We start from the raw sequence: 55,483 nt of genomic DNA, 5'->3' as shown, positions 1-55,483 counted from the left end.
AGCGCTAGCACCGCCGCGGTGGCGAGAACGGCCTTGCGGCCGGCACACTTCGAAAATCGGTCAAACATGACTTGGATCTCCTCTTGGACCCTCCTTGGGACCTTCAACGGTGCCTCGAGACAGGCTCATGTCCTTCAAACACCCGCATCCCATGTTGGGTTCCCCAACCCCAACACAAGCTGAACGATCTTGCGTGATCATGACGCAACCGCCGCTCATCAGCCGTTCATGTTGGCGTGAATCAGGCCATAACAACGCGGAACCGGCGACCGGTTGACGTTTGTAAGCAGATAGCTTACGTTGATCTTCGCATCAGCTTTTGGCAGCACGTTGATCAAGTCTTTCCGGAACAAGGCTCTTGGCGATCTTTGGTCTAAGGGAAGGACAGCAAAGATCGATTCGAAGATGCACGCCAGAATCCTGCGATGGCTCGATCAACTCGATAGTGCCGCTCTTCCTGAGGACATGAATGTGCTCGGCTTTGAGTTCCATCGTCTGCACGGGAAGCCGGTCAGATACACCGTCCATGTGAATGGTCCTTGGTGCATCACTTTCGAATTCGAGAACGGCAATGCATATCGGGTCGATTTCGAGCAATATCACTGACACCGAGCCGAGAGTAACTCGGCGTGGAGCTGCCATGGTCGAATATCCTGCCAAGAGAAATCTCCGCCGCTGCCCCGTTCATCCCGGCGCGGTGCTTCGCGAGGACATGCTGCCGGCCTCAGGCAAGACCAAGGTCGAGATCGCGCGCCTGTTGGGCATTTCGAGACAGCACCTTCACGACATCATGGAAGAGAAGAAGCCACTGTCGCCGGAGGTGGCGGTGCGCGTCGGAAAGCTGTTTGGGGGTGGCGCAGGGATCTGGGTCCGGATGCAGGCTGCCTGCGACACCTGGCACGCGGAACAGACGGTGGACGTCAGCCATATTCCCACCTTGAAGGTGGCCTGAGCCGTCCACACCAGTGTAGCCTTGCAATCGTTCAACTGGTTGACTGACGACCTTCTCACGGTCCAGCGTATCGTATGTCCATCTTCAGCCTCTACACTCGTGTCCTCGAGCTCCTCGGCAAAGAGGCGCGGCTGGGCTGGCTCCTGGCATTCGCCAATCTCCTGCTGGCCGGCTCGCAATTCGCTGAGCCGGTGCTGTTCGGACGGATCGTCGACGTGCTCTCCGGCAACACGGTCGCCGGCTCGAATTCGGCCTGGCCGTTCCTCATGGCGTGGGTCGCGTTCGGCCTGTTCACCATCGGCTGCAGCGCGATCGTGGCGCTGCAGGCCGACCGGCTCTCCCACCGCCAGCGCCAGGCGGTGCTGACCAGCTATTTCGAGCACATTTTGCAACTGCCGCTGACCTTCCACTCCGGCACCCATTCGGGCCGGCTGATGAAGGTGATGCTCAACGGCACCGACGCGCTGTGGCGGCTCTGGCTCGGCTTCTTCCGCGAGCACTTTGCCGCGATCCTGTCGGTGGTGGTGCTCTTGCCGCTGTCGCTCTATTTGAACTGGCGGATGGCGATCCTGCTGTTCGTGCTCTGCGTCGTCTTCACCGTGCTGACGACCTTCGTCGTGCGCAAGACTTTCGGCATGCAGATGGCGGTCGAGGAGCAATACAGCGAGCTCTCCGCGCGCGCCTCCGACGCGCTCGGCAACGTCGCGCTGGTGCAGAGTTTCGTTCGCGTCGAATCCGAGGTGAAGGGCTTGCGCTCCATCGCCGACCAGTTGCTTGCGGCCCAGATGCCGGTGCTGTCGTGGTGGGCGCTCGTCACCGTGATCACGCGCGCCTCCACCACCATCACGGTGCTCGCGATCTTCACGCTCGGCATCGCGCTGCACGACCAGGGCCTGACCTCGGTCGGCGAGATCGTGATGTTCGTAAGCTTTGCGACCTTGCTGATCCAGAAGCTCGAGCAGGTCGTGAGCTTCATCAATAACGTCTTCATGGAAGCCCCGCGCCTGCGCGAGTTCTTCAACGTGCTCGATGCCGTGCCCGCGGTGCACGACCGGCCCGATGCGATCGATGCGGGGCGGCTCTCCGGCCTGGTCGAGTTCAACGACGTCACCTTCTCCTATGACGGCAAGCGGCCGGCGATCGAAGACCTCTCCTTCACCGCGCTGCCCGGCCAGACCATCGCGCTGGTCGGCCCGACCGGCGCCGGCAAGTCGACTGCGATCGCGCTGCTGCATCGCGCCTTCGATCCGCAATCCGGCTTCATCAGGATCGACGGCATGGACGTGCGCGGCGTTACGCTGACATCGCTGCGGCGAAACATCGGCGTCGTGTTCCAGGAAGCGCTGCTGTTCAACCGCTCGATCGCGGAGAATTTGCGCGTCGGCAAGCCGGATGCGACCGAGGCCGAGATGCGCAAGGCGGCCGAGCGCGCGCAGGCGCTCGACTTCATCGAGCGCAGCGGCGGCTTCGAGACCAATGCCGGCGAACGCGGCCGCATGCTCTCCGGCGGCGAGCGGCAGCGGCTGTCGATAGCGCGCGCGCTGCTGAAGGACCCGCCGATCCTGATCCTGGACGAGGCGACCAGCGCGCTCGATGCCGTCACCGAGGCCAAGGTGAACGCTGCTCTCGATGAAGTGATGAAGGGCCGCACCACCTTCGTGATCGCCCACCGCCTCTCCACCATCCGCAATGCCACGCGGATCCTGGTGTTCGAGAACGGACGGGTGATCGAAAGCGGAACTTTCGATGAACTCGTGGCCAAAGGCGGCCATTTCGCCGAGCTCGCGAAAGCCCAGTTCATGGTGAATCAGAACGCACGGCCCAGCGTGACAGCGGCTGAGGCAGTCGCGACTGCCGCCAAGTCCCCTTAACAAGTCCCCCTAGCATCGTCGAAATTCAGCCTATTTCATTGCGGAATACGACCCGGAAACCCCTATTCTCGACACATGAGCCGGTATAGGTTTGCGCGGCCGCAAGCGGCGGCGCTGGATTTCAGAACCGAACAGAGATCACGAGAGCCGTCCGGAACCGGCGGATCTCCAAGGACCGGAATCGGATAGTGCACGCCTTTCGCCCGCTGCTTCGCAAGTCCCTGTTCAACCTGTTCGCTGCGGCCCTCGCAGTCGGTGCGCTGCTCGCCTCGCGCAATGCGCATGCCGAAGCGTTGCTGCTGATCGAAGCCGATAGCGGCAAGGTGCTGCAGGCGGAGAATGCGACCGTCCCCTGGTATCCGGCCTCCGTCACCAAGATTATGACCGCCTATGTGACGCTGAAGGCGGTCAAGGACGGTAAGATCACGCTCGACACGCTGCTGACGGTGTCACCGACGGCGGCTTCGCAGTCGCCCTCGAAGATGGGCCTCCGTCCGGGAACGCAGCTCACCGTCGACAACGCGCTGAAAATGATGATGGTCAAGTCGGCGAACGACATGGCCGTGGTGCTGGCGGAAGGCGTCGGCGGCTCGATCGACGGCTTCTCCGCGATGATGAACGACACCGCGAAGCGGCTCGGCATGACGCAGACGAACTACGTCAATCCCAACGGCCTGCCTGCGGATGGACACGTCACCTCGGCGCGCGACCTCGGTATTCTCGCGCGCTCGTTCCTGCGCGACCTGCCGGAGTACGAATATTTCGTGCACATCCCGGCGATCCGCTTTGGCAAGCGCGTCACCGCGAATTTCAACAAGCTGATCGGCCGCTATCCCGGCGCCGACGGTTTCAAGACCGGCTTCATCTGCGCCTCCGGCTACAACCTCGTGGCGTCAGCCACGCGCAACGGCCGCCGCCTGATCGCGGTGGTGCTCGGCGCCAGCTCCGGAACTGCGCGCGCGGTAAAGGCGGCGCAGCTGCTCGAGCGCGGCTTCAGCCAGGACAATCTGTCGTGGCTGCGTCCCTCGCTCGGCACGGTCGAAAACCTCGTGCCGGTCGATGCTTCGCCGCCGAATTTGCGCGAGGAGATGTGCGGCGGTCACCACAAGCGGCCGGCCAGCGACGACGACGATGCGCTGATCGCGACCAATGGCGGCACCAGCGGATCGGCCTCCGCCACCGGGGGCGAAGCTCAGGTGACGTTCTTCACCGCGGGTCTTCAGCCGCCCCTGATGAAGGCGTCCGAACTGATGGCCTCGGCCCCGGCTGCAGCAGAGCCCGTGGTCGTCTACACCGGTCCGACCCGCACCGGCGCAGCCCTGGTCGCGGCGGTCGCAGCCGACACCGATCAGCAAAACCCGCCGAAGGCGCGTGGTAAGAAGTCGCGTATCGCCAAGAAGCCTAGCGCGGGAGCGGACGCCAAGACAGCGGCGGCGAAGCCGGAGGCTGCCAAGCCTAACGCCAAAGGTGACGCCAAGACCGCGGCCAAGCCGGCGGCGAGCAAGCACGCCGCGGTCAAACCCGATGCGGCGGCCAAGCCTGCCGAGAAGCCAGTGGCGAGCGGCGATCAGGCTCCCAAGCCGGCCAAGCCCAAGGCTGTCACCAAACCGAAGCCGGCGCCCAACAACAGCTAGGTTAACGCTCCAGGCCCGTCAGGCTGCGTCCGCACTTCGCACCTGCGGCAGCCATTTGCGACGATTCCAGTAGCCACTTTCCGACCTTTGCCCTAAGCCTCGACCGCTTGCCAGCCGTTCCGGCAGGCTCGATACTGTCGGCAATGAGGCAAGCCCGAGACACAACGGGCTCTTGTGAGAGAGGGGAGTTTCCATGGAGCGCATCTGGCTCAAGCAATATCCGCCCGGCGTGCCCGCTGATATCGAGCCGACGCAATACGCATCGCTGGTCGACCTCCTCGAGGAGAGCTTTGCGAAGTTCGCCGACCGCAAGGCGTTCATCTGCATGGACAAGGCGATCAGCTATCGCGACCTCGACCAGATGTCGCTGGCGCTCGCCGCCTATTTGCAGGGACGCGGCCTGCAGCGCGGCGCCCGCGTCGCGATCATGATGCCGAACGTGCTGCAATATCCCGTCGCCACCGCCGCGGTGCTGCGTGCCGGCTTTGCCGTGGTCAACGTCAACCCGCTCTACACCCCGCGCGAGCTCGAGCATCAGCTCAAGGATTCCGGCGCCGAAGCCGTCATCGTGCTGGAGAATTTTGCCCACACCGTCGAGCAGGTGATCGCGAAGACTGAGGTCAAGCACGTCATCGTCGCCAGCATGGGCGATTTGCTCGGCTTCAAGGGCGTGATCGTCAATCTCGTCGTCCGCCGCGTTAAGAAGATGGTCCCGGCCTGGTCGCTGCCGGGCGCGGTGTCGTTCAACGACGCGATCTCGGCCGGTCGCGGTGCGACCTTCAACAAGCCGAAACTGTCGCCGGGCGACGTCGCCTTCCTGCAATATACCGGCGGCACCACCGGCGTCTCCAAGGGCGCCACGCTGCTCCACCGCAACATCGTCGCCAACGTCCTGCAGAACGACGCCTGGCTGCAACCGGCGATGGCCGCGCCACCGCATGTCGATCAGCTGATGATCGTCTGCGCGCTGCCGCTCTATCACATCTTCGCGCTGACGGCCTGCTACCTGCTCGCGGTGCGCGCCGGCGGCTGCAATCTGCTGATCCCCAACCCGCGCGACATCGCGGGCTTCATCAAGGAATTGGCGAAGTATCAGGTCAACAGCTTCCCGGCCGTGAACACGCTCTACAACGGGCTGATGCACCATCCAGACTTCAAGAAGCTCGACTTCTCCAAGTTGAAGATCTCCAACGGCGGCGGCATGGCCGTACAGCGCCCGGTGGCCGAGCAGTGGAAGGCCGTGACCGGCTGCTCCATCGCCGAGGGCTACGGCCTGTCGGAGACCTCGCCGACGCTAACCTGCAACACCGCCACCAATGCCGAGTTCAACGGCACGATCGGCATCCCCGTGCCATCGACCTACATCTCGATCCGCGACGACGACGGCAATGAAGTCCCGCTCGGCCAGGCCGGCGAGATCTGCGCCAAGGGCCCGCAGGTGATGTCGGGCTACTGGAACAGGCCGGAGGAGACCGCGAAGGTGATGACCGCCGACGGCTATTTCCGCACCGGCGACATCGGCATCATGGATGAGAAGGGCTACACCAGGATCGTCGACCGCAAGAAGGACATGATCCTGGTCTCCGGCTTCAACGTCTATCCCAACGAGATCGAGGAAGTGATCGCGAGCCATCCGGGCGTGCTCGAATGCGCGGTGATCGGCGTTCCCGACAGCGGGTCCGGCGAAGCGGTGAAGGCCTTCGTGGTGAAGAAAGACCCGAACCTCACGGTGGAGGACGTCATCAAGTTCTGCCGCGAGCAGCTCACCGGATACAAGGTGCCCAAGCAGATCGAATTCCGTGCCGATTTGCCCAAGACCAATGTCGGCAAGATCCTGCGCCGCGAGCTGCGCGACGAGAAGAAGGCTCAGGCGGCGTAAGGCCGCCTCGCTGGCTCATGACTGACATCGGCAACATGACGCCGGCCGGCGTTCTCGCCTTCTGGCGCGAAGCCGGTCGCGAGCGCTGGTACAAGCCCAGCGACGCGTTCGACGCGGAGGTCCGCCGCCGCTTTCTTCCGCTTTGGCAGAAGGCCGCGGCAGGCGAACTGGTGTCGTGGGAGGACTGCGACGACGGCGCACTCGCGCTCGTCATCGTACTCGACCAGTTTCCCCGCAACATGTTCCGCGGCACGCCGGAAGCCTTTGCCAGCGATCCGCTGGCGCGTGACGTCGCCCGCCGCGCCATCGCGCGGGGCGCAGATCGCAGGATCGATCCCCTCCTGCTCGAGTTCCTCTATTTGCCCTTCATGCATTCCGAGCACCTGCCTGACCAGTTGCACTGCGTTGCGCTGTTTGAAAACACCGACAATGCCGAAAATCTGAAATACGCTCGGGAGCACGCCGATATCATTGCGCGGTTCGGCCGCTTCCCCCACCGCAACCGCCTGCTCGGCCGCGACAGCACCGCGGAGGAGCGGGCCTTCCTCGACAGCGGCGGCTTTGCGGGCTGATGACATAACGGTGAAGGGTCGCCGCCCTCGCCGCTTCCCCCGCCAGCAACATTGTGCAGTGCCGCCACACGGTCTAAAAAGCCCTACCGATTTTCAGGGAGACTGACGATGGCGATCCAGACTGGCGACAAGCTGCCCGAGGCGAAATTCCGCGTGATGACGGCGGAAGGCCCGCAGGTGAAGACCACCGACGACATCTTCAAGGGCAAGAAAGTGGCGCTGTTTGCCGTGCCCGGCGCCTACACCGGCACCTGCCACAAGATGCATCTGCCGAGCATCTTCCTCAACGCCTACGCCATGAAGGACAAGGGCGTCGATACCATCGCCATCGTCTCCGTCAACGACGCCTTCGTCATGAACGCCTGGAAGCGCGACACCGACCAGCGCGACGAGGCGATCTTCCTCGCCGACGGCAACGCCGAATTCGCCAAGGCGATCGGCATGGAGTTAGATGCCTCCGGCAACGGCCTCGGCATCCGCTCCAAGCGCTATTCGATGCTGGTCGAGGATGGCGTGGTCAAGAAACTGAACCTCGAAGCAATGCCCGGCAAGGTCGAGGTGTCCGGCGGTGATACGCTGCTCGGGCAGCTGTAAGCGTTCAGGCCCGGCTTTTTCCAAGGATGACGTCATTGCCCGGGCTTCTCCCGGGCATCCACGTTCTTGGTCGCATGCAGGAAGGCGTGGATGGCCGGGTCAGGCCCGGCCATGACGAACTGAGAGAGCGAGCAATCGCCCTACTCCGCCACCCGTGTCTTCAACCTTGCCACAGCGACGCCGTCGCGCGCCAGCTGATCGGCCCGTTCGTTCTCCGGATGGCCGGCATGGCCCTTGACCCAGTGCCAGCGCACCTCATGCGCCTTCAGCGCCGCATCGAGGCGCTGCCATAGCTCGACATTCTTCACCGGCTTCCTGTCGGCGGTGCGCCAGCCGTTGCGCTTCCAGCCGTGGATCCAGCCGGTGATGCCCTGCCGGACGTATTGGCTGTCGGTGTAGAGATCGACGGTGCACGGCTTCTTCAGCGCTTCCAGCGCGGAGATTGCCGCCATCAATTCCATCTGGTTGTTGGTGGTGTGGCGCTCGCCGCCGTTCAGCTCTTTCTCCTTGTCGCCGAACTTCAGGATCGCGCCCCAGCCGCCGGGCCCGGGATTTCCCGAGCACGCGCCATCGGTATAGATCGTGACATTGGGGAGCTCGCTCACGCGACCAGTCCTGACGGCATCAGCCCGTAATCGCGTACGCTGGAGACGCTCTGGTGGAAGCGCAGCTTGCGAAAATATTCCAGCGGATCCTTCGGCTTGACCAGCGCACCGGGCGGCACATTGAGCCAGTCGACCAGCCGCGTCAGCAGGAAGCGGACGGCAGCGCCGCGCGCCAGCAGCGGCAGCACGGCCTCTTCCGCCTCGGTGAGCTTTCGCACCCGGCCGTAAGCGTTGAGGAAGGCGCGCGCCTTGGTGACGTTGAAGGAGTGATCCGGCTCGAAACACCAGGCGTTGAGGCAGATCGCAACGTCATAGGCCAGCATGTCGTTGCAGGCGAAGGTGAAGTCGATGATGCCCGAGAGCTTGTCGCCGAGGAAGAAGACGTTGTCGTTGAAGAGGTCGGCGTGGATCACGCCCTCGGGCAAATTGTTCGGCCAGACCCCGCTCGAGAGATAATCGAGCTCGTGGCCAAGGAACGCGCGCAGACCCGGCTGCACCTCGTCGGCACGGTGTGCTGCAGCATCGAACAGCGGCCGCCAGCCCGCGACCGACAGCGCGTTCGGCCGCTTGATGGCAAAGTTGGCGCCGGCCAGATGCATCCTGGCCAACCCCTCGCCGACGCCGGCGCAATGGTTCGCGTTCGGCTTGCGTGGCCAGACGCCTTCGAGAAAGGTGATGATCGCGGCCGGCCGTCCCGACAGCTCGCGCAGCGCCTCGCCGTCTCTCGCCTTCACCGGCAGCGGGCAATTGACGCCATGCTCGGCGAGATGCGTCATCAACGCGAGAAAGAACGGCAGATCGTTCTTCGCCACGCGCTTCTCGTAGAGCGTGAGGATGAACGAGGCCTGCTGATTTGCTTGGCTGGTGTGCAGCAGGAAGTTGGTGTTTTCGACGCCCTCGGCAATGCCCTTGTAGGAGAGCAGTTCGCCGAGATCGTATTGCTTCAGGAAATCCGCAAGCTCGTCGGCGGCAACGTCGGTGTAGACCGCCATAAAGGTCTACTCGGCGGCGGCTTCGGGGCGCACCTGACGCGGCAGCGGGAAGAACTCGTTTTCCTCCGCGGCCGAGACCGTTTCCACATGCAGCGTGAAGCGCTCGGCGAACGCGTCCATGATCTCCTCGACGATCACTTCCGGCGCGGATGCGCCCGCGGTGATGCCGAGGCTGGTGATGTTTTCGAACCGCTTCCAGTCGATTTCGGCGGCGCGCTGCGCCAGCACCGCGACCTTGCAGCCCTCGCGCTCGGCGACCTCGCGCAGGCGCTGCGAGTTCGACGAGTTCGGCGCGCCGACCACGATCAAGGCATCGACCACCGGCGCCACCTTCTTCACCGCGAGCTGGCGGTTGGTGGTGGCGTAACAGATGTCTTCCTTGTGCGGCCCGTTGATGTTCGGGAAGCGCTCCTTGAGCAGCGCCACGATCTCCGCGGTGTCGTCGATCGACAGCGTGGTCTGGGTCACGAAGGCGAGGTTGTTCGGATCTTTCGGAGCGATGGTCTTGGCATCCTCGGCGGTCTCGATCAGGGTGACGGCGCCGGTCGGCAACTGGCCGAGCGTGCCGACCACTTCGGGGTGATGGGAATGGCCGATCAGGAAGATCTCGCGGCCGCGCTTGAAGTGGATCGCGGCCTCGCGGTGCACCTTGGTCACCAGCGGGCAGGTCGCATCCAGCGAGAACAAATTGCGCGACGTCGCATCGGCCGGAACCGATTTCGGCACGCCATGGGCCGAGAATACCACCGGCGCCGTGGTGTTTTCCGGGATCTCGGCCAGCTCCTCGACGAAGATGGCGCCCTTCTTCTTCAACCCGTCGACGACGTATTTGTTATGCACAATCTCATGGCGAACATAGACCGGAGCGCCATACTTATCGAGCGCCCGTTCCACGGTGTCGATCGCCCGAACCACCCCGGCGCAGAAGCCGCGAGGAGAACAAAGCACGATCTTGAGGTCTGGTTTGGCTGACATTGAGCAATCTCGGGACCGAATCACCGATTCGCCTTCTGGCGAGGGACGGTCGATGGATGGAAAAGGGCCTAAAGCGGTCTGATTGGACTTTAGAGCGACTTGAGAGGGAATTGGGCCCCCTTTCGGGCGCTGTCAAGGCACTATCTATAGCAGAACCATTGCGTGACTACCCCCTCCGGGCTTATATAGCGCGAATTCCCAGTCATCGCTGATGACCACCGACTTCGCCTCCAAAGGGGTGGGCGAAGCACAAAGGAGATTTGCCATGAGCAACGCACCTCTGATGCCCAAGGCGACCGCCGTCTGGCTGCTCGACAACACCGCGCTGACCTTCGACCAGGTCGCCGATTTCACCAAGATGCATCCCCTGGAGATCCGGGCGATCGCCGACGGTGACGCCGCGCAGGGCATCAAGGGCATGGACCCCCTTTCCAACGGCCAATTGACCCGCGAGGAGATCGAACGGGCCGAGAAGAATCCGGATTACCGGCTCCGCCTCCAGGAGAGCAAGGTGGTGCTGCCGCCCCAGCCCAAGCGCAAGGGCCCGCGCTACACCCCGGTGTCGCGCCGCCACGAGCGCCCCAGCGCCATCCTCTGGCTGCTGCGCAGCCATCCCGAGCTCAAGGACGCCCAGATCATGCGCCTGGTCGGCACCACCAAGAGCACGATTGCCAGCGTTCGCGATCGCACCCACTGGAACACCTCGCAGCTGACCCCGATCGACCCCGTCACACTCGGCCTCTGCTCGCAGATCGAACTCGATTTCGAGGTGGCGCGCGCGGCCAAGGAAAAGCCGATCGACGCAGCCTATGGCGGCGCCACCCTGCTGCCCGCTTCCGAGACCACCAAGAAGGACGAGTACGAGACGTCGGAGAAGTCGAGCGACGACCTCAACGTCGACGCCGTGTTCGCCAAGCTGAAGACGCTGGGCGGCAAGAAGCAGGAGCAAGAGGAGGAGTAGTCCTCGCTCTGACATTCGCGACCGAATGCAAACGCGGCGGAAAAACCCGCCGCGTTTTTGTTTGGCTCGCTTATCCAGGACGACGATGTAGAGGGGTGGCGCGCTTCCTCAACACCGTCATTGCGAGGAGCTCTTGCGACGAAGCAATCCAGACCGCCTCCGCGGAAAGATTCTGGATTGCTTCGCTGCGCTCGCAATGACGGGGGAGAGACCTTCGCTCCCGTTACGGCCGATCCGGATGGTTCAGCATGTACTCGCCGAGATCGCGCTGTCGGCTGTCGGCGCGGGACATCGCGGCGCTGCGCTGCACGTCGCGGTCCTTGCGGCAGGCCACGTATTCGGGCGAGCCGGCCGCATAGCCGCGGCTCAGGCACACCGCATTGTCGTCGTCACCGCCCATCGCGGTCGGCGTCTGGTAACGCGCCGAGCAGGCGGAGAGAGCGAGGCCCGCAAACACGGTCGCAAGAAACGTCTTCGCATTCATGACAGTCTTTCATCCGTCGAGACGCGCGCCAAGCACGCGCCTCAGGATCAGGGTTGAGCGGAAAAATGCGGCCACTTCAAGCCCCATCTGCGCCTCACACCCGCCCCTTCAGCGCCTCCCCGATCTCGTCCAGCACCTTGGGATCCTCGATCGTGGCGGGCATGGTCCAGGTGTCGCCATCGGCGATCTTCTTGATGGTGCCGCGCAAGATCTTTCCGGAGCGCGTCTTGGGCAGGCGGCCGACGGTGATGGCGAGCTTGAAGGCGGCGACGGGGCCGAGTCTGTCGCGCACAAGGGCGACGATCTCCTTTTCGATCTCGGCGGGCGCGCGCTTCACGCCGGCCTTGAGCACCAGGAAGCCACAGGGCACCTCGCCCTTGATCGCGTCCTTGACGCCGAGCACGGCGCATTCGGCGACATCCGGATGCGAGGCCAGGATCTCCTCCATCCCGCCGGTGGAGAGCCTGTGGCCGGCGACGTTGATGATGTCGTCGGTGCGGCCCATCACGAAGACATAGCCGTCCTCGTCCTTGTAACCGGCGTCCGAGGTTTTGTAGTAGCCGGGGAATTCTGTGAGATAGGCTTCCTTGAAGCGATCGTCCTGATTCCACAGCGTCGGCAGGCAGGCCGGCGGCATCGGCAGCTTGATGACGATCGAGCCCATGGTGTTGGGACCGACGGGCTTGGCCGCTTCATCCACCACATCGACCTGGTAGCCCGGCATCGGCACCGTTGGCGAGCCGTGCTTCACCGGCAGCATGCCCAACCCCACCGGATTGCCGGCAATGCACCAGCCGGTTTCGGTCTGCCACCAATGGTCGATCACCGGCACCTTGAGCTGTTGCTCCGCCCATTCCACGGTCGGCGGATCGGCGCGCTCGCCGGCGAGGAACAGCGTGCGGAATTTCGACAGGTCATATTGCCGGATGAACTTGCCTTCCGGATCCTCTTTCCGGATCGCGCGGAACGCGGTCGGCGCGGTGAACAAGGCGACCGCCTTGTGCTCGCTGATCACGCGCCAGAACGCGCCGGCGTCGGGCGTGCCGACCGGCTTGCCCTCATACATGATCGAGGTCGCGCCGTGCAGCAGCGGGCCGTAGATGATGTAGCTGTGGCCGACCACCCAGCCGATGTCGGAGCCGCACCACCAGACCTCGCCCGGCTTGACGCCGTAGAGGTTGAACATCGACCATTTCACCGCGACGAGATGCCCGCCATTGTCGCGCACGACGCCCTTGGGAATGCCGGTGGTGCCTGAGGTGTAGAGGATGTAGAGCGGATCGGTGGCGGCGACCGGCACGCACGGCGCGGTCTTGCCGTCGTTCATTGCTTTGCGGCGCAGGCTCGCCCAATCATAGTCGCGCCTTGGGGTGAGGTCGCAGATGAGCTGCGGGCGCTGCAGCACGATGCAGGCCCTGGGCTTCGCACCCGCGAGCCTGATCGCCTCGTCGAGCAGCGGCTTGTACTGCACGATACGGCCGGGCTCGATGCCGCAGCTTGCGGAGAGAATGAGCTTCGGCTGCGCATCGTCGATGCGCGTCGCGAGCTCCTTGGCGGCAAAGCCGCCGAACACCACGGAATGCACCGCGCCGATGCGCGCGCAGGCGAGCATCGCGACCACGGCCTCCGGCACCATCGGCATGTAGAGAATGACGCGATCACCTTTGGCGACGCCAAAGTCCTGCATGATGGCGGCGAGCGCCTGCACCTCCGCGAGCAACTCGGCATAGGTGAATTTGGTGACCGAATTGGTCAGCGGCGAATCATGGATCAGCGCGACCTGGTCGGCGCGGCCGCGTTCGACGTGACGGTCGAGCGCGTTGTAGCAGGTATTGACGACACCGCCGGTGAACCAGCGGCCGTAAACGCCTTGCGCGGGGTCGAAGATCTTCTTCGGCGGCTCGATCCAGTCGATCTCCTTCGCCGCCTCGGCCCAAAAGCCCTCGGGATCGGCCAGCGAGCGCGCATAGACCTCGTGATAAAGGCTCTTTCCCTCGACGTTTCCCTGGGCATTCATGCAAGCGCTCCCGTTCCCTTTATTGGCCTTGCCTTGACCTGACGGCAGGACGTCGGTCCCGCCATGACAGGGATCAAGTGCCGACCTTGTTTGAGGCGTATTTTCCCGGGAACGGGCCGCGGTTCAAGCTGAAAAGGAAGATGAAGCTACCTGTCTCACCGTTCTTGCAGGGAAAGGCGAAGAAAAGCGACTAGCCTTCCATCGCGTTCAACCGCTGCAACCGATCCTGCATGACCTTCTTCAGATCGTCGCCGGGGCGGCGGAGGCTGGCGTCGCGGGTGGCGAGGAAATCGCGCTGGGACCTGCGCAGGGCGCCCGCCGAGCGCTTGCCCGCTGATTTCAGCACGCGCTCATAGGTCTCGGCGATCTGGCGGTCGAGCACGCCCAATTGCGGATCAGCGCAGATCACCTTCTCGACCTCGCGCTTCGCCGCCGCACAATCGAACGACGGGCCATTGCCGGAATTCGCGGCCAGCGGGCGCGGAGCCTCGGCGCCGAACTTTGCGATCTCCGCCATCATGGTGCGGCGGCCGTCCGCGGCATTCGCGTTGCCGGGATCGAGCCGCAGCGCGCTCTCGTAATCGGCCAGCGCGTTCTTGCGGTCGCCCATCTTCGTGTAGAGCACGGCGCGGTTGTTGTAGGTCTGCGCGAAATTCGGATCGAGTTTCAGCGCAGCCTCGTAGTCGCCGAGCGCCGCCCCTCGCCCTTGAACTGATAGGAATCGCCGCGGTTGGTGAAGAAGTTCGGCCGCGGTGCCAGCCGCAGCGCCTGGTCGTAATCGGCAATCGCCTTGTCGTAGTCCTTCATCGCGGCATAGGAGAGCCCGCGATTGTCGTAATATTCCGGCGCTTTCGGATCGAGCCTGATCGCCTCGCTGTCGTCGGCAACCGACTTGTCGAGCTGACCGAGCTTCTTGTAGGCGGCACCGCGATTGGTGTAGCTGCGCGGCCGATTCGGATCGAGCCGCAAGGCCTCGCTGAGATCGGCGACCGCTCTCTCGTTGTCACCGTTGAGATAATAGGTCGCGCCGCGATCGGACCAGGCTTGCGCATAATCCGGCTTCAGCTTGATCGCCTGGTCGTAATCGGCAAGCGCACGGTCGAGCCGGCGCTGAGTGGTATAGGCTACGCCGCGCAGCTCATAAGCCTCGGCATCCCGCGGATCGAGTTCGATCGCCTTGCTGAGATCGGACGTGGCGCGGTTGAGATCGCCACCCGCCTCTCGCAACAGATCGCCGCGCAGGCGCCAGGCGCGCGCGTTCTTGCCGTCGAGCGCGATGGCGCGGTCGATATCCCGCAGCGCCTGCGTGAGGCCGCCGGAGCTCCGCGCATTGGCATCGGCACGAACCAGCAGCGCCGCGACCCGGTCGGAGTTTGGATTCGAGATCTGGTCGATAATGGCGCTGCACGCCGTAGTCAATTCCGCTGGCGCGGCCTTGCTTCCCATCACGCAATCGGCGGCAGCCGACGCCGGGGCGGCGAAAACGAGGCTGACCGCCGCGCTGAGGAGTAAGGCGCGCAACGCGGTTTTGGATATTTGCGCGGAAGAACGCGGGCCGCACATGAGGAAGGCTCCGTAACATCAGGTTTTTACCATTGTCGCGGCGGACGGAGAGTGGGTTCAAAATGGGGCTTTCGCGCCGTCATGGCCGGGCTTGTCCCGGCCAGCCACGCCTTCGCCGCGGCACAGAGAACGTGGATGCCCGGGACAAGCCCGGGCATGACGACCTCCTATGAGGCGAACACCATCAATATCCGTCCGCGCCGTTCAGCTTTTGCAGCCGCTCCTGCATCGCCTTCCTCAAATCATAGCCCGGCCGGCCGAACCCGGCGTTCCGGCGTGCAATAAAGTCATCCTGCTCGCGCTGGAGCGCCTTCGCCTCGCCCGCATTGCGCGCCTCACGCAGCACGCGCGCATTGGCGGCATAGACCTCGCGGTCGAGGTCGGCGAGCTCGCGGTTGGCGCAGATTGCCTTCTCGACGGGGCGGCGCGCGCCTGCGCAATTGAAGCTGGGCTTGCCGGCCACCGCCATCTGCGCACCGATCCGCTCGAGCTCGCGCGAGAGCGCCTTGTGATTGGCCTTGGCCCTCTCGTGATTCGGATCGATCCGGAGCGCCGCCCCAAAATCCTGCACCGCCTTGGGCCGGTCTCCCTTCTTCAGCCAGAGTTCGCCGCGGGTGTTGAAGAGATCGGCGAGTGTCGGATCGAGCAAAAGCGCGCGGCTGTCATCGGCGATGGCGCGGTCGATCTGATCACGCCGTGCATGGAGCGCGCCGCGTGCGATCAGCGCCTTGATCAGGTCGGGCTTTGCGGTCTTCTCGTTGTCGATGACTGCGGCGCAGGCCGAGGCCGCCTTGTCCATGTCGTCGGCCGCAGCGGCGGCCAGACATGGCGCAACGTCGACCTGCACGACGGCGGCCGGCTCGTCCCCGGTCGCGGCATGGGCCGCCCCGAGCGCGAGCGCACCCAGCAGCACAACGCCGGACAACTGAATCAGACCGGAAGGACGCATGTTCGTTGTAATCGGAAGCTCTTGCTTTCTGGCCGCACTATCCATCATACGGCCGGATTGGTGCTAGCTTGTGGCACCGCTCAAATCGGTTTCGGGGATCGTCGTGACGACATTCGAATGGATCATCGCGCTTCTGCTCGGCGCCGTTGCATTATCGGCGCTGGCGCGGCGGATCAAGGTCCCCTATCCGACCTTTCTCGCGATCGGCGGCGCGCTGATCGCCTTCTTGCCGTCGGGCCCGTCCTGGACGCTCGACCCTGGCCTGGCCTTGGCACTTTTTGTCGCACCGGTGCTGTTGGATGCCGCATTCGACACTTCGCTGCGCGATCTCCGCAACAACTGGGTTCCGGTCTCGACCCTGGTCGTGGCTGCGGTCGGCCTGACCACGATCGGCGTGGCCGTTGTCGCGCACTGGCTGATGCCTGAGATGCCCTGGGCCGCCGCGATTGCGCTCGGCGCCATCGTGGCGCCGCCGGATGCCGCGGCCGCCGTCGCGATCCTGAGCCAGGTGAAGCTACCCTATCGGATGGTGAAGGTTCTGGAGGGCGAAAGCCTGCTCAACGATGCGACCGCGCTGCTGATCTACCGCATCGCCGTGGGCGCGGTCGCCATGGAGCACCTGAAATGGAGTGAGGTCGCGCCGACCATCGCGCTGGCGCTGGTCGGCAGCGCCGTCGCCGGGTTTGTGGCGGCGCGCGTCGTCCCGCTGCTGCTGGAGCGGATCACGGAGGCCCCGAGTTCGATCATCGTGCAGTTCACCACCACCTTCATGATCTGGATCGGCGCCGAGCATCTTGGCCTCTCGGGCATCCTCACCATCGTCGTCTACGCGATCACGATGGCGCGCGGCGCACCGGCCCGCATGCCGGCGCGGCTGCGGGTGCCGTCCTATGCGGTCTGGGAGACCATGGTGTTCGTGCTCAACGTGCTCGCCTTCATGCTGATCGGCATGCAGATGCGACCGATCTGGATACGGCTCGACGCGGACGTGCGCTGGGAGTATTGCGTGGCGGCTGGCTGCATCCTGCTCACGGTCATTGTGGTCCGGCTTGCCTGGATCACGTTCTATCGCACGTCGTTGCACGTGCTGATCGCGCGCGGAGTCTATCACCCGAAGGATCCGAAAGCCGTCGCCTCGCCCAAGGGCGGCCTCATCATCGCCTGGTGCGGCATGCGCGGCCTCATCACGCTCGCTGCCGCCTTTGCGCTGCCGGAGGCTTTTCCCTATCGCGATTTCATCCTGTTCAGCGCCTTTGCGGTCGTGCTCGGCACCCTCGTGGTCCAGGGTCTGACGCTGCGGCCGCTGATCCTCGCCTTCGACCTCAGGGACGACGACCCCGTCGCCGTCGAGGTCGCGCGCGCCCGCGCCATCGCCTATCGTGCCGCACTCGATGCAATCGAGGACGATCCGTCCGAGGAAGCGGAAATCCTGCGGCTCGAATATCGCGCCGTGCTGATGCGGGCGGACGACGACCCGAACGGCGGCGTCGCCACCGGCGAACTGCCCGCCGACCCGCTGCGCCGCCGCGCCATCGACGCCGCGCGCAAATCGATCTTCAGCCTGCGCGCCACCGAGGTCATCGGCGATGACGCGTTTCACCGGATCGAGGAGGATCTGGATCGCGCGGAGCTGAGCGCGGGGGGATAGCTCGTCGTCCTGGCGAAGGCGGAGATTCGAGTTACGCCCCCGCCTTGCAGGTGATCCCGCCGTCGACCACGAGCTCGATCCCGGTCACATATTTCGACTCGTCCGAGGCCAGGAACAGCGCGGCGTTGGCGACGTCCCAGGCGTCGCCCATGTGGCCCATCGGCACCTGCGCATCACGCGCGCGCCACATCGCTTCGACATCGCCCTTGGCGTAGCTCGCGGCGAGGCCCGCCGAATGCTCCACCATCGGCGTCTTCATCAGGCCGGGCAGGATCGCGTTCACCCGCACATGGTGCCGGGCGAAGTCGATCGCGGTGGTGCGCGTCATCTGGTTCATCGCGGCCTTCGAGGTGCCGTAGGTGACGTAGGAGATGCCCATGTGGCGGATCGAGGCGATCGAGGAAATGTTGATGATTGAGCCGCCGCCCTGCTTCACCATTCCGGGAATGACGTGCTTCATGGCGAAATAGGCGCTCTTGAGGTTGACGCTGAAGACGCGGTCCCAGCTCTCCTCCGTCACCTCGACCACGCTGCCCATCTCGGCGATGCCGACATTGTTGTCGAGCACATCGATACGGCCGTAAGCTTTAAGGCACGCCGCGACCATCGCTTCGACTTCGGCTGCGCGCGAGACATCGGCGGTGAACGCCGTCGCCTTGCCGCCTTCGCCAGTGATGATCTTGGCGGTTTCTTCGGCGGCAGCGCCATTGCGATCGACGCAAAACACCTGCGCACCCTCGCGCGCAAACGTCACGGCGGTGGCCTTGCCGTTGCCCCAGCCGGGCCCGATCGAACCGGCGCCCACCACCATCGCAACCTTGCCCTTGAGCCGGTCCATCGCGTGTCTCCCTTTTTGTTCTTTGTAGCCCGGATGGAGCGCAGCGCAATCCGGGGCCGCTGTTCCCGGATTACGCTTTCGCTCCATCCGGGCTACGGATCTTTACAGGCGCTCATTTTGGTGACGTTAGCACCGATGGGGTGGCCGACAATCTCAGAAAGAGTCTGGCACGCCCCGTCATGGCACAACCGCCATTCTCCGGCCGCGCCGGAATTGCCGAGCACCACCTCCGGCATTGGTGCGTGCCGCGGTTGCCATTGAAACCAGCCGTCGACGAGTCGTGCCTCGGGCGGCGGCTCCATGCCCGGGCCGGTGCCCTTGACGCGGGCCTGCACCAGTTCGAGGCCGGCCGGTGTGACGCGCCAGTCTTCCTGCCAGTCGACCTTCGCGATCGAATGCGTCCACACCAGCGTGAAGGCGGACAGCGCCAGCGCCTTCACGCCTCCCGCTGTTGCGAAGCAGAGACTCACATCGCCTCGACGATCGCCGGCGGGCGCTGCCGCCATTGCCACAGCACGAGCGCTGCGGAGAGCACGAAGCCCGCAGTGTCGCTGAACGGGAAGTCACCGAGCAGGCACATCGCGGCGCCGAGCGCGACCAGGCGCTCGAGCAACGTCATCCTCGTGAACAGGAAGCCGATCGCGACCATGCCGAACAGCGCGATCGCCACCAGCGCCTTGAAGCTCGCCAGCGCCACCGCGCCGTAGAAGCCGAGCTTGGCCGCCATGGGGTCGCCGGCCTGCAACATCAGCGCCGGCGAATAGACGAAGATGAAGGGAATGACGTAGCCGGCGAGCGCGATCCGCATCGCTTCCCAGCCGATCTTGTCCGGATTCTCCTTCGCGATCGGCGCCGCGGCAAGCGCTGCGAGTGCAACCGGCGGCGAGAGGTCGGCCATGATGCCGTAATAGAACGCGAACATGTGGCTCGCGATCAAGGGCACGCCGAGCTTCGCCAGCGCGGGCGCCGCGAGCGCGGCGGTGATGATGTAGGTCGGGATCGTCGGGATGCCGGTGCCGAGCAGGATCGACAGCAGCATGGTCATGATCAGCGCCAGGAACAGGCTCTTCTCACCGAGCCCGATCACCCAGCTTCCAAAAATAGTGCCGACGCCGGTCTGCGACATCATGCCGATGATGACGCCGACGATGGCGCAGGCCATGCCGACGGTGATGGCGGATTTGGCGCTTTCGGCAAGCGAGTCACGGCAGGAGCGCAACGCAGCGAACCCGCCGCGGACGAACGCCGTGATCACGATCAGCCCGACCACGACGCAAGCGACTGGAACGATCTGCAGGCCGTCACGCGAGAGCGCGGCGACGACGAGCGCGAGGCCGATCCAGAAGACGTAACGGATGGCGGCGCCGGAGACACCCGCGATGATGCTGGTCCCCAGGATCAGCGCCACCGTGAGTGCGAGGCCCATGCTGCCGGCATAAAGCGGGGTAAAGCCTTCGAACAGCATGTAGACGAGCGCCGCAAGCGGCAGCACGAGATACCAGCCTTTCACCAGCGCCTTCCAGGCGTTCGGAACCTCGGAGCGCTTCATGCCGGTGAGGCCGTGCTTGCCGGCTTCCAGATGCACCATCCAGAAGGCCGATGCGAAATAGAGCATCGCGGGGATCGCCGCCGCCTTCACGATCTCCGAATACTGGACGCCGAGCGTCTCCGCCATGATGAAGGCGACCGCGCCCATCACCGGCGGCATGATCTGGCCGCCCATCGAGGCGGTGGCCTCGACGCCGGCGGCGAAGGCGCGGCGATAGCCGAATCTGATCATGAGGGGAATCGTGAACTGGCCGACGGTGACGACGTTGGCGACACCGGAGCCCGAGATCGTGCCCATCATGCCGGAGGCGAACACCGCAACCTTGGCCGGACCGCCGCGGGTCCTGCCGAACAGCCCAAGAGAAACGTCGGTGAAGAGCTGGATCATGCCGGCGCGCTCCAGGAACGAGCCGAACAGGATGAACAGGAAAATGTAGGTCGCCGAGACGTAGATCGGCACGCCATAAAAACCTTCGGTGCCGTAGGCGAGATGGGTGATGATCTGGTCGAAATCGTAGCCGCGATGATTGAGTGGTGACGGCAGATACTGCCCGAAGAACCAGTAGACGAGACACGCGCCGCACATCAGCGGCAGCGCCGCGCCCATCAGCCGCCGCGTCCCCTCGAAGATCAAGACGGCGAGCAGCGTGCCGACCGCAAGATCGAGCCTGGTCGGATCGCCATCACGCGCGATCAGATCGGCATAGAAGATCCATTGATAGAGCCCGCAGAAGAATCCGGCGGCGCCGATCACCCAGCCGAACGCGCGGCCAAAGTTGCTCTTGGCGGTGAAGTTGGCGATCAGGCCAAAGGTGAGCAGGACCAGGAAGCCGACATGGACACCGCGCACCACCTGGCTCGGCAGATAATTGAAAGCGGCGACATAGAGTTGGAAGGTCGCAAAGGCGATGCCGATCCAGTAAGCGAGCGTGCCCCACCAGCCCGGGCCAAAGCCTTCCGGAAAACCATGCTCGAAATTGTCGAACTCGACCTTGATGGGCGCTTGGGTGCCCTCTGGCTGTTCCTGCATCTCAATCCGTCCCCAACCGTCCAGCGCTTATAACATTGGCACGGCGTCTCCTGACCGTCATGCCCGGGCTTGTCCCGGGCATCCACGATCTTTCTCGCCTGGCCATAGAACGTGGATGGCCGGGACATCTGCGCGAAGACGCGCTTCGCGCTTTTGCCCGGCCATGACGTCCGATACCGAGAGCCGACCCTACTTGATCAGCCCTTTTTCCTTGTAATAGCGGATCGCGCCGGGGTGCAGCGGAACCGGGCTGCCGGTGGCCGCCGTCTCGAGCTTGATCTCCTTGCCGGCTGCGTGCGCATTGGCGAGTTCCGGCAGTGACTCGTAGACCAGCTTGGTCATCTGGTAGGCGAGATCGTCCGACACGGCCGATGAGGTCACGAGATAGTTGACCACGGCCGCGGTCGGCACGTCCTTGTCCTGGCCAGAATAGGTGTTGGCCGGAATGACCGTCGAGATGAAGGGGGGCCCGATCTTGTCGACGGTCTCCTTCGGCACGGCCACGACCGTGATCGCACTCGAGCTCGAGAGATCCTTCAGTGAGGCCACGCCGAGACCTGCCGATTGCAACGTCGCACTGAGCTGGCGGTTCTTCATGAGGTCGACGGATTCAGCGAACGGCAGATATTCGACCTTGCCGAGGTCTTTGTAGGTCATGCCGGCCGCGGCCAGGATCGCACGCGAGTTCAGCTCCGTACCCGATTTCGGCGCGCCGACCGACAGGCTCTTGCCCTTGAGGTCCGCGAGCGTCTTGATGCCGCTCTCGGCGGTCGCGACGATCTGGATGTAGTTCGGATAGATCGCGCCAATGGTCCTGAGCTTGTCGAGCTTGGTCTTGAACCCGGCCTCCTCGTCGCCCTCCCAGGCGGCCTTCAGCGAGTCACCCAGCGTGAACGCCAGCTCGCCGCGGCCCTGCTGCAGCAGGATGAGATTCTCGACCGACGCCTTGGTGGCCTGCACCTGCGTCTTCACGTTCGGAATCTTGTCGCCGTAGATCTTCCCGATCGCGACTCCGAGCGGATAGTAGACGCCGGAGGTGCCCCCGGTCAGCACGTTGATGAAGGATTGCGCCTGCGCGCAAGGTGCCGACGCCGCCAGAGCAAAAGCCGCGGCCACGCCGAAGATCGTCCGTTTCATGGTTGTTGTACTCCCCAAACCAGCGACGAAATTGGCCGGATGAGGGAGGCGGGTCAACCCATCCAAAAGATAAAACAGGGCTGCGGTAAACGGCCGTTTTGGCTTGATTTTTTCAAGGAACCCGGCCGGTGCGGCGACGTGGCGCAGCCCGGTCGTTGGAGCACGCCTCGCCGTCGCCAGCCAGTTTCAATAGCGAGCCGTCACTGGCAAGCGGTCACTGGAACGTCATGTCCAGGCATTTGGAGATGTCGGAGCCGAGACCGGAGGAGATGGTGATGCAGCCGCGCACCTTCTGCGCGGTCATGTCGGCGGCCCAGATCGAGTAGCCGCCGGGGCCGAAGAACGAATTGGTGTTCGGCGGCTCGGTCTCGGTCGCGTCGAAATCATAGTGCCCGTCGGCCTCGAAGACGCGCGGCTTCTTGGTGCAGCCGCCGTCGGTCTGAACGTTGATGACTTCCTTGTTGTCGCGGGTCAGCGCCAGCGAGACCTGGCAGCGAAAATACTCCGAAGTCTTGGTATTGAAGAGATAGGTGTAGGACCTGCAAGTCGCAGTGTTGAGCTTGCCCGGGGCAAGGCCGCGGCTGCATGAAATCCGCTGGTTGTGGCTGAGCTGGTAATCATCGGCAGCCCGAGCGGCCGGCGCCAGCGCAGTCAGCGACAATGCGGCAGCCCAGCAAAATTTAATGACGTGGCGCATTCGAATCATCCCCACCAATATCTTTGTCGTGTTGCGTTCTAGACTGAAAGCGGAACATAGTCGCGAGGGGACGAAGGGAAAATCACAAACTGCTGGGCAAGACGTGATGTGCTGCAAAGCGTTTTGCGAATTGACCCGGACATGCCGTTCGTGATTTGTTCAAGAAGGGCCCCCACGGCGGGGAGGATGGATGATGGCATTTTCAGTCAGGATATTTGCAGTTGCAGCCGCGCTGGGCGCGTTTGCCGCCCCCGCAGTCGCGCAAAACGCGGCAACGCCGTGGGAGCTCAAGCCGGACAGGGGCTATGCCTATGACAAGGAAGGCAGGACCTTTTCCTACAAGATGGGCACCAGCAATGCCGGCGAGCTGCTGAAGGGCGCCAAGAAAGTGCCCAAGGGCACGCTGTTCTTCATTGGCCAAAACGGTCAGCTCTACATGCGCAGCGGCCAGTATCTGGAAGGCGACGGCAAGTTCAAGTTCGGGGCGGATCAGTAGGGGCTTGAGCTTGTAGGGTAGGTTAGCCGAAGGCGTAACCCACCACTGCCTGTCTCTGCGGGAACGAAGGAGGTGGGTTACGCCGAGCAGATGCGCTTCGCACATCTGCAGGGCTAACCCACCCTGCGGCAGCCCGGCTAAAACGCCGCCGCCAGCTCCCTTGCACCGGCATTGTTGCTGTTCGAGTCCATCCGTGCATCGGTCACCGCGAGCAGCTTCGCCACCGTGTTGTGGCGGATCGCGACCGGGTTGCGCTCATAGCCGCCGCGCTGGAAGAAGTTCGAGGTCGGCACCTGCTCGCGCATCGCTTGCGGCATCGTCACCATGTCGAGGCCGGTGCCGTCGCCGGTGAGGTTCATCATCTCGAGCTCGGCGGCGGTGAGCGGACGGGTGTAGCCCTTGGCGCGGGCGAACATCACAGAGGTCAAGAGCTTGTGGGTTTGCAGCATCGGCCCGATGTCGATGTCGAGCACCATCGCATGCATGGCCCAGCCCTGCGCGGTGTCGCCGATCTTCTCATGCTCCGACCAGGTGTCCGGGACCGACGTCGCATGCGCGACCATGCGCTTGAGCACGGCGAGCTTGAATTCGAGCGATTTCCGCGCCGGGCCTGAGGTCTGCGCCACCTTCCCGCTCAGCGCACGGATGAACTCATGTCCCTGCTCGGCCAGCAGCTCGACGCTGTTGGTGGTGAGCAACTGGTTGTAGCCCATCGCGGTCGAGATCGCGCGCTTGCCGCCATGCTCGATGCCCGCCTGCACATCGTAATTGCCGGTGCCTCCGGTCTCGAACGAATAGACCCGCACCGCCTGCTCGCGCGTGAGCCCGGACGCCAGTGCATAGCGCGCATAGACGCGCTTGAACTCAACCTCGGAGGTCGGCCGCTGCGGCGTAAACTGATAGAGGTCCTGCGCGGCGCGCAGGAGATCGGAGGCCACGGGAAGCGGCTTGCGGGCGGGACGCTCCGGCCTTTCCTCCGGCTCCGGGTTCACCGGCCGCTTCGGCCCGGTATAGACCGGCGGCTGTTCCAGCACGTAATCGTCGAGCGTGATCTGCTGCCCGCTGCGCCGCTTGGCGTTGCGGCCACGCCGCTTCTCCGTGACCTGGCCCCAATAGGCGCCGGCCTCGGCATCGAAGGCGCCGCGGATGGCCTGGTACTCCTGCAGCTTGCGCCGATATTCGAGCACCGCTGGCGATGCGCCTCCGCCCTGCGCAAAAAACTGCGACAAGAGCTGGGCCTTGGCATTGCTGACGGACGGCGACAGCGCGTCAGACTCGCCACCACGCGCGACGGGTGCGAGCAGAATGAGCGCGAGTGGAACCAGCGCCAAATATTTTCGAATCGAATGATGCATGCTGCCCTCTTAGCAGGCATCCGGTAACTGTCACGTTAACGCGCCGTTTACCTCTTTTTTGTCTTTCACTTCCAGGCGAACACCGGCTGTTCCAGATCGGTGATGCGGGTGGGCCGCCCGGCCAGCACCTCGCGAAACTGGTAGATCAACGCCGCCGTCGGCGCGTGGATCAGTCTCATCTGATGATGGAAGCGGATGACGCGACGGGTGCTTTCGGGGATTGCTGTGAAGTCGAAGGCGTCATCGCGCTCGATCGTCGCAAGATCGATGCGATGAACCGAGGCGACCTCGTCCGGGTTCGGTACGATCGCGGCGCTCTCGGCGGCCCAGACCACGACCGGCGTGATCAGATAGCCCGAGCGGGTCGGATAATCGTCGAGCAGGCCGAGCACCGCATTGGCCGGAAGCTTGAGCGCGAGCTCTTCCTCGAGCTCGCGCAGCGCCGCCTCGACCGGCGTCTCGCCGGCATCGCAACGTCCACCCGGCAGCGCCCATTGACCGCGGTGGGAGCGCAGACTCGATGCGCGCTTGGTGAGCAGAAACGCCGTGTCAGCACCGTCATTGGATTCGGTCAACGCGAGCACCACCGCGGCGCGCTTCAGCGCCGACGGGTCGGCCGCCTCGGGCAGTCGCGCGAAGGACGCGCAGGCCTCTGCGATATTCCGCCTGGTGGCATCGTCGAAAGCTCTCATGATGCTTGACTACACCAGGACCGCATCTGATGAAACGTGGAGAGATCAAGTGTTGCAGGGATGGACGGAACGATGACCAGCAAGACCGCCGCAAAGCTCAAGTCAGACGGCTGGACCATCCTGGAGACCACGGGCTTCATGCACTTGGTCGGCCCGTTGTGGGAACGCAAGGTCGACGGCCATTATGAATTCGCACTCGCGACCGAAGACAAGCACCACAACCGCCGCGGCATGGTCCAGGGCGGCGTGATGATGACGTTCGCGGACCGCACTTGCGGCATGACCGCCCGCTACGTCTCCGGCAAGGAATATATGGCGACGGTGCAGCTCGACACCCATTTCGTCGAAGCCGGCAAGATCGGCGACCTCCTGATCTCGCGCCCACGCGTGGTGCGCGCGACGCGCAGCCTGATCTTCATGAGCACGGAGGTGAGCGTGGATGACCGCAGCGTGGTGATGGCCAATGGCGTGTTCAAGATTTTGAAGGGGCCGGAGTAGGCTCCCCAAGCTCGCAATGCCGCGAGGAGCTGGTTATGCTGCCATCCAGCGAAACGTCGAGGAACAGCCCATGCAGTACCGCCCACTCGGCCGCTCCGGCCTGAAGGTCTCGCCGATCTGCCTCGGCACCATGATGTTCGGCGGGCCGACCGATGAGACGGCCTCACAGCGGATCATTGCGAAAGCACACGAGGCTGGCATCAACTTCATCGACACCGCGGACGCCTATTCGAAGGGCGGCTCCGAGGAGGTCGTGGGACGCGCGATCAGCAACAACCGTCACGCCTGGGTGCTCGCGACGAAACTCGCCAATCCCATGAACAATGATACGCGCGATGATCCCAATCGCGTCGGCCTGTCGCGGCGCTGGGTGTTGCAGGCCGCTGATGAAAGCCTGAAGCGGCTCGGCACCGATCACATCGACGTCTACTATCTGCACAAGGAAGACCATGCGACGCCGCTGGAGGAGACGGTGCGCGCGATGGGCGATCTGGTCCGCGCCGGCAAGATCCGCTATTTCGGCGTCTCGAACTACCGCGCCTGGCGCGTCGCCGAGATCTGCAATATCTGCGATCGGCTCGGCATCGACCGGCCCGTGGCGAGTCAGCCCTATTACAACGCGATGAACCGCATGCCCGAGGTCGAGCACTTTCCGGCCTGTGGTTATTACGGCCTCGGCATCGTCGCCTATAGCCCGTTGGCGCGCGGCGTGCTCACCGGCAAGTACAAGCCCGATGCGGCTCCGGAGAAGGAGACGCGCGCCGGCCGCAACGACACCCGCATGATGCAGACCGAATGGCGGCCGGAATCGCTGAATCTCGCGCAGGAGATCAAGAGCCATGCCGAGAACAAGGGCATCACCGCCGGCCAACTCGCGGTCGCCTGGGTGCTCAACTCCGCCTTCGTCTCCTCCGTCATCGCCGGCCCCCGCACGGAGGAGCAGTGGGACGATTACATCCGCGCGCTCGACTATCGCTTCACTGCCGAAGATGAGGCGCTGATTGATCGCCTGGTGACACCGGGCCATCCCTCGACGCCGGGCTACAATGACCCGGCCTATCCGATCGAGGGACGCCGCGCGCGGACCGCGTGAGACCGGGAGACGACGATGCCGCTTGAAGACCGCTACGGACTGCCACTCTCCACCTCTTCGCATGAATCGGCATCCGCCTATCGGGAGGGCGTCGATCTCTTGCTCGCGGGCTGGACCGGCACGGCGGAGGTGCTGGAACGCGCGATTGCCGCCGATCCGGATTTTGCGCTCGCCCATATCGCGCGGGGGCGGCTGCACGCGTTCTACCAGCAGGGCGATCTGGCACGGCAAAAAGCCGCGCTGGCGCGCGAACTCGTGGCGAAGCGCGGCGATGATCGCGAACGCTCGCATGTCGAGACGCTGGCGCTCGCGATCGAGGGCCGGCCGCCCGAGGCACTGGCATCGGCGCTGAAGCACATCGACACATGGCCGCGCGACGCCGTGGTGCTGTCGCTGCCGCTCGGCGCGTTCGGTCTGTTTGCCTTTTCCGGCATGGCCGACCACGACCAGGCGCGGCAGGATCTGTGCGAGCGCGTCGCGCAACATTATGGCGAGGACTGGTGGTTCCTCACGCTCTACGGCTGGGCGATGACCGAGAACGGCAACGTCGCCCGCGGCCGCGCGGTGACCGAGCGCGGCTTCAGTCTGCGGCGGCAGAACGCCCACGCTGCGCACGCGGTGCTGCATGCGATGTTCGAGGACGGCTCGATCGAGGACGCCGATCGTCTCGTCGACGAATGGATTCCAACCTATGACCGCGCCGGAATTTTGCACGGCCATATCCTCTGGCACCAGGCGCTCGGCGCGCTCGAGCATGGCGATGCGGCGCGGGCGCTTGCGATCTATGCCGACGTGCTCCAGCCCTCCGCTACGAAGGCGCCGCCACTCAATATCATCAGCGACAGCGCCTCGCTGCTCTGGCGCCTCTCAGCCTATGGCCATGCCGTGCCAAAGCCGCTCTGGGTCGAGGCCGACGCCACCGCGCAAGAGCTGTTTCCGAAGTCTGGCCTGCCCTTCGCCGACGTCCATATGGCGCTATTTGCGGCCGCGACGCAGGATCGCGACGCCCTCGCCGCACGCCTTGCAATGGTCGAGCAGCGGCTCTCAGACGGCAAGCTGCCGGCCGGCCCCGTGGTGCCGGCGATCTGCCGCGCGCTTGTCGCCTTCGCGGATGAGAATTATGCGGCTTGCGTGCGCGAGCTCGCGCCCGTCCTCACTGAGGTCGTACGCATCGGCGGCAGCCATGCCCAGCGCGAATTGATCGAGGACACCTTCCTCGTCGCCCTGATGCGCAGCGGCGAGCTGCCCCGCGCCCGCAGCCTTCTCGACGCCCGCCTGCACCGCCGGCCGTCCTTGCGCGATACACGCTGGCAGGCGGCGATGGCGTGAGGCAGGATAGACAAAACAAGACCGGAGGACGCCATGACCGAGATCGTTGCGCTGGAGGCCCTGGCTGCGCGCGTCATGCCGGGACAATCGCTGGCCATTCCCGTTGACGGCTCCGGGGTGGCGATGGCGGCGACCGCGGCGCTGCTCGAAACCGGTATCCGTGATCTCAAGCTGATCTGCGTGCCGATTTCGGGCATGCAGGCCGATCTCCTGATCGGCGCCGGCGCGGTCGCCTCGCTCGAAACCAGCGCGGTGTCGCTGGGCGAGGCCGGCGCCGCGCCGCGCTTCACGGCCGGCGTCAAGAGCGGCGCCTTCTCTTTGCGCGACTCTACCTGCCCCGCGATCTATGCCGGTCTGCTCGCTAGCCAAAAGGGCGTGCCGTTCATGCCGATCGCAGGCATCATCGGCAGCGATCTCCTCAATGTGCGGCCCGACTGGCAGGTGATCGACAGTCCGGTCGGCGAGGCGCGCAAGGTGGTCGTGGTGCCCGCGATCTCGCCTGATATCGCACTTTTTCATGCGCCGGAGGCCGACCGCGCCGGCAATGTCCGCATCGGCCGGCATCGCGAGCTCGCCGGCCTCGCTTATGCCTCGAAGCGCACGCTGGTCACCGTGGAACGCATCGTCGACCGCAATCTGCTGGAGACGGAGGATTCCGCGGCCGGCGTATTGCCCTCGCTCTATGTCGATGCCATCGCGGTTGCCGCACGCGGTGCCTGGCCGCTGGCGCTATGGGACGAATATCCAGCCGACGAGGCCGAGATCGCGCGCTATGCGGCGATGGCACGCAGCGAGGAGGGCTTTCGCGCCTATCTCTCGACCTTCCTGACGCATCGCAGGCAGGTGGCCTGATGTCGGCCGAGCGCGAGCGGCGCGAGATCCTGATCGCCACCATTGCCGATCTGCTCGACGGCATCCGCCATGTCGCGGTCGGCGCGTCGTCGCCGATCCCCGCGGCCGGCGCCATGCTGCTGCGCGCCCGCCAGATGCGTGACGGCAAGCCGCCGGTGCGCATCTCGATCCTGGGATCGCAGGCGCACAATTTCTTCACCAATGGCGGCATCGAGCTGTTCGACTGCGCCGCGCAGGGCCGCGTTGATGCCTTCTTCCTCGGCGGCGGCCAGATCGACGGCCAGGGCAACATCAATCTGGTCGGCGCCGGCGACTACCCGCAGACCGGCGTGCGCTGGCCCGGCTCATTCGGCTCGGCCTATCTTTATCATCTCGTTCCACGCGTGATCCTGTTTCGCGAGGAGCATTCGCCGCGCGTGTTCGTGCCCAAGGTCGATTTCGTCAGCGCTTGCGCCATCACGCCGGAGGTCCCGCGCCATGGCGGGCCGCATGCGCTTCTGACCAACATGGCGCTGTTCGACTTCGATCGCGTGGCCGGCGGCTTCGCGCTTCGCTCCGTGCACCCTCCGTTCACACCGGCCGACATCAGGGAGAACACCGGGTTCAACTATCGGGAGCCGGAGGTGGTGCGCGAAACGCCGCGGCCCGAGGCCGCAACGCTGGCACTGCTGCGCGGGCGGGTTTTCGACGAACTTGCCGAGACTTATCCTGCCTTTGCGCGGACCATGAAACAGGCGGCGTGACGGGTCCGCCACGAAAAAAACATCGGTCTGGCCGCAATTGCCTGCTAGGACGGGATTGGGCGATTTGGGGGCGAATCGCCGATGGGTGGCGCGGTGGTATTCCAGACGGGCTTGGTCGAGCAAACGAGATCGCAACCAATTTGCGATTCGATGGTTATAGGATGGAACTCTCGCCCGTCCGTGGCCCCCTGGCACATGAGCCTGACGATGCGCCTCCGCCGACCGGTCCTGGCTGCAATCCTCGTCTCTCTCGCAAGCCCTTGTTTTGCCGAGTCTTCCAGCGCGATCCCTGTCAACAATCCGCCAGCCCGGCTGCATTCCTTCATCGACCTGCTGGCGCTGATGTCCGGTCACTGCAAGACGTTGAAGGTCGCGGGGCGCACCTTCGCCTGCAAGACGGTGGCCTACGCCCATGGCGACAAGGGCCGGGTCAATTTCGCGGTTGCCGTCGACGATCCCGGCGACGAGAACCATGTCGTGTCGTTCTCCGGCGAAAACGGCAAGCGGGCCGACGACAATTCCTACGAGCTGCCGATCGACCGTATGCTGCTCAACTCCAAGGACCGACCCAAGGTCGATGGCCTGCCGGTGCCGGCCGAGCAGACCTCGACCGGCATCTGCCGCCAGACCGGCAATTTCGCCGCCAAGAAGGTGAACGACGTCACCTGCTCCGCAACTGATAGCGAGGGCCGGACCTACGAGCTGCTGTTCGTCTCCGACGGCACGCCGGTGAGCGTGCGCCGGATCCGGCAGTCGTCGCCGTCGATCCAGGATCCGTTCAAGTAACGCCGTCCTCCGCCGTCGTCAGCGTGTATGATCGCAGCCGTGCTTCGGAGCGACACATGACGCGCGATCCACATCCGTAGGACCCGTCCCGAAACGAGGGAAAATCGGCATTGCCTGCCGCCGCATGCGCCTCGCATACTCGTCTCGACAACAAGCCTGAAAGCCACCGTCGATGCCCCATCCCCTCCCCGCCCTCATCGTCGTCGACGTCCAGCGCGCATTCGACGAATGGGAGGCGGCCGGCAAGCGGCGCAACAATCCGGATGCGGTGGCGCGCATCGTTGATCTGCTCGCAGCATTCAGGACGAGCGGCGCGCCGATCTTCCACGTCCGCCACGAAGGCACCAAGCCGAACTCGACGTTCCGCCCCGAGCGCACCGGCTACGCCGTCAAGGAGGAGGCGCGCGAGCACGCCGCCGAGCCCGTGATCGTGAAGCGCGTCAACAGCGCCTTCATCGGCACCGACCTTGAGACGCGCTTGCGCGCAAGCGACATCGCCACGCTCGTAATCTGCGGCGCCACCACCAATCATTGCGTGGAGACGACGACGCGGATGGCCGGCAATCTCGGCTTCGACGCGCGGCTGGTGCGCGACGCGACCTGGACCTTCGACCGTGTCGGCCCCGACGGCGACACGCATTCCGCCGAGTCCATCCACGCGATGACACTGTCGAACCTAAACGGCGAATTCGCCCGCATCGTGACCACGAACGAGGTGATCACCTCGTTCGCAGCGGCGCGACAATAAATCTCAGCCCGATTGCGCGTTGATCGCCTGCGTCGTTTCGACGCCCGCTCTCGCCGGAACGCGAGGGACGCCCATCTGTTGTCACTCGACATCTCAACTGGAGTGATGACATGAAGTATCTCTTTGTCGCGATGGCCGTCGGTGCTGCTGCGCTCACCGCGACCACGGCCAACGCGGCCGGCGGCGGAAAGACCAAGCCGAACGCGCAAATTGGCCAGCCGACCGACATCAGCGCGCAGCAAAGGCACCGGCATCACGGCTATCGTCATCACCACGGGCGCCCTCACTATGGCCGCTACCACCGTCCGCATTATCGCAGCTACGGCTATTACCCGCGACACCAGCGCTATTACGGCGATGGTCCCTACGGCTACTATGGCGGCGGAGGTCCCGGCGTGACGTTCGGCTTCGGCGGCAATCGCTGGTGAGGCCACAGGCCCGCAGCGATGCGGGCCTTCTTTCTCATCCTCGCAAAATCATCCCCGCCGTCTCGAGACCGCTCGCAAGCGCGGCTTCGACCGTGCCCATGTCGCGGCCGCGATAGAGCGCTTCGCCGGAGAACAGCACCGGGCCATCGGGGCGCGCGAGACCCTCCTGCGCCGTCCGTGTCCGCGGCGTCGCCCAGGAATAGGCGCCACGGGCGAACGGATCGTGCGCCCAGTTGGCAGCTTCTGCCGCCACGAGGTCGCGCGCGAGTTCATCGCGTGACAGGCCGAAGATCGTGGCGAGTGAACCGATGCCGGCGTCGATCAGCGCCTGTCGATTGAGTCCCGTCAGCGCTGCGGTGCGCGGCCCGCCGGACCAGCCGGTCAGTACGGCATTCTCAGACGGACGCTGCGTCCACCACACCGGGATCGTCTCGTCCGACAGCAGGAAGGTGAAGTCGGCGAGATCCGCCGTCCTGTCGCGCCACCACGGCCGGCCGAAGCGCAGCAGGATTTTGATGACATTGCCGAAGCCGATGTCGGCGGCGAGCGCGGCCTTCTGCCGCGCAGCTTGCGGCAGCGCGATCTCGTCCAACAACGGTAACGGTACAGTGAGGATCACATGGCTGCATGAGACCACCTCGCCGCTGCTACTCCGGACAGCGACCGCGCCGCCCTCCTCCTCGATCGCCGATACCACGCAATCGAGATGAATCGCGACGCCATGCTTGCGGCATTCGGCCGCCAGAAATGCAATCAACGCACCGTAGCCGCCGACGATACGCCCCTGCGTATGGAAGCCGCCGTCCATCCACTCCTCTCGCAAGGCCAGCGTCGAAGCGTGTTCAGGTTCGGCGGCGTCGTAGCCTTCGACCATCCGTTCGATCGAATGCCGCATCCGCGCATACTCATCGCCGGTAAAGTGCCGGCGCAGGAACTCGGCGACGGTGAGGTCCTCCTTCAGCTCCCTCAGAGCGGCATGCAGCTCGGCCTGATGCGGATCGTCGCGATGCTCGCGCGAGAATCCTATGCCGTCAAAGCTCCATTGCGTGCCCGCGATGGCCTGCAGCGACAGGCCGGATTCGCGCAGCAGGTCGCGCGTGACCGGCGCCTCGCCGTGAACGAACTCGGCGCCGCCATCGGCGGGATAGCCGAACTCCGATGCCGGCAGCGGATGGATGCGCCCGCCGCAGCGGTCACGCGCCTCCAGGATCGTGACACGTTTGCCGGCGCGGGCGAGCTCGCGGGCCGCCATCAGGCCGGACGCGCCTGCGCCGACAATGACGATATGCTCTGACTTGTCCGACATGCAGGCGGCTATGGGTGCTCGGCGTCGTTCTGGATCAGATAACGCAGCAGCAGGACGCCACCGCCGAGCTGTCGCGTGCTCTCCAGCGTCATCGCGGTGAGCGGCGCACGCTTGTCGCCGTCGGCTTCGGTCGAATCGAACACGAAGGGTGCGCCCTTGGCGCCGTCAATCGCGGGGCTGAGGATCAGGTTGAATTCGTCGATCAGGCCGGCGCGGAGAAACGCGCCATTGGCGACGCCGCCCCCCTCCACCAGCAGGCGCTTCACGCCGAGCTCGCGATTGAGGATATCGACCGTCAATGCGAGGTCGATCTCGGACTTTCCGGCAAAGATGTAGGACACGCCCTCGCCGCGCAGGCCAGCCAGATGGGAATCAGGCACGCTCTCGGTCAGCACCACGACGATCGGATCGCCGCCGATATCCGATCGACCCCAGCCGATCTTGCCGTGCGCGTCGAGCACGACTCCGTAAGTTTTGGCATCCTGTCGCGCGAACCAGTTTTTGCGCGGCAATGCCTCCCCCGTGGTCTCGGGATAGGGCTTGCCCTTGGCGAATTCGGAGCCGGTGACGCGGCCGATCACCCAGGCATCGCCGTCGAGCTCGTCATGGATCGTCTCGAACCAGTCGGTGCCGGCACTCTTCGGGCGCCAGCGGCTCGGATGCGTGCGGCCGTCGAGGCTGGAGTGCATCAGGCAGATCACGTAGGGCTTCATGAATACTCTCCGGACTTCGTCTCACGCCGGCCCAGCGCTCGTCTCAGGATCGTTCTTGGTGCGTTCGTTCTTGGCGCGATCGTTCACGATCACCGCCAGCGGATTGAGCTTGGGCGGCGCGACCAGCTTCAGCGTATTGCTGTCGTGACGGTTGAACGGCGCGCCGCGGACGAACAACTCGGTCTGGATCAGATAGCTCCAGCTGCCATCGTCGTTGAAGGTGATGTCGCAGTGGTAAACGTCGGTGCGGAAAGCCTGTTCCAGGAAGTCGGTCGAGCAGATCCCGTACGCCGTGTCGCCGCGCTTGGCCGTGACTGAGATTGTCTTGTCATCCGGCTTGGCCTGGCCTGAGGCCAGCAACACCTGCCCGCGCGGGATCGCCAGCGTCTGCATGATCAGCCCGGTCGCGGGCTCCCACAGCCAGTAACCGACCTGGTCGTGGAAAGTGATGTCCTCCTCGGGCGTGTTGATGTGGATGTGATAGCGCAGACCATAAAATAGCTGCGGCCCGTTGGCCTGCGGATCGATCGAGTCCATGCGGATGTGCTCGATGAAGGTCCGCCGCTCCGGCCCCTCGGCCTTCGGATTGATATCGATGCCCTTGTCCGCCTGCCAGGTGCCGGCGAGCCGACGGAGCGGCCCGAGATTGGCGAGGCTGTCGGGCGAGACGTCCTCGGGTTCGGTGAAGATGTCGACGGGAATGGGGAGCATGGGAGAGTCTCGAAGGATTTGCGGGGCACGGCCATGGCGGGCCGCGAGACCATCTTAGACCATCGCATTGTGGCGCGTCGCTCAAATTTGGCGCCAGGGTTTGCCCTATCGGGCGCGCCTGCCTTCGAATGCGGATGCCGATGACGGCGCCGAGCGCGGCGCCATCATGTTGCTGGTGAACGCCGACATCGCGCGTCAATGCCAATCGAAGTTGCATTGAAAAATCCTGCAACTCGACACCGGTTGCATACGCGGCGGCGCATCTGCAACAGTTTTAGTCAGACCGCGCGCAGATCGTGTGCCAGCACGGGCGCGAGATCTCATCCGCGTAAAATCATCGCAGCCACCCGAGTGCTCGTGTTCGGCATTCCCATTGCGTCGCGGACTCACGGTGCTAAGACCTACCAGTGAGACTTGCCTCATGGACCGTGATACCCGCCGGCGGCGGGTGCTGCGGTTCCCAAGTGACTTTCAAGTGACGATTTTTCAAGTGAGTGATTCGGAATGCAGCAGGCTTCGGTCGAAAGGTTCTCAGACCTCATCGGCGATATCTATGATTGTGTGATCGCACCTGAACGCTGGACCGAAGTTCTTGACGGGATATGCGCGGAGTTCGGATTTGCCACCGGCGGTTGCCAGCCTCACCAACATGAAGGCCGTCGTCAATGCGGTCTCCGGTTCCGACCTGATCCAGATGACACAGAACGCGATCGGCTATGGGCCCGACATCATCGAGCTCTGGGGCGGCGCCGAGCGTATCCAGCACTATCCGCTCGGGGAACCCATCGTTCAATCCCAGGCCGTCAGACGAGAGATCATTTCCGGCAATCGATATTATCGCGAATGGGCCCTGCCCAAGGGCCTGTTCGACGCCGTTGCCGTCGGCCTCGTGCGCGACAGGACGATGGTTGGAAATGCGATCTTCAGCCAGCATGAGTCCGCCGGACCCATCGACGATGCGCAGCTTCGTGGATTGCGCTTGCTCGCGCCGCACATTCGCCGCGCCGTGACGATCAGTAATCTGTTCGACATGGCGACGGTGGAAGCCGCGACGTTTTCCGCGACCGTGGAGACATTGACGGTCGGTGTCGTCCTGGTGGACGAGGATTCGAAGATCGTTCACGCCAATGCCGCAGCCACCGCGATGCTGGCAGACGGCGATCCGGTTCTGATGCGACACGGCCGCATCGCGGTTCAGTCCGCGGCGACGACCACCACGTTGCAATCGGCCATTGCACAGGCCGCGCAGGACGAGGCGGCGCTCGGCCAAAAAGGCATCGGCATCCCGATCCTTCGCCCGAGCAGTGATCCACTCGTCATCCACGTTCTACCGCTGCGACGCGGCCACATGCGCGCCGGGCTGATCCAGCGCGCTGCCGCCGCTCTGTTCGTGGCGTCAGCCTCCGGGCCACCGCAGATGTCTCACGTTGCTCTCAACCAGCTCTACGATTTGACGCCAGCCGAGATTCGGATCTTCGAGCTCATCTGCGAAGGACATACACGCGATGCGATCTCGGGCCTGCTCGGCGTGTCCGTCGCCACCGTGAAGAGCCATCTGCTCCATGTGTTCGAGAAGACGGGTTGCCGCCGCCAGGTCGACCTGGTCCGACTTGCGAAGTCGCTGACGTTTCCGGTGTGAGGGCGGATCATTGGGTGACGATGCGCGACATATCGCGGCTCACCGTTTCGTCTTGTGGATCACCATCCTGCCCTGTGAAGCAATGCCGCCCCATTTGGCGGACCAGCTGACTTCCGCAGCAGAGGATCGCGCGATGCCCGTCTGATCCCACGCCCCCTGCAGCGTAAACAGGGCGCCTTGGGGATCGACGCATCGCACGATCCAGCAATCGTCGGGCAGCTCGATCGGTCCCTGGAGAACCCGCCCTCCACCGGCGTTGACGCGACTGGCCGCCGCGCCGACGTCGTCGACATTGAAATAATGCAGCCAGCACGCCTGCGACACGCTCGGAAGCTTGGTGAGCATGCCGCCGATCGTCTGCCCGGCGACGGAAAACAATTCGTACACGCTTGCCGGATCGGTTCCAGGCTGTTGCCAGCCCAGAAGCTCGCCGTAAAACGGAAAGACCCTGCGCCGGTCTTCCGCCAGCAATTCGTGCCAGCCGACGCGCCCGGGCTGGTCCGATCCGCCCGGTTGCGACCGGCCATATGTCAGGCCGGTGACCAGCGCAAAAATGGCGCCTTGCGGATCGGCGACCACCGCAATGCGGCCGATGTTGCTGTCGGTCGGCGAGACCAGGATGGCGCCGCCAAGCCGGCCGATCCGAGCGACCGTCGCATCCATGTCATCGACGCCGACGTAGCCGAGCCATCTCGGCATTGCCCCCATGCGAACGCCCTCTTCGGGAAGATTCATGAGACCGACGACCGGAGCGTTGCCTGCAATCAGCAGCGTGTAGGCCAGCTCCGGGCTCGACACATCTTTCACGGCCCAGCCGACGACATCGGCGTAAAAGGCAGCGGCCGACGGCATATCCGTCGTCAGAAGCTCGTACCAAACGAAGCGTCCGGGTTGATCGACCAAACTAGCTTCCCCGTTCGCGCGGGCAGACGATTGCGCACTGCATCATGCTGCTCGACAGCATTGACAAGAATTTGCCGCGATATCGTTCATGAAGATGAACACGATCTGAACGAGCGCCACTCCATTTCGTGTTCACGTGAATCTTGCTCACTTTGACTGCGCAGCGTAGGATCATTGGAGAAGATCGTTCTTCCAACACGGAGGATGCGGCCATGCAGCGCACGAAGCAAGCTTCGAAAAAGAAGCGGATGACCAAAGCTGCGGTACCTGCGCTCGGATTCGCCGGACTGACTTTTTCGCTGGCGGGAAGCGCGATGGCGTCCGCGGTGCCGGCAGACGAACCTCAACAGAGACTGAACTACACGCCCGGCCAATTCACTGCGCTCAGCGAGGAAGAACTCGCCGACGTCAACCTCGCCACCTTCCATCTCGCTAGCGATGAAAAGAGCTTCAGCGGAGTTTTGCTCGCGCGAGGCTGCGGTGGTTGTCGCGGCTGCGGCGGTTGCCGCGGCTGCGCCGCCAGAGGGTGCGGTGGCTGCAGAGGTTGCGCGGGCTGCAGAGCCTGCCGCTGCGGCGTCGGCTGTGGTGGCTGTGGCGTTGGCTGGATCGGCGTGCCATTGCCGGTGGCATGCACGGGCTGCTGCGCATCATGGGGCCGCTGCCGCTGGTGCTAGGCGTCGGCGCGCCCTGACGAGACATCGACAGATCGCAATTTCATTGGCCGGGCTCGCAAACGACCCGGCCAATTTCTATTGTCGTTCCGACATTCACCTCGTCTGGCCTCGGCTTGCCGATCGCAAGCGAGTATGTTCCAACTCATGCGAGGACATCCGGTGGTGCTCGGCACAAGCCGGGCCGCCCAGGCGTTTGTCGTGCCCCGACGACCGGACATGACGGGAACAGGATCAGCGTGCCGCCCCGATGACAGTCAAGCGAAAGAGCCGCACTGCGAAGCAGCCCCACAAGGGCATTTTGCGGTTCGCGCCGAACCTCACCGCCTATCTGCTTCCTCCCAATGCGGTCTGTCTCTATTCCGAGAACCGCAAGTTCTTCCTGCACGGCGATCTCTATTGCGCCGTGGCGGGCGCGATCGGAAAAAACGGCAAGGCCGCGCCGGACATCGTTCGCCAGCTTTCGAAGCGCTTTCCCATCCCCGAGATCGAGGAAGCGATCAGGCGGCTATTGGAGCGCCGCTATGTCGTCAGCGGAGCATCGCACACGGGCGCCGTTGACGGATATTGGGCCAGCCTCGGCCTGCCGCCGGAGATCGCCGCGGAGAACCTGCGCAATTGGCCTGTGCGGGTGGAATCGATCGACGTCAAAGGCGCGAGCGAACTGAGCGCGGCGTTGGGCAAGCTCGGGGTTCACATCGCCAAGCGGTCGCCCAAGCTGACCATCACGCTCGTGAACGATTACCTCGAGCCACGGCTTGCCGAATTGAACCGGGAACGCGTCGCCGACGGGACACCTTGGCTGCTGGTCCAGCCGTCCGGCGTGTTTCCGCTGGTCGGCCCTGTGTTCAAGCCGGGCGAGAGCGCGTGCTGGACCTGCCTGCACGATCGCATGATCCGCAATCGCGAGATCAAGGGATTTCTCGACCGCGGCACGGCGCAGGCGGTCGCCATATCGCCACTGGTCAGCGACACCGTCGGGCAGACCGCGATCCACTTCGCGGCCGTCGAAATCGCCAAGGCAATCGCTTCAGGGTTTCGCACCGATCTCAACGATCACATCGCAAGCTTCGACCTGACCGGGGCCGTCATCGCCAAGCACTACGTCGCGAAACGTCCGCAATGTTCGGCCTGCGGCAGCAAAAAGCTGAGGAATCCGCGACGGGCAGCAGTGCCGATCGAGATTGCCGAGGGCAAAAAGCTCGTCATGACCAGCGGCGGCTACCGCACCGTGACGTCGCGGGCGACCGTGGCGCACTATCGCAAGCACGTCAGTCCGCTGACCGGCGTGGTGTCACGGCTCGAGCGGATCGAGGTCGATCTGCCGATGAACACCAATTTCTTCGCCCACCACAATTTCTCCGCGCCGGCCTGGAACGTCGACCAGCTCAGGTCCGGCCTCAGTGGCGGCAGTTTCGGCAAGGGCTCCACGGCCGAGCAGGGTGAGGCCAGCGCGTTGATGGAGGCGATCGAGCGCTACTCGGGAATCTTCCAGGGTGACGAGATCAGGGCGAAGCGCCGCTTTGCCGATTTCCCGCCCGGTGACGCGCTGCTTCCCAATGACGTCCAGTTCTTCAGCGACATGCAGTTTCAGAACCGGCACGTCCCGCTTCATGACGATTCACATCCCGTCCCCGAGCCGTTCGATCCCGCGACCAGCACCGAGTGGTCGCCGGTCTGGTCGTTGCGCGACAAGCGCTTCAAATATCTTCCGACCGGCTTGCTGTATTTCTTCTATGGCGGCTTCCACACCGATTCCAACGGATGCGCCGCCGGCAACACCCGCGAGGAGGCCATCGTTCAGGGCTTTCTCGAACTGGTCGAACGCGATGCCTACGCGATCTGGTGGTACAACCGCGTGCGCCGTGCCGAACTCGACCTCGCGCAATTCGAGGATTCCTATGTGCGGGATCTTCAAAGCCAATTCGCCGATGCGGGGCGCCGGCTCTGGGTGCTCGACATCACGACCGATCTCGGCATTCCCTCCTATGTTGCGATCATGCACTGGATGCAGGACGGACACGAAAATATCGAGTTCGGATCCGGCTCGCATTTCGATCGCCGCATCGCCTTGCTGCGGTCCCTCACCGAGCTGACCCAGTTCATGTCGATTGGCATGATGGGCGGCGGAAGCGGCGAGAAGCCGTCGCTTGACGGCATCACGCCGCTGCGGCTGGAGGATTATCCGTTCCTGATTCCCGACGACAATCCGCTTCTCCCGCCGGCGCCGGGTCTGCGCGTTCACGACAACACGCGCGACCAGGTCAATGCCTGCGTCGAGATTGCCACCCGCGCAGGATATGATTTCCTCGTGCTCGACCAGACGCGGCCCGACGTCGAGGTCCCCGTCGTCCGCGTGCTCGTTCCGGGCTTGCGACATTTCTATCGCCGCTTCGGGCCTGGCCGGCTCTACGATGTCCCGGTGAAGCTTGGGCTATTGGATCGCCCGCGGCTGGAAAGCGAACTGACCCCGTTCCTGCCACACACCTGAAGGCTGGCCTCGTTGCGCGCGCCCCCAAGAAAGCCGACGAGGACAAGTGCACCCATCATCGCCGCGCGATTGAACGGCCGTTTCTCCCTGCACATGCAGGCCGACGGCAGCATTGCCGCGGTCTCCAGCGATGATTCGGTCAGTCTCGGACAATTCAGCGCGGCGGCGATCGCGCGGGCCGGGCATCTCGCGACCGGCCTGCCGCTCGCTTCCCTTGCCGGCAAGAGCGTGCCCGCGAAGCAGCTTCACGCTCTGGTGCAGCGACTGGCGCGGCACGGGCTTCTCGACTATCGCCTGTTCTCTCCCCGCGACGCGCAAGATCTGGTGGTGATCGAACCACAGATCGCCGACTACTGGCCGCAACCCGCCAAGCTATCGAGCAGCGATACGATCGTGTTGTCGCGCTTTGCTTATCTGCGCCGGCGCGGCAACGAGATGGTGCTGGAATCGCCGCGCGCCGGCGCGCTGTTCCGGATTTGCCATCCCGCCATTGCGGCGATGCTGGCTACCCTGTCGCAGCCTCACAAGATCAGCAGTCTTCGCAAGCAAATCGCTTCCCCGAATCTCGACCTGCTCGGCTTGTTGCTCGATGCCGCTATGCTGCTCAAGCTCGGTTTGAACGACGCCGACGGCGGTCGGGTGAACGAAGGCGATCGCAATCTCGTTCTCTGGGATTTCCACGATCTCGTGTTTCACACGCGCAGCACGGAGGGCCGGCACGTCAATCCGGTTGGCGGCGCGTACCTCCATGCGCGGGGCGTTCCGCCGCTGCCCGCGGTGCGCCCGCGCTGGCCCGGCAAGGCCATCGCCCTCGGCAAGCTCGCCGCGACGGAGCTGAAATCTCCCTTCGCGAATTTATTGCGCGAGCGCCATTCAACACGGGATTTCGACCACCAGCATCCGATCACGCTCGCCGAACTCGCGCAGTTTCTCGACACCACCGCCCGCGTGCTGTCGGAATGGACAAGCGAGGCAGATTTCGACGGCGGTCCGGAGGTCAGCTACAGTTGGAGGCCGTATCCGGCCGCTGGCAGCGCGTATGAGCTGGAATTGTACCTCGCGGTCTCGAACTGCGAGGGGCTCGCACGCGGACTTTATCACTACGATGCCGGCGGCCACGCACTGGTCGCGATCGAGGCCTCCGCCCAGCAGCTCCAGGCGCTGTCGACGGCCGCCGAGTTCGCCATGGGCACATCCGGCCCGCCGCAAATCCTGATCACGATCGCCGCGCGCTTCGGCCGGATCTCCTGGAAATACAGCTCGATCGCATACTCGCTGATCCTGAAGGATGTCGGCTGCCTGATCCAGACGTTCTATCTGGCGGCGACGGATATGGGCCTCGGCGGCTGCGCGATCGGCACCGGCAATATCGAGCAGTTTGCGAAAATGACGGGGCTGGAGTTTCACGTCGAGGGCGCGGTCGGGCAATTTGCGCTGGGGCGGGGGAGGAAGGCGGAGGGAGCGGGCTAGAGTGAGTGCACTTAATTCGCTATCGGTTCGAACGCGCGTCCATCCGGCAGAAACTCCGCTTATCGCATTGTGCAGATTTCCGGGGCCAGCTCTTTTGCTCGTGCGACCAAAATCTCCCTGCTCTTCAAATCGTGTCCAATCGCCCACACCATGCCCCTGAAGAAAGCCGACGCTACCATCACGGTACGAGCTGGATAGCTGCCACGCACAACGTAAGCGGTAGAATCGCAAAAGGCGAATTGCTACCTCGGATTGCATAAAAATATCTTTTCATCGGGTCAGTTGGAATTTTAAGAAACAAGCCGGTTTCGGCGCTACACCACGATTTTTATCGCGACGACGCTCGGGTTTTCTGAGATCGGAACAGCGATCTGCGGATCAACCGGTCTTTTCAACGAACCGCCACGATATCCCATGGCAGTACGAGGTCATCTCCGTGTTGAAATGTACGTTGACAGGTGACCGCGGCGATACTTATTATGCGATGCACAACTACAAGTTATGTCTCGTAGCTGCGTGCTGTTTAATGAGCATGCTTGCGGTTGGGCGAGTTGCTCTTCGTTTTGCAGTATTAATTATCGTTTCGAATATTCGGTGAAAAATATTCCGGAAGGCAGGGGGAGATCATGAAATGGTTTTCGTTTTTAGCCGCCGATAGCAGACTTCTCTTATTGTTGACCACACTCGGTTTGACCCTCGGAAATCTTGCTGGGCACGGAGATGTATTTGCACAGTCAGCCCCTCCATTTGCGATCACTTCTACTCCCCCGTTTGAACTCAACGAGACTGAAGGCGGTCCCGCCCGAGCGACGCTAAAGCAAGCGGCCGAGTTTGCCTGGGAAGAGTTCTTTGCTTTGAGCTGGCCGGCCGTGCCTCAGAGCGGAATGCCAAATCAACGGGATACACCGTCATCAGCCTGCGTCTTGGGAGACCAGTCTACTAACTGTGCCGGCCCGTTAGTATGGCAAACGTATCGCAGCAAGGTCGAGGTATTTCCCGGAGCTGGCGATCCCCCAGGATACAGCACAACCGCAGCTTCATTTGGGTACGACGCGCTTCCGCAATACAATTACAACCCTCCCGTGGCAGCCTGTTCGGGAGAAACGCGTCCTTCACAGACAGCATGGGTGAATCTCGATGAGACCGATCAGATAACTCTAGATTCAATGTATGCTGGAGCAGTTGTCGAAAAACCTTCTCCCAACAACAGTGCCCCCCAGTTGATCCGATTTCTGGCGAAGGCCAATCGCACTGAATATGAGTATATCGCCAAACACAATCTATGGGCTGATAGCGATATTGTCGCGGAGGCCGCCAAGTATGTAAGGATGAATAAACAGGACCCTCCTAACGGAGATAGTTATCTGCTGCTGCCATCAAATTCGATTGAAGTAAAAGCTGGATGGCGAGTGCTTGGTCCCCATGAAATTGCTAGCGGCAGATTTCATACAACAGTGGTCCGGTATTACGAACTAAGCGCAGGCATTCGCTGCTACCGACAGGCAATTTTCGGACTCGTTGCATTGCATATAATCCAAAAAACTCCGCTTGCTCCTTACTTCATTTACGCCACATTCGAACAAGCCGACAATATCTTGGACGAGAACGGTCGACCTGCGGAGGATCTCGACGGATCTCCCCAGTCGTCGCAACCTTGCCGGGCTGACCAGCAGAAACCCTGTCCGACTACACCTTCGGTATCGCTCAATGACACGACCACGGTGGCACCAACTGCAGATCACGTACCTCCACAAGTTGTGCTTGTGCCGCCAACGGCATCGTATTGTACACCCAACATAGGAGCGAGACCGCACAATCGGCTTTTTTACCTCAATACTGAGAGCCTTAAGGGCGTGCCGACTTTGGGCTACATTTGTGTCAACAAGCGCGACAATGACATTCCTCCGATCATAGTCGATGCAAACAAACGAGCGCATGCAATGATCCAGAGCTACAGCTCACAACATGGAGTCCGTAATTCTGTTTGGCAGTATTACAAGCTCGTTAATGTGCAGTACCGGCCCATCAACAAGACGCACGCTGGCGTCTATGGGACCCAAGCGGGAGAGAACGATTCGACAAATCAAAACAATCCGAGCAGCTACTATCTAGCCAACATAGTCGTCGAAACCAACCGCACCCTACAACTCTTTAGCGGAGGTCTGGTAAATCAAGGCGGAAGTGGATCGAACAGCGACTATGCTAGCCAGTTTCCCTTCCCCGGAGGGGTTGGTGCCGCAATTCAACCGAATATGTTCTATCAGGGGTCCGGATATAACATGGGAGGCTGCATGGGCTGCCACGGCGGCCAAGGACAAATCCAGGGGGGGGATTTCAGCGTGATCGTGGCTCGTGGTCGGGTCTCGAAGCCCGAAACTCCGTCCGAACCGACAAACGGCGGAGCCGCTGTAATGTTCCGCAACAGGTCGCTGCAATAGAAGTCCGTTGATAGAACATATTACTGACTTACGAAGGTAGAGTTCGACCGAGGAGAATGTTTTATGAGTAACCCGATCACCTTCACAAACACCATCAAGCCCTATTTTACCCCCTGCTACCGCGCGCATATGATGATGTACGGCAATAGATTTGATCTCTGGGACGCGAAGGCGGTTCAAACCGAGTGGGATATGATCCATACGAAAGTTAAATCCGGCGATATGCCCGCACCAGGTTGCCCCGAAGGGGTTTGGGACGACATGACACAAGAGCGATTTTTGATCGATTTTACTGCGTGGAAGGCGGCGGGATATCCCTCGTAAGGGGATTACAGTGACACCACTGGACTTAATTCGCTATCGGTTCGAACGTGCGCATTTAGTGCACCGTAATTCCGCTTGTGGCTGCACCTCCTCTACTTGCCGCTAAGCCCAGTCCTCGCCGCACTCGGCGGCTACCTGCGGTCTCGCGTCAAACGGCGCGAGCTAGCTAGCTGATTAAACCTGATGCAGGGGGGAGAAAATGGTGCCTAGGGGCAGACTCGAACCACCGACACCGCGATTTTCGATCGCATACTCTACCAACTGAGCTACCTGATCGTGCTGAGCGGAAGGACCGGTGCCCGCGGAATGTGACGATTGTCACAGAGTCGATGCTTGCCTTTCGGCAGGTTGCACATAGTCTGCGCGCATAACGTCGGGGCTGAAATGGGCGCTTTCCGTTGGATTACGTTGTTCTTTTCGATCTGGCTGATGTGCAGCTCGGCGCAGGCCGAGCGCCGGATCGCGCTGGTGATGGGCAACTCAGCCTATAGAAGTGCACCCAAGCTCTCCAACCCCGCGAACGATGCCGCCCTGGTCGGTGGTATGTTCAAGAAGGCCGGATTCGACTGGGTCGACGTCAGGACCGATCTGAACGCTTCAGAGATGCGCAGGGCTCTGCGCGACTTCGGCGGGCGGGCGCGAGATGCCGAGGTGGCCGTCATTTACTACGCTGGTCACGGCATTGAACTCGATGGGACGAACTACCTCATTCCGACTGATGCGACTCTGGAGACCGACAGCGACGTTCTGGATGAGACTGTAGCGCTTGATCGCGCGCTGTTCGCGGTCGAACCCGCCAAGCAACTTCGGCTGATCATCCTTGATGCCTGCCGCGACAACCCCTTCTCCAGATCCATCAAGAGAACGGTTGCCGTCCGTGCCATCGGTCGCGGCCTTGCCAAGGTCGAGCCGACCAGCCCGAATACAATGATAGCGTTCGCTGCCAAGGCGGGGTCTACGGCTTCGGATGGCGATTCCAAGAACAGCCCATTCGCCGCAGCGCTTGTCGAGCGACTGCCGACACCCGGTCTCGATTTGCGCAAGGCGTTCGGCTTTGTCCGCGATGACGTCTTGAAGAACACCAGCTACAAACAGGAACCGTATGTGTACGGTTCGCTCGGCGGCGATGACGTGCCGCTTGTCGCAGCCAAGCCGACGGCAACCGGCCCTCAGGCAAACCCGGACGACGCAGTTCGCCGCAATTACGAGCTTGCCCTGCAACTCGGCACCCGCGACGGATGGACAGCCTTCTTGAGCCGATACGCTGACGGCTTCTATGCCGACCTCGCCAAGGGGCAACTCAACAAGATCGCGGCAGAGGAAGCCCGCGCAGCGGCGGTCGACAAGGCTCGGCAGGTCGAAGAAGAAAGGGCACGGCTTGCCGCCGACGGCGCAAGGAAGGTCGAACAGAACAAAGCCGCCGCAGCCGCCAAGGCTGCTGAGAATGCGCAGCTCGCCGCCGAGAAGGCCAAGCAGATCGAGGAGACCAAAGCCGCCGCCGCCGAGCAACGGCGCAAGGAGATAGAGGCCGCTGTTGCAAAGGCTCTGGCCGACAAGCAGGCAGCAGAGAAGAAGGTCAGCTCCGAAGCTGACCAGAAGGTTGCGGCCCTGCCATCTCCCGCACCTTCATTCGAACCGGTGGAGTCGCCGCAAGAGCTCGTCAGGTCGGTCCAATCCGAACTCCGCCGCGTCGGCTGTCTTGCTGATGCGGAGAGCGTTGAGTGGGGCGCCAAGCCACAGCGCTCGCTGACACTGTTCAACAAGTACGCCGGAACCAAGCTCGACACGACACTCGCGAGCTTCGATGCATTGGAGGCGATCAAAGCCCGGACAGGCCGCGTCTGCCCGCTCGTCTGCGATCATGGTTTTAGGGCAGATGGCGATCATTGCTCAAAGATCACCTGCCGCGCAGGTTACCAGATCGGCGACGAGAATACCTGCGAAAAGATCAACGTAAAGAAGCCAACTGCAAAGCGCGAAGAACCAAGAGTAAACGCTGACCGCCAAGCCCCCGCGAGAGCGGCTTCCCAAGCGTCAACGTCGAACGCATCGGGACAAATTGTTTGCAACGCCGCCGGGTGCCGCCCGGTGCAAAAAGGTTGTCATTTGGAATCAGCCACAACCGCCGCGATGGGGTCGATGGGGGCCGCTAGTCGTAACAGAGAAGTCTGCAATTAAATCATCCCTGCGCGCCCGATCGCGGACGGCGCGGTGCTCCCTCGGCAGGATCGTTCCCGTCGGCAGAATGCCCAGTCGCAGCAGGTGGGCAAGATGCTGCGCAACGGTCTCATCACCACCGTGTCGCGCCAGCGCGCCAGAAAGCTGGCGTTCCCGGTCTGAGGCGAAGACCGCCCTCAAGCCGCTTCAGACGTCGATCTCGCACGCCGCTCGAGCACGCCGATGGTCGAAACCAAATTGTCGCGTCGCGCACGAAGGTTCAGCGCGAGCAGCGGATATGCCGGCTGCTGCACGTCGAACACCCCGGCGCGGGCCTCTTGCTCGAGAATATCGGTGTTGAGCAGCCGAACGCGCCACCACAAATCGGCGATCAACGCATCGAGCTGGAGTTCGCCAGCGGCACCAGAACGGGACACTTCCTGCATCGCCTGCCTCAACTTGAAACGGCCTCTCCGCTGAGGCCTGGCTTTGGTCATGACTGAGCAAGCTTTGCGGCCGTGCAGTACGCCCGAGAACCCATCGGGACCAGCTCTGCGTCTGCCCCCGATCGATGCCGTCAAACGGAGAGGTGCCGCAGGACTGGGGACAGCAGGGCGTCCGCCGCGCGTTCCGCGGCATTCGCCCCCAAGCCAAAGGTGCCATCAATAGCCAACCTGGCAAATCCATGCACAATCGACCAGCAGGCGATCGAGGGCGCCATGCGCGGATCGCCGTGTTCAAGCTCAGGGGCGTCTTTGCCTCTGACCAGGCGGTCCATCGCAGCGAAGGCGCGGTCGCCTGCTCGGCAGCGTTCAGCGTCGTTCATGTCCAGCAGCGCGACGCGCCACATGAGATCGAAACGCGCGCGCTGTTCGAGCGCGAAGCGAACGTAGGCAGCACCCTGGCGCTGGATGCGCGTGATGCGATCTGCCGAACAATCCGAACTCGCCGCCTCAAGCCGGTCGGCGAGATCGTCGAATGCCAGTGTTGCGATCGCCGTCAGCAGCGCTCGAACATCGCGGAAGTGATGTTTGGGGGCCCCGGATGACACACCGGCGCGGCGCGCGGTTTCACGCAGGCTGAAACCTTCGACGCCTTTCTCTGCGAGAAGGCTTTCCGCGGCTTCCAACAGGGTCGCGCGGAGGTGGCCGTGATGATAGCCGCGCGACATCTTGACACTGGGTAGATTAGTATTCATAAGCTAATCTATGCACTGAGTAGATCGAAGGGCAAGGCACTTGGATCCTCGTTTCGCGTTCGGCACCGGCAACACCATCGCCATGCTCGGGTGGCTTGGATTGCTCACATCTCTGTTCGTCCCGATCGCGCGGGACGGCGTGAGGCGCACCACGCGTTTGTTCATCCCGGCGCTATTCGGTGTCGCGTATGTGGTGTTGATCGGGCAGGGCTGGAGCAAGGCGGTCGGCGGCGGATTCGGTTCGATCGAGCAGGTGCGCGCGCTGTTCGCGGTAGACGCCGCGCTTGTGGCAGGCTGGCTCCATTATCTCGCCTTCGATCTCTTCGTTGGGAGTTGGATCGTCGAGGATGGCCTGACGCGGGGGATCAATCGTTTTGCGCTGATTCCGTGCCTGGGCCTTACCTTCCTGTTCGGCCCGGCGGGGCTGCTCCTTTTCCTCGGGCTGCGGCTCTTACCTGCGCGGGAATCGACGTGATGGCCACGACACTCACCTCTGTCCCGTCTCGCGCGGCAATTCCCTTCGAATGGCTACGCCGCCAACCGGCATTGACCCGCTTTGGCGCGGCGTTGCTGCTGCTCCTCGTGCCCGTCCTTGCCGCCTCGACGATAGATCCTCGGACCATCGATGGCGTCAGCGTCTGGGCCAAGCCGGCCAAGTTCCTGTTCTCGATCGCGGTCCATGTGCTGACCTACGCGTGGTTCATGGGCTATGTGCGGCCCGATCAGCGCGAGACGCCGCTGATGCGTCGCACGGTGGGCGTCCTGATCGCCGCCAACATCTTCGAACTCGCATGGATCAGCTGGCAGGCCGCGCATGGCCTGCGATCGCATTTTAACGACGACACGCCATTCTATGCGGTGATGTATGGGCTGATGGGGGCCGCTGTTCTGCTGATCGTCGGTGCGAACGTGCCGCTCGCCTGGAATATCTGGCGGCGACCGGCGGACGACCTCAGGCCGGAATATCGGGCTGCGGTCATCGCCGGCCTGCTGTTGACCGTCGTGCTGGGCGGCGGGTTTGGAATATATATGAGCCAGCAGACCGGCCACGCGGTGGGCGCGGCCGCCGGGCATCTGCCTATGTTCGGGTGGAATCGCGTGGGCGGCGATCTGCGGGTGGCGCACTTCTTCGGCATTCACGCCGAGCAGGCAATCCCGCTCCTGGCTTTCGTCGTCACTCGGCTGAATCTTCCTACACGATGGGTCGCGATTCTTCTGGGTTCGGCCGCCTATGCGGCCTTGACCGTAGCCACCTTTGTCCAGGCGCTCCAGGCACGGCCTTTTCCGTTTTGATGAACGCGCGTTATCCTCAGTGACGGGCGCCCCTCCCGGGCGAAGCCGGGACCGACCAGGATCTGGCGCAGCTCGCCGACGCGATCGCTCGCGCGCATCAGACAAGCCTCGACCAAGCCAACGCCTATGCCGGTCTTCGCATCGCGCCCGAGGGCTCGCTGCGCGTCGCGCTCGTGGCCGTGGAATGGGAATGGTGCGCATCAGGGCTTCCGACGCGCTTCTCAAGCTGCAACGTTCGCTGGACCAGGTCATCCAACTCAAAGGACTGCGAATCGAGGAATGCGACCGACCCATTGTTCGGGTCGGCGGCCAGCCGGTGGGTCTCGCTCAAATGAGCGACGCCTGTGAGGAAATTGGCGGCGACCTTTTCGTAGCGGTTATTTCGCCGGCATGGCAGGTGGATGGCGTCCATTTGGGCGCATCCGACCATAGCGCGCCGGCGGCACACCCGCGTGGCGAGCGAATGCGACGCTGAAGGTGCTCGCGGAACTGTAGCCCACGCGCTCGGCAATCTGATCTATGCCGAGCTCATGTCCGCAAAGCAGGCGCCTGGCCAGCGCCATGCGCCAGGCCAGCAGATATGCCATCGGCGGCATGCCCACGGTGCGACTGAAACGGACGAAGAAAGCCGAACGCGACAAGGCGGCTTCGGCAGCGAGTTCTGCTACCGTCCAAAGGTATTCGGGGCGTGCATGGAGGGCGCGCAGCGCGGCCGCCAGGCGGTCGTCGGCAAGACCTCGGGCCAGGCCCGGCGCAGAAGCGGTCTCACCGCCGCATCGCAAGGCCTCGATCAGCAGCACCTCCAGCAGCCGCTCGAGTACGAGTTCGCGTGCCGGACGTCGCGCGCGGGTCTCCTCGCTGACCAACTGCATCAGCGTCGCGAGCCGGGGCTCTCCACGCACGAATACCACCTGCGGCAGCAGCGATACGAGCAGTTCCGCATCCGGCGAACCAAAGCTGCAGTGTCCGATCCGCATCACTAGCTCCGCGGGTCCGTCTTCGCGGCCGACGCGAAAACGGCCCTCACTCATCTTGATCGGCGCTGCGGTCAGTCCTTCCAGTGGTGCGTCCAGGCTTTCATTGATGAGGTCGTGCATGGCCGGGACCAGCACGAAATCGCCGGACTGCAACGTCATGGACGGCTGCCCGTCCACCATCACGCGGCAGCGCCCCTCCAACACTGCGCAGTAGAATGGCTCGCCGGTTGATTTGCGGTGGATCTTCCACGAGCCGGCGCACTCCACCAGCTTGGAGAAACGGGCGGCCGGCTGGAGCAGCGTGACGACCTCGGCGAGGGGATCACTTGCAGGACTGTCGCCAAAGAATTGCATACTGTCAGCGATAGCAAGTCCCGCGCCCTTATTCTATCTCCAGTTCGGTTCCCATACCTCTGGAGTATCTCATGCCCACTGTCCTCATCACCGGCTGCTCGTCTGGCTTCGGTCTGGAAACCGCACGGCTGTTTCTCGATCGCGGCTGGGACGTCGTGGCAACGATGCGTGTGCCCCATGCCGAGCTTCTGCCGCCTTCCGATCGTCTGCGCATCCTGGCGCTCGATATCACCGACGCCGCGCACGTCGCCCGAGCTATCGCCGAGGCCGGGCCGATCGACGTTCTGGTCAACAATGCCGGCTTCGGCGTGCCGTCGCCGATCGAACTGACTGCGCCCGAGACGGCCCGCGCTTTATTCGGGACCAACACGCTCGGCACGTTGGCGATGGTTCGGGCGGTGCTTCCGGCGTTTCGCCAGCGCCGGGCAGGCGTGATCATCAACATCACCTCGTCGGTCACGCTCAAGGCGCTGCCTCTGGTCGGCCTATACCGGGCGAGCAAGGCGGCGGTGAACGCCTTCACCGAATCGCTGGCGGTGGAAGTTGCGCCCTTTGGTGTGCGCGTGCATCTGGTCCTGCCGGGGCGCGCACCCGAGACGCGCTTCGGCGAAAATGCGTTTCCGCACCTGCGCGGCCGCGACAATCCCGACTATGCGCCAATGATCGAGCGTATCGTGGCGAGCATCCGCGACAGTTCGGGTCCGATGACGCGTTCGTCTGACGTCGCCGAAGCGATCTGGCGGGTCGCCAACGATCCGTCTGCACCCCTACGCATAGCAGCCGGAGCCGATGCCGAAGCCTGGATCGCGGAGGCGGGCTGAGCCTCCCGGGTGCCTTCGCGGAGGATCTGCCGCGTCCCGAGATCAGCGTGTCGGTAAACGACAATGCAGCGAGGTCATGTCATGAGCAAGTCCGCCTATGATTGCAGCATCGATGGTCAAGACTACTCGCTCGAACTGCTGGCGGCGGTGAGGTATCATCGCGATCTGCATGTTCTGCATGAAATGGGGCGGGCAGGCGCGAATGTCGTGCATGACGGCAAGACTTTGTCCGACGACGACATTCAAGCTCGCGGGCCACAGGGAGGACGCCTTCGCCCCGCTCCGCCCGCTTGACCGCTTTCAATTTGTAAGTCGTCGGAAGCTGACGCTTCTTTCCTTGTCCTGCCACAGGTCATCCTCGGAATGCCTGTCACTGTAATTATCGTGTCTCACTTCAGGGGTGCAGTCCAGCACTGTCACCGTGATTCTGAATGTCAAATACGGACAGTACTCTCGGCCGAAGCGGCTGATCGCAGTGCTACCTCCGGCCGGGGAACGCTGACTCAACCGGGATAACCGCCACCCGGCCTCGGGACAGCGATGCAACAGGCCCTTCGCAACCGTCCGTCGGGGGTGCGCTCTCGATGCCGAACGTTGCGGCGAGCTCTCTAACGCCAACCGGAGTCACGACGAGCGCGCGGCTATCCCGGACATGCTCGACCCAATCGTGCTCGAGCGCGTGATCAAGAATGGCAGCGCCAACCGCCCCTGCCAGATGCGACCGCCGCTCGCTCCAGTCGAGACAGGGGCGACAGAACACCCGGCGCCTGGAGGCGAGGCGAAGATCGACGCCCAACTCATCGAAGAATGACCGACCGGCATCGGTTAATTGTCCGCCATCCTCGTCGAGCAGAATGAACGACTGTTGGACCAGCCGGTCGGCGATTGCGACGGCGATGCGGCCGGCCATGTGGTCATAGCACGTCCGCGCGTGTCGGAGCGTCTCTCCGCCGCGCCAGAGATTGCGCTGCCGGGCGGGGCCTTCCTGCGCCACCACCATGAGGCTTTCAAGCACGCGCGCGACGTGCGGAGAGGCCAGGCGGAAATATCGTCGTCGGCCCTGTTTTGCGAGCGCGAGCAATCCGGCGTCGCTGAGTTTTGCAAGATGGCCACTCGCTGTCTGCGGCGCCACGCCAGACACATAGGCAAGCTCCGAGGCGGTCAACGTTCGGCCATCCATCAGCGCGCTCAGCATGTTGGCGCGCGCCGGATCGCCGATGAGCGCCGCGACCTGGGCGATTTTGGGTCCCGTATCCATGTCTTTTTCCTAACGCCGACGAGGACGCAGTGCCAGCGCAAATACTTCGGCCGAGACCGTAGTAGTTCCGCAAGACCGGCTCGATCACCGGACATAGGTTGCCTGGACACCAACAAGCCCAGCGAAAGCAAGTGCCGCGATGGGCGAAAGATATCATCCCCGCGGCTCCGAATATTCGATTGGTATCGAATGATGATCGCAAAGCAGGCTTATCCGAGCCGTCAAATTCTCACAGACAACTGAGTGTGATCAATGCAAACAGCTTCGCTCAACACAAGGCAGCCGGAACAAGCCCGCTCCCACGACACGTCATCCCGTTCGCCTCTCGCGACGGCGCTGGCGCTTGCCGCCACGAGCCTCGGCCTCGGCGTGGTGCAGCTCGATATCACCATCGTCAACACTGCGCTGAGCAGCATCGGCACCTCGCTCGGCGGCAGCGTCGCCGAGCTGCAATGGGTGGTGACCGCCTATACCATCGCATTCGCGGCCTTCATTTTGACCGCCGGCGCGCTCGGTGACCGCGTTGGCGCCAAACGGATATTCATCGCGGGCTTTGCGATCTTCACGTTGGCTTCGCTCGCCTGCGCACTGGCGCCGTCGGCGATATTCCTGATCGCCGCACGCTCCGTGCAGGGCCTGGCAGCAGCGATCCTGGTGCCGAACTCGCTGACGCTGCTCAATCATGCCTATACCGATCCGAAGGCGCGCGGCCGCGCGGTCGGCTTCTGGGCCGCAGGTGCGAGCGTCGCACTGACTTCGGGGCCGTTCGTCGGCGGCGCGCTGATCGCACTGGTCGGCTGGCGCGCGATCTTTCTCGTCAACCTGCCGATTGGCGCCGCCGGCCTCTGGCTTGCCTGGCGCTATGCCGAGGAAACGCCGCGGCTCGCGCAGCGCGAGATCGATCTGCCGGGACAGATCGCGGCGATTGCAACCCTCGGCACACTGGCCGGCGCCCTGATCGAAGGCGGCGTGCTCGGCTGGAGCCATCCGCTCGTCATCGTGGGCTTCGTGGCAGCGGCAGTGATCGGATTCCTGTTCGTATGGCGCGAGGCGCGCGCGCCACAACCGATGCTGCCGCTCTCGCTGTTCCGCCACCGCATGTTTGCGCTGACCGCTCTGGTCGGGCTCCTCTTCAACATCGCCTTCTACGGCCTAATCTTCGTGCTCAGTCTCTACTTCCAGAAGGTCAATGGCTGGCCGCCGTTCGCAACGGGCCTCGCCTTCGTGCCCATGATGGCCATGGTGCTGCCCGCCAACCTGGTCACCGCGTCGATCAGCGAGCGCCTCGGCGCGCCGCAAACCATTGCGTTGGCTTGTGTGATCACTGCCACGGGCTGCGTTGCGCTGCTGCCCATGGCCTCAGGCACCAGCTACGGGACGATCGGCGCTCAGCTCATGGTCCTCGGCGGCGGGCTCGGCCTGCTCGTGCCGTCCTTGACCTCAACGCTGCTTGGCAGTGTCGAGAAGTCGCGATCCGGCATCGCCGCGGGCGTATTGAACGCGACGCGGCAGACCGGCAGCGTGCTTGGCGTTGCCCTGTTCGGCTCGCTGGTCGGAGGCAACAACGCGTTCATGACGGGCGCGCATGCCTCGCTCGTGATATCGGCCGCTGTGTTGCTCGCAGGTGCGTTCGCGATCTGGCATGGCCGGGCAAAGGAGGAACGATGAAGGGGCGCGGGTCGAACTCGTGTGGCGCCCCCGGGGGCCGCAGCACGTCCTCCCTTCGGGAGAGGGTGCGCTCCATCGGCAGATGGCTTTTCAGTTTCGTCAATGGATGGATCGCGGCCTTCATCACTCAACGCAAATACCAAGCGAGTTTGGCCTTCTTGCGTAGTCTCAGCGATGAAGAGCTGCGAGATATGGGCCTTCATCGCGGTCTGATTGGCCCAGCTCTGAAGGATGCCGCCAGCTATCGTGCGTCAAGACAGCGCCCGAACCCTTATTGCTCAAAACGGAAGTCTGAGAAAAGCTCGAGGTCGTCTGAGGGCCATATTCGGACATAGGGCGAGTGAGCCTGTGATTGCGCCAATCGTACGCAAACGTCCGCGTAAGCGACCGTGACCTCGCCCCCTGTACCCATGATCGCAAGTTGATTGCGGGTGATTTGAACCTGCGGACCTAAACGATTGATTGTTAGGGCGACCTTCCACGCTCAAAACAAAACCAATCCCTAGGGAGAAAAATTCGCGAGCGCCCTTCGCGGCGATCTCTAGCGAACGCAGTCGTACAAGATCGTGCTCCGGCGTGGAAAAGCGTCGTCTTGGTGCCCAGGGGCGGAATCGAACCACCGACACTGCGATTTTCAGTCGCATGCTCTACCAACTGAGCTACCTGGGCGTGCTGAGGGAAGGACCCAAAGAGAAGGTCAAGGCCCATCGAGCGGGCGGTTTATAGTGGGCGGAGAGCGGCCTGTCCACCCACGCTTCGCCTATGGCTTCGCGGGGCGCGGCCCGGCTGTGTACAAGGTGGGGCGGGCTTGCCGCGGCAGAGGTGCGACACGCCTGAAATCAATTTAGGTAATTGATATCACTAGATTATTCTTCGCCATCCGCCTCGTCATCCCGACCGGGAATGACGTAGGAGCCCTTCAGCCAGCGGTTCAAATCGACGTCGCGGCAGCGCGATGAGCAGAACGGGCGGGTGGCCTCCGCCTGCGGCTTGCCGCAGATCGGGCAGGTTTTGAGGGGGGCGGCGGGCTTTTTGACGTGGTCGACCATGGGGGCGCTTGTATCACCGCATCGCGGGCGATGGGATCGGATGGGATGGGATGGGATGGGCCTCTCGACTCACGCG

The 55,483-nt window shown here is 63.4% G+C and carries 53 protein-coding genes, 2 tRNA genes and 1 pseudogene (1 of these 56 cut by a window edge); 29 read left to right on the top strand and 27 right to left on the bottom strand.

Annotation, left to right across the window (positions count from 1 at the left end):
• A protein-coding gene (locus tag JJE66_RS14065; RefSeq protein ID WP_200514835.1) for a hypothetical protein crosses the window boundary here: on the bottom strand, nt 1-68 show its start. Its footprint begins 304 nt before the window's first position; only the first 68 of its 372 coding nucleotides appear in the window; it begins with the start codon at nt 66-68; the stop codon falls past the left edge of the window.
• A 262-nt stretch (nt 69-330) separates the two neighbouring features.
• Here JJE66_RS14065 and JJE66_RS14060 point away from each other — a divergent pair, with 262 nt between their 5' ends.
• The 7 genes from JJE66_RS14060 (at nt 331) to JJE66_RS14030 (ending at nt 7,502) form a co-directional block, all read left to right on the top strand.
• On the top strand, nt 331-606 hold the full coding sequence (locus tag JJE66_RS14060) for a type II toxin-antitoxin system RelE/ParE family toxin (RefSeq protein ID WP_200515360.1): 276 nt from the start codon (nt 331-333) through the stop codon (nt 604-606).
• 34 nt (nt 607-640) lie between these two features.
• Nucleotides 641-952 carry a HigA family addiction module antitoxin gene (locus tag JJE66_RS14055; protein WP_200514834.1) on the top strand — a complete coding sequence of 104 codons (312 nt, stop codon included), beginning with the start codon at nt 641-643 and terminating at the stop codon, nt 950-952.
• A gap of 74 nt (nt 953-1,026) precedes the next feature.
• The gene (locus JJE66_RS14050; protein WP_200514833.1) at nt 1,027-2,823 is read left to right on the top strand and encodes a glucan ABC transporter ATP-binding protein/ permease; all 1,797 of its coding nucleotides are present in this window, start codon (nt 1,027-1,029) and stop codon (nt 2,821-2,823) included.
• 188 nt (nt 2,824-3,011) lie between these two features.
• Nucleotides 3,012-4,457, top strand: coding sequence for a serine hydrolase (locus tag JJE66_RS14045; protein ID WP_200514832.1), 1,446 nt, complete (start codon nt 3,012-3,014; stop codon nt 4,455-4,457).
• Between the two features lie 193 nt (nt 4,458-4,650).
• Entirely contained in the window at nt 4,651-6,336 is a 1,686-nt protein-coding gene (locus JJE66_RS14040) for a long-chain fatty acid--CoA ligase (protein WP_200514831.1), read from the top strand.
• Nucleotides 6,337-6,353: 17 nt separating this feature from the next.
• Nucleotides 6,354-6,908 carry a DUF924 family protein gene (locus JJE66_RS14035; RefSeq protein WP_200514830.1) on the top strand — a complete coding sequence of 185 codons (555 nt, stop codon included), beginning with the start codon at nt 6,354-6,356 and terminating at the stop codon, nt 6,906-6,908.
• Nucleotides 6,909-7,016: 108 nt separating this feature from the next.
• Complete coding sequence (locus tag JJE66_RS14030) at nt 7,017-7,502, top strand: peroxiredoxin (protein WP_200514829.1); 486 nt, start codon at nt 7,017-7,019, stop codon at nt 7,500-7,502.
• Nucleotides 7,503-7,642: 140 nt separating this feature from the next.
• Here JJE66_RS14030 and rnhA read toward each other — a convergent pair whose 3' ends face one another.
• Genes rnhA through ispH form a run of 3 tightly spaced genes read right to left on the bottom strand, consistent with a single transcriptional unit; the run spans nt 7,643 to nt 10,074 of the window.
• Nucleotides 7,643-8,107: a ribonuclease HI gene (rnhA, locus tag JJE66_RS14025; protein ID WP_200514828.1), complete on the bottom strand. Its 465-nt coding sequence runs from the start codon at nt 8,105-8,107 to the stop codon at nt 7,643-7,645.
• Nucleotides 8,104-9,099: a homoserine kinase gene (locus JJE66_RS14020; protein WP_200514827.1), complete on the bottom strand. Its 996-nt coding sequence runs from the start codon at nt 9,097-9,099 to the stop codon at nt 8,104-8,106. The genes rnhA and JJE66_RS14020 overlap by 4 nt, the downstream gene beginning before the upstream one ends.
• A 6-nt stretch (nt 9,100-9,105) precedes the next feature.
• Nucleotides 9,106-10,074 (bottom strand): 4-hydroxy-3-methylbut-2-enyl diphosphate reductase, encoded by a 969-nt coding sequence (ispH, locus tag JJE66_RS14015; protein WP_200514826.1) that lies wholly within the window; start codon nt 10,072-10,074, stop codon nt 9,106-9,108.
• 265 nt (nt 10,075-10,339) lie between these two features.
• Between ispH and JJE66_RS14010 the strand changes: the two genes are divergently transcribed.
• On the top strand, nt 10,340-11,035 hold the full coding sequence (locus tag JJE66_RS14010) for a DUF1013 domain-containing protein (RefSeq protein ID WP_200514825.1): 696 nt from the start codon (nt 10,340-10,342) through the stop codon (nt 11,033-11,035).
• 223 nt (nt 11,036-11,258) lie between these two features.
• On the opposite strand, the gene JJE66_RS14005 is transcribed toward JJE66_RS14010, so the two are convergent.
• The 4 genes and pseudogenes from JJE66_RS14005 to JJE66_RS13990 form a co-directional block, all read right to left on the bottom strand.
• On the bottom strand, nt 11,259-11,519 hold the full coding sequence (locus JJE66_RS14005; RefSeq protein ID WP_200514824.1) for a hypothetical protein: 261 nt from the start codon (nt 11,517-11,519) through the stop codon (nt 11,259-11,261).
• Nucleotides 11,520-11,613: 94 nt separating this feature from the next.
• A complete protein-coding gene (locus JJE66_RS14000) occupies nt 11,614-13,536 on the bottom strand; it encodes a propionyl-CoA synthetase (protein WP_200514823.1) in 1,923 nt (640 codons plus the stop codon).
• A gap of 190 nt (nt 13,537-13,726) precedes the next feature.
• Nucleotides 13,727-15,099 (bottom strand): annotated as a pseudogene (locus JJE66_RS13995) (tetratricopeptide repeat protein).
• Nucleotides 15,100-15,283: 184 nt separating this feature from the next.
• Nucleotides 15,284-16,048 carry a hypothetical protein gene (locus JJE66_RS13990; protein WP_200514822.1) on the bottom strand — a complete coding sequence of 255 codons (765 nt, stop codon included), beginning with the start codon at nt 16,046-16,048 and terminating at the stop codon, nt 15,284-15,286.
• Nucleotides 16,049-16,118: 70 nt separating this feature from the next.
• Here JJE66_RS13990 and JJE66_RS13985 point away from each other — a divergent pair, with 70 nt between their 5' ends.
• Nucleotides 16,119-17,696, top strand: coding sequence for a cation:proton antiporter (locus tag JJE66_RS13985; protein ID WP_200514821.1), 1,578 nt, complete (start codon nt 16,119-16,121; stop codon nt 17,694-17,696).
• A gap of 31 nt (nt 17,697-17,727) precedes the next feature.
• On the opposite strand, the gene JJE66_RS13980 is transcribed toward JJE66_RS13985, so the two are convergent.
• From JJE66_RS13980 to JJE66_RS13960, 5 genes are all read right to left on the bottom strand, one after another.
• The gene (locus JJE66_RS13980; RefSeq protein ID WP_200514820.1) at nt 17,728-18,534 is read right to left on the bottom strand and encodes an SDR family NAD(P)-dependent oxidoreductase; all 807 of its coding nucleotides are present in this window, start codon (nt 18,532-18,534) and stop codon (nt 17,728-17,730) included.
• Between the two features lie 92 nt (nt 18,535-18,626).
• Nucleotides 18,627-19,040 carry a DUF1850 domain-containing protein gene (locus JJE66_RS13975; RefSeq protein ID WP_200514819.1) on the bottom strand — a complete coding sequence of 138 codons (414 nt, stop codon included), beginning with the start codon at nt 19,038-19,040 and terminating at the stop codon, nt 18,627-18,629.
• Nucleotides 19,001-21,112: a TRAP transporter permease gene (locus JJE66_RS13970; RefSeq protein ID WP_200514818.1), complete on the bottom strand. Its 2,112-nt coding sequence runs from the start codon at nt 21,110-21,112 to the stop codon at nt 19,001-19,003. Before JJE66_RS13970 ends, JJE66_RS13975 begins: the two co-directional genes overlap by 40 nt.
• Before the next feature lie 189 nt (nt 21,113-21,301).
• Nucleotides 21,302-22,249: a TAXI family TRAP transporter solute-binding subunit gene (locus tag JJE66_RS13965; protein ID WP_200514817.1), complete on the bottom strand. Its 948-nt coding sequence runs from the start codon at nt 22,247-22,249 to the stop codon at nt 21,302-21,304.
• Nucleotides 22,250-22,463: 214 nt separating this feature from the next.
• On the bottom strand, nt 22,464-22,946 hold the full coding sequence (locus tag JJE66_RS13960; RefSeq protein ID WP_200514816.1) for a hypothetical protein: 483 nt from the start codon (nt 22,944-22,946) through the stop codon (nt 22,464-22,466).
• A 193-nt stretch (nt 22,947-23,139) separates the two neighbouring features.
• Here JJE66_RS13960 and JJE66_RS13955 point away from each other — a divergent pair, with 193 nt between their 5' ends.
• Entirely contained in the window at nt 23,140-23,442 is a 303-nt protein-coding gene (locus JJE66_RS13955) for a hypothetical protein (RefSeq protein WP_200515359.1), read from the top strand.
• A 137-nt stretch (nt 23,443-23,579) separates the two neighbouring features.
• On the opposite strand, the gene JJE66_RS13950 is transcribed toward JJE66_RS13955, so the two are convergent.
• Complete coding sequence (locus JJE66_RS13950; RefSeq protein WP_200514815.1) at nt 23,580-24,797, bottom strand: hypothetical protein; 1,218 nt, start codon at nt 24,795-24,797, stop codon at nt 23,580-23,582.
• Nucleotides 24,798-24,862: 65 nt separating this feature from the next.
• Nucleotides 24,863-25,492 carry an NUDIX hydrolase gene (locus JJE66_RS13945; protein WP_409362833.1) on the bottom strand — a complete coding sequence of 210 codons (630 nt, stop codon included), beginning with the start codon at nt 25,490-25,492 and terminating at the stop codon, nt 24,863-24,865.
• Nucleotides 25,493-25,561: 69 nt separating this feature from the next.
• Here JJE66_RS13945 and JJE66_RS13940 point away from each other — a divergent pair, with 69 nt between their 5' ends.
• The 8 genes from JJE66_RS13940 to JJE66_RS13905 all read left to right on the top strand — a co-directional run bounded on the left by JJE66_RS13940 (nt 25,562) and on the right by JJE66_RS13905 (nt 31,966).
• On the top strand, nt 25,562-25,987 hold the full coding sequence (locus tag JJE66_RS13940) for a PaaI family thioesterase (RefSeq protein WP_200514813.1): 426 nt from the start codon (nt 25,562-25,564) through the stop codon (nt 25,985-25,987).
• Nucleotides 25,988-26,057: 70 nt separating this feature from the next.
• Complete coding sequence (locus JJE66_RS13935; RefSeq protein WP_200514812.1) at nt 26,058-27,080, top strand: aldo/keto reductase; 1,023 nt, start codon at nt 26,058-26,060, stop codon at nt 27,078-27,080.
• A 15-nt stretch (nt 27,081-27,095) separates the two neighbouring features.
• The gene (locus JJE66_RS13930; RefSeq protein ID WP_200514811.1) at nt 27,096-28,409 is read left to right on the top strand and encodes a tetratricopeptide repeat protein; all 1,314 of its coding nucleotides are present in this window, start codon (nt 27,096-27,098) and stop codon (nt 28,407-28,409) included.
• Between the two features lie 33 nt (nt 28,410-28,442).
• The gene (locus JJE66_RS13925; RefSeq protein ID WP_200514810.1) at nt 28,443-29,261 is read left to right on the top strand and encodes a CoA transferase subunit A; all 819 of its coding nucleotides are present in this window, start codon (nt 28,443-28,445) and stop codon (nt 29,259-29,261) included.
• Complete coding sequence (locus JJE66_RS13920; protein ID WP_200514809.1) at nt 29,261-30,004, top strand: CoA transferase; 744 nt, start codon at nt 29,261-29,263, stop codon at nt 30,002-30,004. The genes JJE66_RS13925 and JJE66_RS13920 overlap by 1 nt, the downstream gene beginning before the upstream one ends.
• Nucleotides 30,005-30,211: 207 nt before the next feature.
• On the top strand, nt 30,212-30,790 hold the full coding sequence (locus tag JJE66_RS13915; RefSeq protein ID WP_200514808.1) for a hypothetical protein: 579 nt from the start codon (nt 30,212-30,214) through the stop codon (nt 30,788-30,790).
• 172 nt (nt 30,791-30,962) lie between these two features.
• Nucleotides 30,963-31,538, top strand: a complete 576-nt coding sequence (locus JJE66_RS13910) for a cysteine hydrolase family protein (RefSeq protein WP_200514807.1) — start codon at nt 30,963-30,965, stop codon at nt 31,536-31,538.
• Between the two features lie 110 nt (nt 31,539-31,648).
• On the top strand, nt 31,649-31,966 hold the full coding sequence (locus JJE66_RS13905) for a hypothetical protein (RefSeq protein WP_200514806.1): 318 nt from the start codon (nt 31,649-31,651) through the stop codon (nt 31,964-31,966).
• Nucleotides 31,967-32,000: 34 nt separating this feature from the next.
• On the opposite strand, the gene JJE66_RS13900 is transcribed toward JJE66_RS13905, so the two are convergent.
• The 3 genes from JJE66_RS13900 to JJE66_RS13890 are packed head-to-tail and all read right to left on the bottom strand — an operon-like array spanning nt 32,001 to nt 34,696.
• Nucleotides 32,001-33,272: an NAD(P)/FAD-dependent oxidoreductase gene (locus JJE66_RS13900; RefSeq protein ID WP_200514805.1), complete on the bottom strand. Its 1,272-nt coding sequence runs from the start codon at nt 33,270-33,272 to the stop codon at nt 32,001-32,003.
• An 8-nt stretch (nt 33,273-33,280) separates the two neighbouring features.
• The gene (locus JJE66_RS13895) at nt 33,281-33,985 is read right to left on the bottom strand and encodes a RibD family protein (RefSeq protein WP_200514804.1); all 705 of its coding nucleotides are present in this window, start codon (nt 33,983-33,985) and stop codon (nt 33,281-33,283) included.
• A 21-nt stretch (nt 33,986-34,006) separates the two neighbouring features.
• Complete coding sequence (locus JJE66_RS13890) at nt 34,007-34,696, bottom strand: FABP family protein (protein WP_200514803.1); 690 nt, start codon at nt 34,694-34,696, stop codon at nt 34,007-34,009.
• A gap of 619 nt (nt 34,697-35,315) precedes the next feature.
• Here JJE66_RS13890 and JJE66_RS13885 point away from each other — a divergent pair.
• Nucleotides 35,316-36,335: a helix-turn-helix transcriptional regulator gene (locus JJE66_RS13885; protein WP_246756186.1), complete on the top strand. Its 1,020-nt coding sequence runs from the start codon at nt 35,316-35,318 to the stop codon at nt 36,333-36,335.
• Nucleotides 36,336-36,374: 39 nt separating this feature from the next.
• Here the strand turns inward: JJE66_RS13885 and JJE66_RS13880 are convergent, their stop codons facing one another.
• Entirely contained in the window at nt 36,375-37,238 is an 864-nt protein-coding gene (locus tag JJE66_RS13880; RefSeq protein ID WP_246756184.1) for a VOC family protein, read from the bottom strand.
• 921 nt (nt 37,239-38,159) lie between these two features.
• Here JJE66_RS13880 and JJE66_RS13875 point away from each other — a divergent pair.
• The 4 genes from JJE66_RS13875 to JJE66_RS13860 all read left to right on the top strand — a co-directional run bounded on the left by JJE66_RS13875 (nt 38,160) and on the right by JJE66_RS13860 (nt 44,632).
• Nucleotides 38,160-40,400, top strand: coding sequence for a TOMM precursor leader peptide-binding protein (locus JJE66_RS13875; RefSeq protein ID WP_200514802.1), 2,241 nt, complete (start codon nt 38,160-38,162; stop codon nt 40,398-40,400).
• Between the two features lie 93 nt (nt 40,401-40,493).
• Nucleotides 40,494-41,870, top strand: coding sequence for a SagB family peptide dehydrogenase (locus JJE66_RS13870; RefSeq protein ID WP_200515357.1), 1,377 nt, complete (start codon nt 40,494-40,496; stop codon nt 41,868-41,870).
• Nucleotides 41,871-42,496: 626 nt separating this feature from the next.
• Nucleotides 42,497-44,308 (top strand): hypothetical protein, encoded by a 1,812-nt coding sequence (locus tag JJE66_RS13865; protein ID WP_200514801.1) that lies wholly within the window; start codon nt 42,497-42,499, stop codon nt 44,306-44,308.
• A gap of 63 nt (nt 44,309-44,371) precedes the next feature.
• Entirely contained in the window at nt 44,372-44,632 is a 261-nt protein-coding gene (locus JJE66_RS13860) for a hypothetical protein (protein ID WP_200514800.1), read from the top strand.
• A gap of 200 nt (nt 44,633-44,832) precedes the next feature.
• Here the strand turns inward: JJE66_RS13860 and JJE66_RS13855 are convergent.
• Nucleotides 44,833-44,902: transfer RNA gene (locus JJE66_RS13855), tRNA-Phe, on the bottom strand.
• 114 nt (nt 44,903-45,016) lie between these two features.
• Between JJE66_RS13855 and JJE66_RS13850 the strand changes: the two genes are divergently transcribed.
• Nucleotides 45,017-46,810, top strand: a complete 1,794-nt coding sequence (locus JJE66_RS13850) for a caspase family protein (RefSeq protein ID WP_200514799.1) — start codon at nt 45,017-45,019, stop codon at nt 46,808-46,810.
• 176 nt (nt 46,811-46,986) lie between these two features.
• Here JJE66_RS13850 and JJE66_RS13845 read toward each other — a convergent pair whose 3' ends face one another.
• Nucleotides 46,987-47,235: a hypothetical protein gene (locus JJE66_RS13845; RefSeq protein ID WP_200514798.1), complete on the bottom strand. Its 249-nt coding sequence runs from the start codon at nt 47,233-47,235 to the stop codon at nt 46,987-46,989.
• 131 nt (nt 47,236-47,366) lie between these two features.
• On the bottom strand, nt 47,367-47,960 hold the full coding sequence (locus JJE66_RS13840) for a TetR/AcrR family transcriptional regulator (RefSeq protein ID WP_200514797.1): 594 nt from the start codon (nt 47,958-47,960) through the stop codon (nt 47,367-47,369).
• A gap of 67 nt (nt 47,961-48,027) precedes the next feature.
• Here JJE66_RS13840 and JJE66_RS13835 point away from each other — a divergent pair, with 67 nt between their 5' ends.
• The gene (locus JJE66_RS13835; RefSeq protein WP_246756182.1) at nt 48,028-48,462 is read left to right on the top strand and encodes an ABA4-like family protein; all 435 of its coding nucleotides are present in this window, start codon (nt 48,028-48,030) and stop codon (nt 48,460-48,462) included.
• Complete coding sequence (locus JJE66_RS13830; RefSeq protein WP_200514796.1) at nt 48,462-49,280, top strand: hypothetical protein; 819 nt, start codon at nt 48,462-48,464, stop codon at nt 49,278-49,280. The genes JJE66_RS13835 and JJE66_RS13830 overlap by 1 nt, the downstream gene beginning before the upstream one ends.
• A gap of 124 nt (nt 49,281-49,404) precedes the next feature.
• On the opposite strand, the gene JJE66_RS13825 is transcribed toward JJE66_RS13830, so the two are convergent.
• Both JJE66_RS13825 and JJE66_RS13820 read right to left on the bottom strand, forming a co-directional pair.
• Nucleotides 49,405-49,692: a hypothetical protein gene (locus JJE66_RS13825; RefSeq protein ID WP_200515407.1), complete on the bottom strand. Its 288-nt coding sequence runs from the start codon at nt 49,690-49,692 to the stop codon at nt 49,405-49,407.
• The gene (locus tag JJE66_RS13820; protein ID WP_200514795.1) at nt 49,658-50,611 is read right to left on the bottom strand and encodes an AraC family transcriptional regulator; all 954 of its coding nucleotides are present in this window, start codon (nt 50,609-50,611) and stop codon (nt 49,658-49,660) included. The genes JJE66_RS13825 and JJE66_RS13820 overlap by 35 nt, the downstream gene beginning before the upstream one ends.
• Nucleotides 50,612-50,682: 71 nt before the next feature.
• On the opposite strand from JJE66_RS13820, the gene JJE66_RS13815 reads away from it, so the two are divergent.
• Entirely contained in the window at nt 50,683-51,432 is a 750-nt protein-coding gene (locus JJE66_RS13815; RefSeq protein WP_200514794.1) for an SDR family oxidoreductase, read from the top strand.
• An 81-nt stretch (nt 51,433-51,513) separates the two neighbouring features.
• Complete coding sequence (locus JJE66_RS13810; protein WP_200514793.1) at nt 51,514-51,726, top strand: hypothetical protein; 213 nt, start codon at nt 51,514-51,516, stop codon at nt 51,724-51,726.
• 184 nt (nt 51,727-51,910) lie between these two features.
• Here the strand turns inward: JJE66_RS13810 and JJE66_RS13805 are convergent, their stop codons facing one another.
• A complete protein-coding gene (locus JJE66_RS13805) occupies nt 51,911-52,690 on the bottom strand; it encodes a helix-turn-helix transcriptional regulator (RefSeq protein ID WP_200514792.1) in 780 nt (259 codons plus the stop codon).
• A gap of 252 nt (nt 52,691-52,942) precedes the next feature.
• Between JJE66_RS13805 and JJE66_RS13800 the strand changes: the two genes are divergently transcribed.
• Nucleotides 52,943-54,358 (top strand): MFS transporter, encoded by a 1,416-nt coding sequence (locus tag JJE66_RS13800; protein WP_200514791.1) that lies wholly within the window; start codon nt 52,943-52,945, stop codon nt 54,356-54,358.
• A gap of 593 nt (nt 54,359-54,951) precedes the next feature.
• Here the strand turns inward: JJE66_RS13800 and JJE66_RS13795 are convergent.
• Nucleotides 54,952-55,027: transfer RNA gene (locus tag JJE66_RS13795), tRNA-Phe, on the bottom strand.
• Nucleotides 55,028-55,224: 197 nt separating this feature from the next.
• Entirely contained in the window at nt 55,225-55,407 is a 183-nt protein-coding gene (yacG, locus tag JJE66_RS13790; RefSeq protein WP_200514790.1) for a DNA gyrase inhibitor YacG, read from the bottom strand.
• Nucleotides 55,408-55,483 lie beyond the last annotated feature (76 nt).

Origin of the sequence: Bradyrhizobium diazoefficiens (genome assembly GCF_016612535.1) — a bacterium.
Taxonomy (GTDB): Bacteria; Pseudomonadota; Alphaproteobacteria; order Rhizobiales; family Xanthobacteraceae; genus Bradyrhizobium; species Bradyrhizobium diazoefficiens_C.
The sequence above is the reverse complement of the archived record's forward strand: the minus strand, read 5'-3'. Positions and strand labels throughout refer to the sequence as shown.

Excerpts from the sequence above, each read along its gene's own strand:
- JJE66_RS13850 (WP_200514799.1), top strand. The coding sequence starts at position 45,017 with ATGGGCGCTTTCCGTTGGATTACGTTGTTCTTTTCGATCTGGCTGATG.
- JJE66_RS13800 (WP_200514791.1), top strand. The coding sequence starts at position 52,943 with ATGCAAACAGCTTCGCTCAACACAAGGCAGCCGGAACAAGCCCGCTCC.
- JJE66_RS14055 (WP_200514834.1), top strand. The coding sequence starts at position 641 with ATGGTCGAATATCCTGCCAAGAGAAATCTCCGCCGCTGCCCCGTTCAT.
- JJE66_RS14010 (WP_200514825.1), top strand. The coding sequence starts at position 10,340 with ATGAGCAACGCACCTCTGATGCCCAAGGCGACCGCCGTCTGGCTGCTC.
- JJE66_RS13920 (WP_200514809.1), top strand. The coding sequence starts at position 29,261 with ATGTCGGCCGAGCGCGAGCGGCGCGAGATCCTGATCGCCACCATTGCC.
- JJE66_RS14035 (WP_200514830.1), top strand. The coding sequence starts at position 6,354 with ATGACTGACATCGGCAACATGACGCCGGCCGGCGTTCTCGCCTTCTGG.
- JJE66_RS13935 (WP_200514812.1), top strand. The coding sequence starts at position 26,058 with ATGCAGTACCGCCCACTCGGCCGCTCCGGCCTGAAGGTCTCGCCGATC.
- JJE66_RS13900 (WP_200514805.1), bottom strand. The coding sequence starts at position 33,272 with ATGTCGGACAAGTCAGAGCATATCGTCATTGTCGGCGCAGGCGCGTCC.
- yacG (WP_200514790.1), bottom strand. The coding sequence starts at position 55,407 with ATGGTCGACCACGTCAAAAAGCCCGCCGCCCCCCTCAAAACCTGCCCG.
- JJE66_RS14050 (WP_200514833.1), top strand. The coding sequence starts at position 1,027 with ATGTCCATCTTCAGCCTCTACACTCGTGTCCTCGAGCTCCTCGGCAAA.
- JJE66_RS13895 (WP_200514804.1), bottom strand. The coding sequence starts at position 33,985 with ATGAAGCCCTACGTGATCTGCCTGATGCACTCCAGCCTCGACGGCCGC.
- JJE66_RS13975 (WP_200514819.1), bottom strand. The coding sequence starts at position 19,040 with ATGGCGGCAGCGCCCGCCGGCGATCGTCGAGGCGATGTGAGTCTCTGC.
- JJE66_RS13875 (WP_200514802.1), top strand. The coding sequence starts at position 38,160 with ATGACAGTCAAGCGAAAGAGCCGCACTGCGAAGCAGCCCCACAAGGGC.
- JJE66_RS13825 (WP_200515407.1), bottom strand. The coding sequence starts at position 49,692 with ATGGACGCCATCCACCTGCCATGCCGGCGAAATAACCGCTACGAAAAG.
- JJE66_RS13840 (WP_200514797.1), bottom strand. The coding sequence starts at position 47,960 with ATGTCGCGCGGCTATCATCACGGCCACCTCCGCGCGACCCTGTTGGAA.
- JJE66_RS14000 (WP_200514823.1), bottom strand. The coding sequence starts at position 13,536 with ATGAATGCCCAGGGAAACGTCGAGGGAAAGAGCCTTTATCACGAGGTC.
- JJE66_RS13965 (WP_200514817.1), bottom strand. The coding sequence starts at position 22,249 with ATGAAACGGACGATCTTCGGCGTGGCCGCGGCTTTTGCTCTGGCGGCG.
- JJE66_RS13915 (WP_200514808.1), top strand. The coding sequence starts at position 30,212 with ATGCGCCTCCGCCGACCGGTCCTGGCTGCAATCCTCGTCTCTCTCGCA.
- JJE66_RS14040 (WP_200514831.1), top strand. The coding sequence starts at position 4,651 with ATGGAGCGCATCTGGCTCAAGCAATATCCGCCCGGCGTGCCCGCTGAT.
- JJE66_RS13930 (WP_200514811.1), top strand. The coding sequence starts at position 27,096 with ATGCCGCTTGAAGACCGCTACGGACTGCCACTCTCCACCTCTTCGCAT.
- JJE66_RS13805 (WP_200514792.1), bottom strand. The coding sequence starts at position 52,690 with ATGGATACGGGACCCAAAATCGCCCAGGTCGCGGCGCTCATCGGCGAT.
- JJE66_RS13890 (WP_200514803.1), bottom strand. The coding sequence starts at position 34,696 with ATGCTCCCCATTCCCGTCGACATCTTCACCGAACCCGAGGACGTCTCG.
- JJE66_RS13865 (WP_200514801.1), top strand. The coding sequence starts at position 42,497 with ATGAAATGGTTTTCGTTTTTAGCCGCCGATAGCAGACTTCTCTTATTG.
- JJE66_RS13940 (WP_200514813.1), top strand. The coding sequence starts at position 25,562 with ATGACCAGCAAGACCGCCGCAAAGCTCAAGTCAGACGGCTGGACCATC.
- JJE66_RS14030 (WP_200514829.1), top strand. The coding sequence starts at position 7,017 with ATGGCGATCCAGACTGGCGACAAGCTGCCCGAGGCGAAATTCCGCGTG.
- JJE66_RS13955 (WP_200515359.1), top strand. The coding sequence starts at position 23,140 with ATGGCATTTTCAGTCAGGATATTTGCAGTTGCAGCCGCGCTGGGCGCG.
- JJE66_RS13860 (WP_200514800.1), top strand. The coding sequence starts at position 44,372 with ATGAGTAACCCGATCACCTTCACAAACACCATCAAGCCCTATTTTACC.
- JJE66_RS13925 (WP_200514810.1), top strand. The coding sequence starts at position 28,443 with ATGACCGAGATCGTTGCGCTGGAGGCCCTGGCTGCGCGCGTCATGCCG.
- JJE66_RS13815 (WP_200514794.1), top strand. The coding sequence starts at position 50,683 with ATGCCCACTGTCCTCATCACCGGCTGCTCGTCTGGCTTCGGTCTGGAA.
- JJE66_RS13830 (WP_200514796.1), top strand. The coding sequence starts at position 48,462 with ATGGCCACGACACTCACCTCTGTCCCGTCTCGCGCGGCAATTCCCTTC.
- JJE66_RS13845 (WP_200514798.1), bottom strand. The coding sequence starts at position 47,235 with ATGCAGGAAGTGTCCCGTTCTGGTGCCGCTGGCGAACTCCAGCTCGAT.
- JJE66_RS13960 (WP_200514816.1), bottom strand. The coding sequence starts at position 22,946 with ATGCGCCACGTCATTAAATTTTGCTGGGCTGCCGCATTGTCGCTGACT.
- JJE66_RS13990 (WP_200514822.1), bottom strand. The coding sequence starts at position 16,048 with ATGCGTCCTTCCGGTCTGATTCAGTTGTCCGGCGTTGTGCTGCTGGGT.
- JJE66_RS14020 (WP_200514827.1), bottom strand. The coding sequence starts at position 9,099 with ATGGCGGTCTACACCGACGTTGCCGCCGACGAGCTTGCGGATTTCCTG.
- JJE66_RS13910 (WP_200514807.1), top strand. The coding sequence starts at position 30,963 with ATGCCCCATCCCCTCCCCGCCCTCATCGTCGTCGACGTCCAGCGCGCA.
- JJE66_RS14005 (WP_200514824.1), bottom strand. The coding sequence starts at position 11,519 with ATGAATGCGAAGACGTTTCTTGCGACCGTGTTTGCGGGCCTCGCTCTC.
- JJE66_RS13820 (WP_200514795.1), bottom strand. The coding sequence starts at position 50,611 with ATGCAATTCTTTGGCGACAGTCCTGCAAGTGATCCCCTCGCCGAGGTC.
- JJE66_RS13970 (WP_200514818.1), bottom strand. The coding sequence starts at position 21,112 with ATGCAGGAACAGCCAGAGGGCACCCAAGCGCCCATCAAGGTCGAGTTC.
- JJE66_RS13810 (WP_200514793.1), top strand. The coding sequence starts at position 51,514 with ATGAGCAAGTCCGCCTATGATTGCAGCATCGATGGTCAAGACTACTCG.
- ispH (WP_200514826.1), bottom strand. The coding sequence starts at position 10,074 with ATGTCAGCCAAACCAGACCTCAAGATCGTGCTTTGTTCTCCTCGCGGC.
- JJE66_RS13905 (WP_200514806.1), top strand. The coding sequence starts at position 31,649 with ATGAAGTATCTCTTTGTCGCGATGGCCGTCGGTGCTGCTGCGCTCACC.
- JJE66_RS13980 (WP_200514820.1), bottom strand. The coding sequence starts at position 18,534 with ATGGACCGGCTCAAGGGCAAGGTTGCGATGGTGGTGGGCGCCGGTTCG.
- JJE66_RS13870 (WP_200515357.1), top strand. The coding sequence starts at position 40,494 with ATGCAGGCCGACGGCAGCATTGCCGCGGTCTCCAGCGATGATTCGGTC.
- JJE66_RS13950 (WP_200514815.1), bottom strand. The coding sequence starts at position 24,797 with ATGCATCATTCGATTCGAAAATATTTGGCGCTGGTTCCACTCGCGCTC.